We start from the raw sequence: 55,325 nt of genomic DNA on the forward strand, positions 1-55,325 counted from the left end.
CCCACCACCGCGGCCAGGTGATAATCGCCGACCGACAGGGCGTCGGGGTCGCCCAGCGCACGCTGCGACACCTCGGCCGCCGTCCAGATCCCGACGCCGGGAATGGACATCAGCCGGCGATTCGCTTCCTCGCGAGGGAGGTCGACGATCTTCTCGAGCCGGTCGGCGACCTGCGCGCAGCGGACGATCGTCCGGGACCGGCTGGGGTCGACGTTGGCCCGGTGGAATTCCCAGGACGGAACCCGCCGCCACACGTCCGCGGTCGGGGGCAGCCTCATCCCGTCCGGAGCGGGCCCGGGAGCGGGCCCACCGAACTTCCACACGAGGCGCCGCCACGACGCGAACGCGGCGATGCCGTGCACACGCTGCTCGAGGATCGCGGGCACGAGGGCCTCCATCACCCGGTCGGTGCGGCCGAGGCGCAGGTGCGGGAATCGGCGGTGGGCCTCGACGAGGATCGGATGGTCGGGGGCGAAGTCCGCGCAGTCGTCGTGGTCGCCGATGAGGCGGCCCAGTCCGGCGGACAACTCGTGGGCGCCCGCACCCCACGCCTGACAGCGCACCGAGTGGCGGTCGATCTGGGTGATGCGATAGGTGACCGGGCCCGACTTCTGCACCGACGTCCGCCAGATCGAGCCGTCGGCCGTCCGGCGGTGGCAGGGGTCGCCCTTGCCGCGTTGTAGAGGCTGCAACGACATGGCGACGTCCAGGGGGCGCCGCGCGGTCACGGTGGTCTCGACCACCTCCAGCGAAACCGTCATCGAATGCAGCGTATCCACTCCGAACGCGACCGCCACCGGCGGATGTCGGAGCGCGCACGTAAAGTCCCAGCCATGATCATCGTGAGTACCGACGGATCCTGCCTCCGCAACCCCGGTGGGGCGATCGGCTGGGCATGGGTCAATCACGAGGGTCCCAGCCAATCGGGTGGCGAACCCTCCGGGACAAATCAGATCGCCGAGCTGCGGGCTCTGCTCGAAGCGATCACCGCGCATCCCGGGGAAGATCCGCTGCTGATCGAGTCCGATTCCCAGTACGCCATCAAGTGCGCGTCGGAGTGGCTGCCCGGGTGGAAGCGCAAGGGCTGGAAGACGGCGGGTGGCGCTCCCGTCAAGAACCTCGCGCTGGTGCAGTCCATCGACCGCGCCATCAGCGAACGCCCCGGGCCCGTGCGTTTCCGCTGGGTTCGCGGCCACGTCGGCAACCACTACAACGAGATGGCCGACGTCCTCGCCGGCGAGGCGGCTCGTGCCGTCGCCTCCGGTGCACTCGCACCGGCGCCCGTCTCTGCCCCCGCGCCTACACCGGCAGCAGTCGCGCAATCCACCCCCGAGGCCGAGGACGCGTTCACGCTGTTCTGATTCGGCCCCCGTTCTGATCTGCCGGGGTTCTGCGTCCGGCACTGCGTCGAGGAGAAGAAGACCGTTGTCCGAGGATCTGCGGGTGCAGGAGTTCTGGCGTGCGCTGGGGCTGCCCGGCATCATCGACGTCCACACCCACTTCATGCCCGCGAATGTGATGGAGAAGGTGTGGGGCTACTTCGACGCAGTCGGTCCCCTCACCGGACGCGAGTGGCCCATCCACTACCGGCACGAAGAGGATGTCCGCGTCGAACACCTCCGTGGGTTCGGTGTCAGGCGGTTCACGTCGATGATCTACCCGCACAAGCCGGCGATGGCTGCGTGGCTGAACCAGTGGTCGGTCGAGTTCGCCGAACAGACCCCCGACTGTCTGCGGACGTCCACGTTCTACCCGGAGGAGTCCGCGGCCACCTATGTCGCCGAGGCGGTCGAGTCGGGCACGCGCGTCTTCAAGTCCCACATCCAGGTGGGCGACTACTCGCCGAACGATCCGCTCCTCGACCCCGTGTGGGGTGTACTGCAGGAGTCGGGTGTCCCGGTGGTCATTCATTGCGGGTCGGGGCCGGCGCCCGGCACCTACACGGGCCCCGGCCCGATCGCCGAGTTGCTGTCGCGATACCCGAGGCTGCACCTGATCATCGCCCACATGGGTCTGCCGGAGTACCGGGAATTCCTGGACTTGGCCGACCAGTACGGCAACGTGTATCTCGACACCACGATGACGTTCACCGACTACACCGAAGCGGCCACACCGTTTCCACGCGACCAGGTGCACCGGCTGGCGGATCTGCAGGAACGCATCGTGTTCGGCAGCGACTTCCCCAACATCCCATATCCCTACCTCGACGCACTCGAGGGACTCACCCGATTCGACCTCGGCGAGCCGTGGCTGCGAGCGGTGTGCCACGACAATGCGGCGCGGCTCTTCGCGATCGACTGACGACCCGGTGTGGTGCCGCGTCGATCCGGTTCCGTGTCACCGTCATTCGCCGTCCGGCCAGTCACCACTGCTCTCGCCCGGGCGTAGGGTGCCGAACGTCCACTCGAAGCCCTCGAGGTCGAGGACCCGGCAGCGATAGTTGCCCCATTGGGTGTTCGCGGGTTCCCAGACCGAGGTGGCACCGGCCTCGACGGCGGTGGCGTAGACCTCGTCGACTTCGCTGTCGGTGCCGACGCTGAGATATGTGCCGTGCCCGACGGTCTCGCCCCGGAGCGCCGGCCGGTCGTAGTTGCCGTCGTCGCTGAAGACCATGATGGCGGCGTCGCCTCTCCGCAATTCGGAATGCATGATCCCGCCGTTGTCGTCCGGGAACTCGAGGGTGGTCTCGAACCCGAACGCGCGCTCGAGCCAGCGCAGAGCGGCCGGGGCGTCACGGTAGGCGAAGTAGGAGTGCAGGGCGGCCGGGCGGTTCTCGGTAGTGGTCATGGGGCGACGATACGAACGATCGAGGTCAGCCACGGTCCGCAATATCCGTATCCCCGGAATGTCGGCGCGGGCGCGGACCCCGCTGACCGAGCTACCGTGCGCTAGAAAGGATTCCACCAGTTGATGAACGCGATATAGAGATTGGTCGGGAAGAAGAACTCCCAGTCCAAACCCATGTACGGCAGGTCGGGCAGTATGCCGATCATGATCCCGTCCCGTTGTTCGTCAGGGCGGCCAACAGGTGCAGCAGGTTGGCAATCAGCGGCGGGAAGATATCGATGTCCACCCAGTTCATGAGACTCTCCTCGGGTCGTCCCGACCTGCCTGGCGTATCGCCTGCGGCGTGACCTGCGTTACCTCGTCCAAGATGCGGGAGCGGGGCGCAGTGAGGACTGCCGCAGGCAGGAGAGTGCCCTCGGCAGGATTCGAACCTGCGACCTACCCTTTAGGAGAGGGTTGCTCTATCCCCTGAGCTACGAAGGCGCGGTGCACGCGCGGGGCGCACACCGAGGTGAGTGTAGCGGGAATGGTGGTGCGCTCGCGATGGGGAGGGCATGGTTGTCGCAGATGTTCTGGAAGTGACGACGGAACGGGAGACGCACATGTCCGAGATCGACTTGACCGACCTCGCTGCGCGGCACGACGGTTCGCTGAACTTGCACGGTTATCTGGCGAGGCCGTCCGGTGAGGGTCCGTGGCCGGGTGTGGTGATGGTGCACGAGGCGTTCGGCTTGGACGACGTGATGCGCCGGCAGGCGGACAGGCTGGCGGCGGCGGGGTTTCTGACGGTTGCGCCGGATCTGTTCAGTGCGGGTGGTGCGCGACGCTGTCTGGTGTCGACGATGCGGGCGATGCTCTCGGGGAAGGGCCGGGCGTACGGCGACATCGAGGCTGCCCGTCAGTGGTTGTCCGGCTCGTCGGACTGCACGGGGAAGATCGGTGTCATCGGATTCTGCATGGGCGGCGGGTTCGCCCTGATGACCCTGCGCACGGGGTTCGATGCGGCGGCCCCGAACTACGGGGTCCTGCCGCGCGACCTCGACGCGGCCGTGGCGGGTGCGTGCCCGGTGGTCGCCAGTTACGGCGGCAAGGACTTCGCTCTGCGGAATGCGGCGGCCAAGTTGGAGGCGGCGCTGACGAAGGCCGGCGTGGCTCACGATGTGAAGGAGTACCCCACTGCCGGTCATACGTTCTTGAACGACGAACTGGCCGGACCTAAGGTGCTGCGTCCCCTGGCGAAGGTCACGGGGATGGTGCCCGACCCGGAAGCCGCCGCCGACGCGTGGAAGAGGATCGACGGCTTCTTCGGGGAGCACCTGGGTTGATCAGTGGATGTACTGGCGGGCGCTCGACGTGGCCTGCCGGTAGTCGAGTCCGCATGCCCGGACGACCTGCCCGAGACTGAGGTAGCCCTCGACGCTGGTGGCCTTCGCGAATTTGCCGTCGGCCCGCACCGTGACCGTGACGCTGGACGCGACCGAATCGACCCGTGCGAGTTCGTACTCGTCGACGCCGTCGGCGGCCTGAGCCACGCAGGTGACTGCGCCCTGGGCGTACGCGATCTCGATCAGGTCCTCGATCATGTGCAGGCTCCTCGCCTCGAAGTAACGAACTGAGGTTAGCCTTAGCTACTCGGTTTCTGTCAAGTCCCTCGATGCGGAATGCCGTCCTCGACCGTGGTGCGCGGGCGGTCCCGGCGTAACGTGACCCACGCTTTCGGACGGTGACAGCAAGGACTGAGAAGGGTTGCAGGTGTTCCATGGCTGACCGCACTTCCTCGACGGGCTCGATCGGATCGGAACCGGGTGATGGCTCAGGGACGGGACCGGCCGGTGAGCCGCATCTCTCCAGGCAGCTCGCCAACCGGCACATCCAGCTGATCGCGATCGGCGGAGCAATCGGCACGGGTCTCTTCATGGGATCCGGGAAGACGATCTCGCTGGCCGGACCGTCGGTGATCTTCGTCTACATGATCATCGGCTTCATGCTGTTCTTCGTGATGCGGGCGATGGGCGAGCTGCTGCTCTCCAACCTGCATTACAAGTCGTTCTCCGACTTCACCGCCGACCTGCTCGGCCCCTGGGCCGGGTTCTTCACCGGGTGGACGTACTGGTTCTGCTGGATCGTCACCGGCATCGCCGACATCATCGCGATCTCCGGTTACGTGCAGTACTGGTGGCCCGACCTCCAGCTGTGGATCCCGGCGCTGATCGCCATCGCGGCGCTGCTGCTGCTGAACCTGCCGACCGTGCGGGCGTTCGGTGAGACCGAGTTCTGGTTCGCGCTGATCAAGATCATCGCCATCGTCAGCCTCATCGTTGTCGGACTCGTGATGGTGTTCACGCACTTCACGTCGCCCAACGGGTCCGAGGCCGGCTTCGACAACCTGTGGAACGACGGCGGCATGTTCCCGACCGGGGCGATGGGCTTCGTGGCCGGATTCCAGATCGCGGTCTTTGCGTTCGTCGGTATCGAGCTCGTCGGCACCACCGCGGCCGAGGCGAAGGACCCGGAGAAGAACCTGCCGAAGGCCATCAACTCGATCCCGATCCGCATCCTGCTGTTCTATGTGGTCTCGCTGATCGTGATCATCTCGGTCACGCCGTGGCGTGAGGTCGTCCCCGGGGAGAGCCCGTTCACGGCGATGTTCACCCTCGCCGGCCTGGGGATCGCGGCCGGGGTCATCCAGTTCGTGGTGCTGACGTCCGCGGCGTCCTCGGCGAACTCGGGCATCTATTCGACCTCGCGGATGGTCTACGGCCTCGCGCAGGAGGGGGATGCGCCGGCCCGGCTCGGCCGGCTCTCCTCCCGCAAGGTCCCGGCCAATGCGCTGATGTTCTCGTGCGCCTTCCTGCTGTCGGCGATCGCACTGCTGTTCTCCGGCGACTCCGTCATCGAGGCGTTCACAACTGTGACGACAATCTCATCGGTGCTGTTCATGTTCGTGTGGACGATGATCCTGGCGAGCTACATCGTGTACCGGAAGCGTCGACCCGAACTGCACGAGGCGTCGAAGTTCAAGATGCCCGGCGGTGTGGTGATGTGCTGGGTCGTCCTGGCGTTCTTCGTGTTTCTCATCTGGGCGTTGACCCAGGAGGCGGACACCCTCGAGGCTCTCCTCGTCACCCCGGTATGGTTCGTCGTGCTCGGGATCGCGTGGGCGGTGATCCGCCGGCGTGCCCCGCACCGCGCCCGCTACGCCGCATTCAAGGCCGAGCTCGAGGAGCGCCGAACATAAACGTTCGGTAACGGTGGCGCGGACCTATACCGTTTTGTTACATTCGTCGCCAGACAGAGGAGCCCACCCCGGATGGGGAGAGCTGCAATCCGACGACTGACGAGGTATTTACTGTGGGTTCCCACCACCGGGCGAACGGGTCTTCCATTCGCTTCGAGATCGATCCGGACGCGGCGCGCGGACGCCATCGCAACCAGCAGACCGGAGCGGGTGTGGGCATCAAGGCCGCGACTGTTGCGGCCGCCACCGGAGCCATCGTGGTCGGTGCAGCCCAGTTGGGCGCCGGAAACGCCGCTGCCGCCCCCGTCGACTCCCACGAGACGAGCGGCGCGCAGACCCTGCCGGGCCTGCCGTTCGAGATCCCGGCCGGTGTCCTCCCCGCCGGCTTCGAACTGCCCGCAGACCTCGGTGCCGCCGCCCAGAACCTCGGCGGCCCGGACCTCGGCGCTCAGGCGCAGCAGTGGCTGTCCAACGTCAACCCGGTCAAGCCGCACGCGGTCCAGCCGGTGTCGGGCAAGCTGACCTCCAACTTCGGTTCCCGCTGGGGAGCGCACCACGGCGGGATCGACATCGCGGCGCCCATCGGCACCTCGGTGCTCGCGGCGGCCGACGGCCAGGTCATCGATGCCGGCGCGGCGTCCGGTTTCGGACTGTGGGTGCGTCTGCTGCACGACGACGGAACCGTCACCGTCTACGGACACGTCAACGACTACACCGTGAGCGTGGGGCAGCGCGTCACCGCCGGGCAGGAAATCGCCCACGTCGGCAACCGCGGCCAGTCCACCGGACCGCACCTGCACTTCGAGGTACACGACGCGAACGGAAACAAGGTCGATCCGGGGCGCTGGCTGCAGGATCGCGGCGTGTCCGTCACCTGGGGCGACGCAGGCGCCAACGCGTAAGGGCCTATTCCGGCTCGAGGTCGTCGTCGTTGCGGAACACGAGTGGTCCGCTGTCGAGGGCGATCGCCCAGCGTCGTGAGACGGCCCAGTCCCGGCCGTACGAATCGTTGCTGATGTCCTGGACGCCGGCGAAATCGTCGACGATGACGCCGGCCTCCAAGGGCCACTTCTTCTCGGCCAGTTCGTGATCGGCCGAATGCCGCGTTTTCACGCGCGTGCCCACGGAGAACTCTGGTTTCTTCTTGGAGTCGGTATCAGGCGTCATCTCAAGTCCTTCCGCTCACCAGCGTCTGGTTCGAGGTTAGCCCGCCATCCCGCATTCGCGCGGGATGAACGGATATGCTCCCCCGTGAGCGCAGTTCGACGCGCAGTTGGGGAGTGGTATGGGTCGCGAAGTGACGTCTCGGACATTCACCCGAGAAGACCGGCGCCTGTTCCGGCAGAAGGTGCTCATGTGCGTCGACGCGCTCGAGAGAATGCTGCGGGAGGGAGCGTTCGTCGACGAGGTCGACCCGCCCAGGCCCATGCTGGGTATGGAGATCGAGTTCAATCTCGTCCACGCCGACATGACGCCCGCGATGTCCAATCTCGCCGTCCTCGAGTCGATCGACGACGACGCCGTGTTCCAGACCGAACTCGGTCAGTTCAACGTCGAGATGAACGTCCGGCCGGGTCCCCTGATCGGTGAGGGGACGTTCGAGCTCGAACGCACCCTGCGCGCGTCGCTGCACGTCGCCGACGCGCGGATCCACGGGCACGACGCCCAGCTGGTGATGGTGGGCATGCTGCCGACGCTGCAGCTCGAGCACCTCGGCCGGGAGTGGATCACCGCGAATCCCCGCTACGAGCAGCTCAACGATCAGATCTTCGCCGCGCGGGGGGAGGACATCGAACTCGACCTCGAGGGTGTGCCGCTCGAGGGTCGGCTCGCCGAACAGCTGAAGGTGGACGCCAATTCGGTGCTCCCGGAAGCCGCATGCACGTCGCTGCAGCTGCACCTGCGCGTCGCGCCCGACGAATTCGCCGCACACTGGAACGCCGCGCAGTGCCTGGCCGGTGCCCAGGTGGCCCTCGCCGCGAACGCGCCGTTCATGGCGGGCAAGGCGCTGTGGCACGAATCCCGCATCCCGATCTTCGAGCAGGCCACCGACACGCGTCCACTGGAGCTCAAGAACCAGGGCGTGCGGCCCCGCGTGTGGTTCGGGGAGCGGTGGATCACGTCGGTCTTCGACCTGTTCGAGGAGAACTCGCGATACTTCCCGGCACTGCTGCCGGAGGTGTCCGACGTCGACCCGTCGGCCGAACTCGACGCGGGCCGGGTACCGGACCTGAGCGAACTGCAGATGCACAACGGCACCATCTACCGGTGGAACCGCCCGGTATACGACAGCGACGACGGCAAGCCGCACCTGCGGATCGAGAACCGGGTGCTGCCCGCGGGCCCGACTGTGCTCGACACGATGGCGAACGCCGCGTTCTACTACGGCGCGCTGCGCGGGCTCGTCGAATCGGATCGGCCCGTCTGGTCGCACATGTCGTTCAATGCGGCCGAGGAGAACCTGCACGCCGGCGCGAAGTACGGCATGGACGCCGAGTTGTACTGGCCCGGTGTCGGGTTCGCGGGCGCCGACGAGCTCGTCCTGCGGCGGCTGCTGCCGATCGCCGACGAGGGGCTCGCCGCGTTCGGGCTGTCCGCCAAGGCCCGCGACCGCTACCTGAGCGTCATCGAGGGCCGGTGCGTCACCCGGCAGACGGGGGCGTCGTGGCAGCGTGCACAGGTGGTCCGGCACGAGAACGCCGGTCTGAGCCGGCCGGAAGCCCTGGCCGCCATGCTGCGTCAGTACGTGGAGAACATGCGTGAGGGCAGCCCCGTCCACACCTGGCCGGTGTGAACGGCGCCGCCGTGGCTCTCACACGGTGGCCGACCAGCTGTCCGGACCGAACACCTCGTAGTGGATGTTCTCGGCGGGCACGTCCTTCGCGAGGAGCGCCTCCCGCATTCCGAGCATGAACGGCAACGGACCGCACAGGTAGGCGCGAGTACCGGGCGCGATCGTGACCTCACCGAGGTCGGCCCGTCCCTCGCGCAGGCTGCCCTCGGGCCGGCGGGCGCCCAGGTCTTCGTACCAGCGGTGCATCACCGCGAACGGCAGGCGTTCCACCAGTTCGGTCAGCTCCGCGCGGTGCGCGTGACTGCTGGCGGACCGGTCGGCGTGGAGTACCGAGATCGGTCGGCTGTCCTCGGTGTCCGCGAGGTGGCTGAGCATCCCGATCATCGGCGTGCACCCGATGCCCGCGGACACGAGCAGCAGCGGAGCGTCGTCGTCCTGCAGGACGAGATCGCCGAACGGCGTCGACACCGCGAGGACGTCGTCTTCGAAGACGTTCTGGTAGAGGAAGTTCGACACCTCGCCCGCTCGTTTCACCGAGATCCTCCAGTCGCCGCGCGACGGGGCCGACGACAGGCTGTACTGGCGGATCTGTCGCGCGCCGTCCGGCAGGTGTACCGCCACGGACAGGTACTGCCCCGGAGCGAACGACGGAAGCGGCGAGCCGTCGAGGGAGGTGAGCACGAACGAGACCGTGTCGGCGGACTCGTGGCGGCGCTCGCGGACCCGCACGTCCCGCCACACGTCCCCGACCGTCACTCCCGCCGAGGCGTAGAGCCCGGCCTCCATCGCGATCAGGGTCTCCGCCATCAGCCAGTACACCTCGTCCCAGGCCGCAGCGACCTCGGGAGTGACGGCGTCGCCGAGGACCTCGACGATGGCCGCGAACAGGTGTGTGTGCACGATCGCGTACTGCGCGGGCTCGATCCCCAGTGAGGCGTGCTTGTTCGCGATCCTCGACAGGATGAGGTCGACGCGCGCCTGATCGGGCTCGAGTTGGAGGGCCGCGAACGCGGCGATGGCCCCGGCCAGCGCTTTCTGCTGTTCGCCCTGCTTCTGATTTCCGCGGTTGAACAGGTCTCGTTCGAGTTCGGGGTGCGCGTCGAACAGCTTGCGGTAGAACAGCGTCGTGATGTCCGAGATCGCGGCGCCGACCACGGGCAGGGTGGCGCGGATGACGTCCGTCGAGGTGGGCGAGAGCATGTCATTCTCCGATCGTTCGAGAAATCTGGGAAGTTGTGGCGGCAGATACTCGCGGGAGGGCGAGCAGCACGGTTCCGGTGGGGGACCGGGTGAGGTCTTCGATCGTGAGGGCGTCCAGCGACTCGAAGAACGCATTCTGTGCGCGTCGCAGCGCCGACCGCAGCAGGCACCCCGATCGCAGCGGGCACGGTTGGGCGCCGTCGCAGTCGACGACCTCCGAATCGCCTTCGAGTCGGCGGGCGAGCCAGCCGACGGAGGCGGTGCGCCCGAGTTCGGTGATGGCCAGACCGCCCGCGCGTCCCCGGCGTGCGTCGACGATGCCGAGCTCACCCAGCCGGGTAATCACCTTGGCGGCGTGGGTGTACGAGACCGACAGTTCCTCGGCGATCGCCCGGCTCCCCGGTCGTTCGCCGTCCCCGGCGACGGCCAGTCGCATGACCACCCGCAGTCCGAGGTCGGTGAACTGTGTGAGTTGCATGACCCGAAGGTACTTTAATTCTCATCTCGGATACCAAATTTGTGACCGACGTCGCTCCCGGCAGAATCTGAGCGGAAAATGCAGTGGCCCAGTCAGTTTCGCGCTGGACAGACCACTCCATCTTTTCATCATCGCCGAAGTCGGCCGTCACGGCTACGGGCGGAGAGCCCGAGATGGTGGGGACTTAAGTCCCTCGTCGAAAGGCGAAGGGCGGCAGACGCGAAGCGGAGGCCGGGGATAGTGTGAAGTCATGAGCACACGGGACCGCAACAGCGTCGTCGTCGGTGTCGACGGATCGGACACCTCGAAGTCCGCTGTTCGGGTGGCCGCCGAACTGGCCACCGAACGTGGACTGAACCTGAAGATCATCCACGCACTCGACTTCGCTCCGTACGGGTTCGGCGGTCCCTACATGGATTCGGGCGGCGTGTACGAGTGGGTCGAAGCGAGTGGCAAGGCGATTCTCGCCGAGGCGCAGGAGCAGGCGTTCGCGGTCAATCCCATCATCGACGTCCACACCGAACTGTCGATCGGCAGCAGTGCCCAGTGGCTCGTCGACCTGTCCGAGAACGCCCGGATCGTGGTGGTCGGCGCGTCCGGGTCCGGAGCGGCAGCCACCGCACTGCTCGGGAACACGGCGATCAACGTCACCAGTCACGCCCACTGCCCGGTCGTCGTGGTCCGCGGCGACGCCCACGCCGACGGACCCGTCGTGGTCGGCGTCGACGGCAGCCCCACCAGTGAGCGGGCGATCTCGGTGGCCTTCCAGGAGGCGTCGCTGCGGAACGCGCCGTTGGTGGCCGTCCACGTCTGGAGCGACCTCGGACCGGCAGCGTTCGAGGACCCGCGGGCCGCGGCGCTGGTGCCGCAGGGGCTCGAGGAGGACGAACACGCCGTTCTCGCCGAGAGCCTCGCCGGCTGGCAGGAGAAGTACCCCGATGTGCGGGTCACCCGGGAGGTTTACATCGACAATCCGCGGGCGCGATTGCTCGAGTGGTCGAAGAAGGCGCAACTGCTGGTGGTCGGCAGCCGGGGGCGCGGAGGTTTCAAGGGGATGCTGCTCGGATCGACCAGCAACAGCCTGGTCGGTGGGGCACATTGCCCGGTAGTCGTCGTGAGGCCTGCACGCCCCTGACGTCATTGCTCGCAGTAGTGTCTGAGTTGAAGCAGGAACAGGTTGCAGATAACGCCAGGATTGGGGAACGACGTGCGCATTGGTATGGGCTTGAACTACAGCGGCGGTTTCGCCGAGACGGTCGAGGAGGTGGCCGACCTGGAGAAAGCCGGACTCGACATCGCGTTCGTGCCCGAGGCCTACTCGTTCGACGCGGTGAGCCAGATCGGCTACCTCGCCGCCAAGACCACGACACTCGAACTCGCGTCCGGGATCTTCCAGATCTACACCCGCACGCCCAGCCTGACCGCCATGACGGCCGCCGGCCTCGACTTCGTGTCGGACGGACGCTTCGTGATGGGCCTCGGCGCCTCCGGACCGCAGGTGATCGAGGGCTTTCACGGCGTCAAGTACGACGCCCCGCTCGGGCGCACCCGCGAGGTCGTCGAGATCTGCCGCAAGGTGTGGCGCCGCGAGAAGGTCGAGTTCCAGGGTAAGTACTACCAGATTCCGCTGCCCGCCGAGAAGGGCACCGGGCTGGGCAAGCCGCTGAAGATCATCAACCACCCTGTGCGTGATCGCATCCCGATCGTCATCGCCTCACTCGGGCCGAAGAACGTGGAGCTGACCGCCGAGATCGCCGAGGGCTGGGAACCCATCTTCTACCACCCGGAGAAGGCGGCGAGCGTGTGGGGCGAGCCCCTGGCCAAGGGCAAGGCGAAGCGCGACCCCAGCCTCGGTGAGCTGCAGGTCTTCGCGTCGCCCGCCCTCGCCATCGGCGACGACGTCGAGCACATGCTCGACTGGGTCCGCCCCGGGCTCGCGCTGTACATCGGCGGCATGGGCGCGAAGGGCAAGAATTTCTACAACGACCTCGCGGTCCGGTACGGCTACGAGAAGGAAGCCGAGACCATCCAGGACCTCTACCTGTCGGGCAAGAAGGACGAGGCCGCCGCCGCGGTGCCGGACGATCTGGTGCGGGCCGTGTCGCTGATCGGTCCGGAGAGCTACGTCGCGGAGCGGGTGGCCGCCTTCGCCGAGTCCGGGGTCACCACGCTCACCGTCACCCCGCTCGCCGCGGATCGTGCGGGACGCGTCGCGTTGGTCGAGAAGCTCCGCAAGATCTGCGGGTAGCCCCGCGAACCCCAGCAGTGCCCAGCCGGAAGAATCAGGAAAGGTGACCATGACCGGAATCAAGCCGATCGTCGTGGGTGTGGACGGATCCGAGGCGGCCTCGGCCGCCGTGGCGTGGGCTGCTCGCGCCGCCGCCGCACTGTCGCTCCCGCTGCACATCGTGACAGTGGTGCACATTCCTGCCTTCTACTACACCGAGCCGTACCTGGCCGAGAGCTTCAAGGAAGAACTCGAGGACACGGCGAAGGCCCGGCTCGGCAGCGCGCGGGTGCACGCCAAGCAGACGGTGGACGAGCCGCTCGACATCACCACCGAACAGCACGAGGGCAAGGTGAGCCAGACACTCATCGAGCTCTCCGCGAACGCGCACATGGTGGTGCTCGGTTCGCGCGGGCACGGTGAGTTCACCGGTCTGCTGGTCGGTTCCACCACCTCCGCGGTCGCGGCGCACGGTCATTGCCCGCTGGTGGTCGTGCGGGGGCGGACCATGGACGGGCAGCCACCGACCGAGGGGCCGATCGTGGTCGGCATCGACGGCTCGGAAAGCAGCAAGGCGGCGGTGGAAGTGGCATTCGAGCAGGCCGCCGCCCGCGGAGCGAGCCTGGTCGCGGTCAACGTGTGGAGCGATGTCAGTGTGCAGCCGTCACTCGGCGCCAGCCCGGAGGACCCGCTGTGGAGCAGCATCCAGACGGGCGAAGAAGTGGTGCTGTCGGAGCGCCTGGCCGGGTACCAGGAGCGGTACCCCGATGTGACGGTCGAACGCGTCGTCGCGCGGGACCGCCCGGTGCGGGTGCTCAGCGAGTTCGCCGAGAAGGCGCAGCTGATCGTCGTGGGCAGCCGCGGCCGGGGTGGCTTCACGGGAATGCTGCTGGGCTCCACCAGCAATGCGTTGCTCCACACCGCGGATTGCCCGGTGATGATCGTCAGGCCGGAAAGCTAGCACCCCCGATCGCGACGATGGTGCGGTAGCCTTCGCTCGACTTCGCAGAGGAGGCTCGAGTGAAGGCAACCCTCATACTCCGGGGACTGGTTGCCGGCTCAGTGGTTTCCCCGCTCGCTTCCCGTCGTCCTCTTCTCGCCGGGCTTCCATGCGCCGCGGACGTTGTACACGATCGCCGCCGAGGATCTCGCGAGCCGCGGCTACGTGGTGATCAGCATGGACCACACGGGTGAGGCCCTCGCGACGGTGTTCCCGAACGGCCGCGTCGTCACGTCACAGATCACCGACCCGTACGCCGCCGACACCCAGAAGAAGGCGCTCGACACCCGGGTGGAGGATGCGAGTTTCGTCGTCGACACCGTCGAATCCCTCTCCCGCGGTGACGACCCCGACGGGATCGGCGGGCTGTTGCCGGACGGTCTCCCCGGGGCCGTCGATCCCGACCGGATCGGGATGTTCGGTCATTCGATCGGCGGGGCCACCACCACGCAGGTCCTCCTCGACGATCCGCGGGTGGACGCCGGGGTCAATGTCGACGGAGCGCTCCTGTACGCGAACACGGCGAGCCCGATCGTCTCCCAGGATCCCGGCACTCCACTGCTCAGCGTGCTCAACTCGCGTCACGCGGAGAGCCCGAAGGTCGGGACAGGTTCTGGGGGCGACGACTACTCGAATCCGCCTGCCAGCCGGTTTCAGCCTCGGCACGGCTCCCCGCCAGGAGGTGGTCGACACGACCAACGACCTCGTGGCAGGGATGTTCGACCGCTTCCTGAAGGGGGCTCCGGCACCCGAACTCGACGACGCCGCGTCGCGGTTCCCGCTGGTCTTCGAGGTGCGTTAGCGGGCCGCGACGCGCCCGCCGCGCCGGGCTTCGCGGGCGAGCGCGCGATCCCGCGACTCCTCGAACCGGGCGGCCTTGGCTTCCATGCTCTGCAGGAACACCGCCAGTTCCTCGCGGCAGCGTTCACCGTCCGGTCCGAAATCGTTACGCTCGAACATGTTCCACTTCCGGAGCACCGGTAGGACGACGTCGTCGAGATGCTGGCGCAGGTCGTAGATGCCGCCCTTCGCGATCAGGACCGCGTTGCGGCGGAAATTGTGCATGCCCGCACCGGGCATCTGGAAGTTGGTCACCACCTTGTGGATCGCGGCAATGGCCTGGTCGGGTGCGACGTCCAGGGCGGCACCGACGATGTTGCGGTAGAACATCATGTGCAGGTTCTCGTCGGCCGCCACCCGGGCGAGCATCCGGTCCGCGATCGGATCACCGCACGCCTTACCCGTGTTCCGGTGCGACACCCGGGTGGCCAGTTCCTGGAACGTCACGTACGACACCGAATCCAGCATGGACCCGCCACCGGGATCGAAGCCCTGTGTCATGTGGTCCATTCGAGCCTGCTCGAGCGCTACCGGGTCGACCCCTCGCGTCACGACCAGATAGTCCCGCATCACGATGGAGTGCTTGTTCTCCTCCGCGGTCCACCGGCCCACCCACGTGCCCCAGGCGCCGTCGAGTGAGAAGTGCTGGGCGATCTCGCGGTGGTAGGACGGCAGGTTGTCCTCGGTCAGCAGATTGGTGATCATCGCCGCCCGCGCGGTGTCGCTGAGCTGGGACTGCTCCGGATCCCAGTCCTCCCCGCCCAGCGCCGCGAAGTTGCGGCCGTCGTCCCACGGAACGTAGTCGTGGGGATGCCAGGCCTTCGCCATGGCCAGGTGGCGGTTGACGTTGTCCTCGGCGACGTCCTCGAGTTCGTGCAGCAGTTCGCGGTCCGTGAGTACGCGGCTCACAAGGGCACTCCGTTTCTGGTCTGTCAGTATCCGATTCGCAGGATCAGCTGTGGATGGCCCGGCACGTCGAGTCGATGTGCGAGGCGACGCGCCGAATCGTCGACGCGCAGCGGGTGGGAGAGGATGGAGGCGCCCAGGCGGGCGTCGACTGCGGTCAGCCACGCTCGTTCGACCGCGATTCCGGTGCGGACCAGGTCGATCGACTCCTGCGTGTCCGAGACGAACACGAGGACGGTCTCGCCCTCGATCGCCGCGGCGAGGCGTGCCGAATCGGGGACGCCGCGGGTGACGACGGTGCGGATCGTGTCGACCGACTCGTGACCGCCCTGCGGCAGCCAGTGCGACGTCCACGGGAAGAGGTCGCGCTGGTGACCGGGTTCCTGCCGAACCCGGTCAGCGGAATAGAGGAGCACGTCGGCGAGCGCGGGCGCCTCGTCCGCGGCGAGCAGCCGGGCGCGGACGCCCTCCGTCGCCGCCGCGCGGATGATGTCGTCAATGGTTGCTGCGGGAACCGGTATGTCGACGAACGCTTCTCGATGACTCCGGCGGCGAGCCATGGCGGAGAACAGCCTCAGCTCGGTACTCGACGGCGAGGCCGTGCCCACGGCCCGAACGGACGCGACGAGGTCGGGCCTGCGGGGATCGGGCAGCAGGTCGGTCTCGATCTTCCTGCCGAGCGCCCGCAACGCGAGCTCCACGTTCGCGACGCCCGCGCCGCACGAGATCACGCGGTCGGCGCGCGGCGTGTCCGTGAAGCCGCGACGTTCGCTGATCTCCGCGCAGCTGCCGTCGAGCCGCAGGTCCCACGGCTGGGTGTCGTGGATCGACGGGGCCGAGACGATGGCGCGGGAGACCACCTCGATGTCACTGAGCGACCAGCTGTTCATCGCGACCTCCACTTGTGGTGTCCGGGTGTTCCCCCGCATCCTCAGCTTTCCGCGCACCGCGGCGCCTGCGCTTGGGTCGAAGGTCCCCAATGCGTGGGGGAGAGGTCCCGGAGGGGTGGGCTCCGGTCGCCGGCGCGGTACGGTTCGAGGAGAAGACGGTGGAGGTGCAGACATGACCACGCGGGTGTTCCTGGTCGACGACCACGAGATCGTGCGACGAGGCCTGGTCGATCTACTCGGCAGCGTGCCCGACCTCGAGGTGGTCGGGGAGGCCGCGTCCGTCGGCGAGGCGATGGCGCGCATCCCGGGTTGCGGCGCCGACGTCGCCGTGCTCGACGTCCGGTTGCCCGACGGCAACGGTGTCGAACTGTGCCGGGACCTCCGCGCGGCTCTGCCCGAACTGCGGTGCCTGATGCTCACGTCGTACTCGGACGACGAGGCGCTGTTCGACGCCATCATGGCCGGAGCGTCCGGATTCGTCCTCAAACAGATCCTTGGCACCGACCTGGTCGCCGCCGTGCGAACGGTGGGGGAGGGCGGTTCGCTGCTCGACAGCAGGGCGACGTCGGCGCTGATGAACCGGATCAGGTCCGCGCGCCGGGAAGACCCCCTGGCGGAACTGTCCGAGCAGGAACGCGCCGTGTTCGAGTTGATCGGCGAGGGGCTCACCAACCGGGAGATCGCGGAGCGGCTCTTCCTCGCCGAGAAGACGATCAAGAACTACGTGTCGCGGCTGTTGTCCAAACTTGGGATGCAACGACGCACGCAGGCGGCCGTGCTGGCCACCGAACTACGCAACCAGCGCTGAATTCTTCATCACGTCAACGGAACACGCCAGGTGACGACGGTTCCGCCGCACTCGGCGTCGACGGTGCAGGCGCCGCCGCAGTGCTCGGCGCGCCGATCGAGGTTGTCCAGTCCGCTGCGCCGGGCGCCGTCGGCGATCCCGATGCCGTCGTCCGCGACCGTAACGGTGAGGTCGTCCCCGGCGGCCACCGAGATGTCGATGGTGGTGGCCCGCGCGTGCCGCAGCGCATTACTCAGGGCTTCCCGCAGCACCGCCTCCGCGTGCTGGTGGATGCGGCTGGGCACGAGAGTGTCGATGGCGCCGGAGAACTGTACGTTCGGCGCGATCGGTGACTGGGAGGTGAGGTCGCCGATCACGTCGAGGAGGCGACGGCGCAGACTCGTCGCGGATGCGATGCCGGTGGCCTGCAGATCGAAGATGGTGGTGCGGATCTCGCGCACCGTGCGATCGAGTTGTTCGACCGCGGTGGCCACGATGGAGCGCACGCCGTCCGGGACGTCTCCGACCGCGTGCGTGCTCTGCAGGCTCATGCCGGTGGCGAACAATCGCTGAATGACGTTGTCGTGCAGGTCACGCGCGATCCGGTCACGGTCGGCGAGCACCGACAGCAGCCGTTGTTTGCTCTGCTGATCGGAGAATTCCACCGCGACGGCAGCCAGGTCGGCCACCGATTCGAGCCGGGCGACCTCGTCCGGATCCCACGCAGTGTTGCCGCGCGCCGTGACCACCAGGACCCCGCCGACCCCCGACGCCGTCGACAACGGCAGCACCGCGGCCCGGCCCGCCTCGGCGGAGAACGGTGCCAGACCGTCGAGCCCCGTCAGCAGTGCGGGAGTGCGGGAACGCAGCACTTCGGCGAACGGCTCGGCCTGGGTGGCGATGCGGAAGCTGTCGCGCAGCGGCCGCACCGTGCTGTCCGCCCCGACCACTGCGCCCTCGCCGAGCGTGACGACGATGTAGACCTCGTCGCCGCTGGACAGTTCGCGTACCTCGGCGGCGAGTGTGTGGAGTGTTTCGTCGAGTGATCCGCCGACCATCAGCCGGGACGTGATCGCCGCGACGGCCGTCAACCACCGCTCCCGCGTCCGCGATTCCTCGAACAGCCGCGAATTCTCGACCGCCACTCCTGCCGAGGTCGCGAGCGCGCGCAGGATCACCTCGTCCTCGTCGGTGAACTCGGGACCGCTCAGTTTCTCGGTGAGATAGATGCTTCCGAAAACCTTGCCCCGCATCATGATCGGCATACCCAGAAAGCTCTTCATCGGTGGATGATTGGGCGGGAAGCCGATCGACCCCGGATGATCGGCCAGGTTGGCGAGTCGCACCGGGCGGGGGTCGTGGATCAGCAGTCCCAGCAGCCCACGGCCTTCGGGCAGGTGACCCATGTGCGCACGCCCTTCCGGCGTGATGCCCTCGTAGACGAACTCCGACAGGCCCCCGTCGGGGGCGTGGACACCGAGCGCGCCGTACCGGGCGTCGAGCAGGGAGGTGGCCGACGTGACGATGCGCTGCAGGGTGGAATCCAGCTCGAGTCCCGAACCGACCACGAGGACCGCCTCGAACAGGCGCTGCAGACTTCGGCGGGTGGGGACCACGGCGGCGAGCCCCTCCCGGAACTCACTGATCCTCGCCTCGTGCCCACCGTCCGGTCCCATGTCTGCAGCATAGGTCCGGAGGCGGCGTAACGCCGCGAACCGCGGCGTCGATAAGGGCGCGAGTGTTTACTCATTCGAACTAATGCTTACCCACTGACGTGACGAGGGAGAAGAAGAATGAATCGACGGCACTTCGGACGACGGGTCGCGGCAGGTCTGACCGCTGCAGTGGCAGCGACGATGATGTTCACCGGCGTCGTGTCGGCGCAGCCCGCAGATTCCGCTCCCGTCGTCGACCCGGCCACCGCGATCGCGAAGCTGCGCACCGTCGCCGCCGGTAACCCCGAGGCCGAGGCCGCCATCGAGCGACTCGCCGCGTCGCCGACCGACACCGCGGCGACGAACATCGCCCTTCCGGGCCAGATCTTCCAGATCCCCGCGTACTCCGACACCGGGCAGGGCGGTCCGGTCCTCGGACAGCTGTACGGAGCGGGCGTGGCGACCAACATGAGCAACCAGTTCCGCTTCGGATTCTTCGGCGGACCGGGCGTCATCGCGAACGACCAGACCGGCGCCGAACTCGACGTCGTCTACTACAGCTTCGCCACCGGTGCCAGCGGCATCGTGAAGCTGGACCAGAACAACGTCGCGGTTCCCACGGTCGTCTCCTCGCCGCCGGTGGCCGGGCTCGGCAGCGGTCTGGTCGTGGCGGCCGTGTACGGCTCGCTGAACCACCAGGTGGGACCGAACGTCGTCAAGAGCACGATCTGGTGGCCCACGCTGGGCACCGTGCTCGCCTGACCGTTCGAGAACTCAGGTGGCAGGTTCGGCCCCCGGCCGGGCCTGCCACCACTCTCTCCAGCGCTCGTCGAGTTCGGCCCACTCCTCGTCGTCCAGGTCGTAGGCCGCCAGCAGGATCTGCGCACCGCCGTGGGGACGTGCCGCGTTGACGGGCTGCTCGCCGAACTGCAACAGTCCCGGGCCGAGGTCGTCGACACTCACCGCGGTCTGGTGTTCGCCCACGAAACACACCACCCCGTGCAGCAGATCGCCCGTCTCGGCGACCACGGTGAAATGATCGCCGACCGTCATGCCCTCGAGCTTGTCGAGGCCGAGCAGGTGCCGCGCCGAATCACCCTCCGCGACCGGGCCTTCGAGGAACAGCGTGCGACGCTCGTCGAGTCCGTGCCGCTCGATGCCGAATTTGAGGAACTGCAGGAACGTGGTCCAGCCCTCGGTGACGTCGTCGTACCAGTCGTCCGCGGCGGGGTCGCCGCTGCGGGCCGGGCGGGTGATTCGCACCAGTGTGGTGCCCTCGTGCTCGTGGAGGCTGAACGTGTCGGCGCCGTTCAGGGCGAGGGTGCAGGCGGCGGCGTCCTCGGTCACGTCGTCGAAGTAGATTTCCCTGATCTCGTCGGCCAGGCCGGCGTAGTCCCAGCCGTGCCAGCGTCGGATCAACTCCGGGTCGCGCAGGGCCTGCCACACCACCGAGGGCGCCGCGGCGACGGCCACCTCGATCACCGGCTGGGATTCGGTCATGCGTTCTCCTGCGTCTCCACTGCTGTGCGTGCCGGTACCGACGATACCGGCGAGCGGTGGTGGCCCGCGGTGTCCGCGAACCGGCCGTCACATGGCGACGGTGAGCAGGAACGCGACGTCCTCGATCGCCTCGACGCTGTGCCGATCGGTCGGAAGGACCAGCAGATCGCCGGTGGAACCCTTCCACGAGTCCTCGCCGGACACGAGGTTCAGTTTGCCGCTGAGAATGAACAGGGTGGCCTCGCCCGGGCTCTCGTGCTCGGCCATCTTCTGACCCGCGGCCAAGGCGATGACGGTCTGTCGGAGGCTGCGCCGATGTCCGCCGTACACGGTCTGCGAACTGCGGCCGCTGGACGTCCCGCCTGCCAACTTCAGTTGCTGACGGGCAAGGGCGGTCAGTGACTTCTTGTCCATGAGGTGAGTATGAACCACTGCGCGCACCGTCACCCGTCGAATGGGGTAACGGTGCGGCGGCAAAGGGGGCGTCGGTCAGCGCCGGGTGAGGGCCCAGCCCTGCGCCGCGGCGAACGCGCCGACCACCACGGCCTGCAGCAGCACCCCAGACGACGTTCGCGAGGACGACGGCGTCCACCGCGGCCGGCGCGGGACGGTCCGGCACGCTCACCGCCCACACCCCGGCGGTGAAGACGAGCAGAAAGACGCCGATGGCACGAAGGAAGCCGGCTGTCGGGCCGAGGACGTCGTCGAGCACGGTGGCGGCGGCGAGGTAGGCGACGCCGTTGGCGCCGAAGCCGAATGCTCTCAATTACCTCGCAGGTAATGCCCGGGTGTAGGTGATCCACCGGTACCGGGTGCCGTTCTTCGCCGACGTGAGCCACTCACCGGTGTCCTGCGCGTGCCAGGAGTCGTCGATCGGGGGTGCCCAGGCGTCGCCGCCGATCGTGACGTCGATCTCGGAGACCAGTAGCTGCGTGGCGAACGGCATTGCCGCCGTGTAGATCTGCGCGCCGCCGATGACGCAGACGTCCTCGTCGGTGAGCGCGAGTGCGGAGTCGAGCCCGTCGGCGGACTCGGCACCCTCCGCGGTCCAGTCGGGCTGACGGCTGATCACGATGTTGCGCCGCCCGGGCAGGGGCCGGAACCTCGGGGGCAGCGAGTCCCACGTCCTGCGGCCCATGATCACCGGGTGCCCCTGCGTCACCTTCTTGAAGTACGCCATGTCCTCGGGGACGTGCCACGGGATCGTGTTGTCGCGACCGATGACGCCGCCGACGCCCTGTGCCCAGACCAGCTTGACCTGCCGCGCCGCCACTAGACGGCCACCGGCGCCTTGATGGCGGGGTGGTGCCGGTAGTCGACGATCTCCACGTCCTCGAAGGTGTAGTCGAAGATCGAATCCCGCTTGTGCAGTTTCAGCGTGGGATACGGCAACGGCTCCCGGCTCAACTGCTCGGTGACCTGGTCGACGTGATTGTCGTAGATGTGGCAGTCGCCGCCCGTCCAGATGAAGTCGCCCGCTTCGAGCCCGGCCTGCTGCGCCACCATGTGGGTGAGGAGCGCGTAACTCGCGATGTTGAACGGCACGCCCAGGAACAGGTCGGCGCTGCGCTGGTACAGCTGGCACGACAGCTTGCCGTCCGCGACGTAGAACTGGAAGAACGCGTGGCACGGCGCCAGCGCCATCTGCGGGATGTCGCCGACGTTCCACGCCGACACGATGATGCGACGCGAGTCGGGGTTCGACTTCAGCGTCTCGATGGTCTGGGTGATCTGGTCGATGTGCTCGCCCGACGGGGTCGGCCAGCTGCGCCACTGCACGCCGTACACCGGGCCCAGTTCACCGTCCGCGTCCGCCCACTCGTCCCAGATCGTGACGCCGTTGTCCTGGAGCCACTTCACGTTGGAATCGCCGCGCAGGAACCACAACAGTTCGTACACGATCGACTTGAGGTGCACCTTCTTCGTGGTGATCAGCGGAAACCCGTCCGCGAGGTTCCAGCGCATCTGATGACCGAAGACGCTCTTCGTGCCGGTCCCGGTGCGGTCTGCCTTCGGGGTGCCCGTGTCCATGACGAGTCGGAGCAGGTCTTCGTACGGGGTCGGCACAGTCACGGCGTCCAGTTTAGGCGCTTCGCGCCCGTGCGCCTTTTCGGTAGCTGGAACAACCGGAAAGGCGCACGAGCGATAGCCTGCGCCCATGCGTGAACTCTTCGTGATCGGCATCGGCGCCGGCGACCCCGACCAGGTGACGGTCCAGGCGATCAAGGCGATGAACAAGGCCGATGTGTTCTTCGTCATCGGCAAGGGCGACGAGAAGCAGGACCTCGTCGATCTCCGCACTACGATCCTCGAGGAGCACGTCACCGGCCCGTACCGCGTCGTGGACATCGTCGATCCGCCCCGCGACCGCACGCCGTCCGACTACGAGGGCGTGGTCGACGACTGGCACGAGCGCCGGGCGGCACTGTTCGAGGCCGAGTTCGCGTCCGAGCCGGGGGTCGGGGCGATCCTCGTGTGGGGTGATCCGTCGCTCTACGACAGCACGCTGCGGATCGTCGAGCGGGTGCTCGCCCGCGGCAACGTGTCGTTCGACTACTCGGTGATCCCCGGCGTCACCAGTGTGCAGTCGCTGGCCGCGCAGCACCGGATCGTGCTCAACCGGATCGGCGAACCCGTGCACATCACGACCGGCAGGCGGCTGGCCGAGGGTCTGCCCGACGGTGTCGACAACGCCGTGGTCATGCTCGACGCTCACTGCACGTTCACCCAGGTCCCCGGCGACGACGTCCAGATCTGGTGGGGCGCCTACCTCGGCACACCCGACGAGGTGCTGATCTCCGGTCGCCTGCGCGACGTCGAGGACGAGATCCAGCGGGTGCGCGCCGAATTGCGCGAACGCAAGGGCTGGATCATGGACACCTATCTCCTCCGCAGGTGAGTGAGAAAGCGCGGAGGAGCACACTTCGGCGCTCACCTACCGTTAGCCTGGGACCATGCCCGAGCTGCCCGAGGTGGAGGCGTTAGCCGAGTTCCTGCGTGAACACGCCGTGGGAGCGGTCGTCGGCCGAGTGGACGTGGCGGCCCTGAGCGTGCTGAAGACGTTCGACCCCCCGATCACCGACCTGCAGGGCCGCGACGTGACGGGCGCGGCCCGGTTCGGCAAGCACCTCGCACTCGACTGCTCCGGGTTGTGGCTCGTCACCCACCTCTCGCGTGGGGGCTGGCTGCGCTGGACCGACAACCCGTCGGCGGCGCCGCCGAAACCGGGGAAGGGCCCGCTGGCGCTGCGGGTGCATTTCTTCACCCCGGAGGGCGCGACGCCGGCGTTCGACCTGACCGAGGCGGGCACCAAGAAGCGGCTCGCGGTGTGGGTGGTGCACGACCCTCAGGAGGTGGAGGGGGTTGCCCGGCTCGGACCCGACGCCCTCGCCGTCACCGAACCGGAGTTCGCGGCGCTGCTGTCCACCACGTCGGCGCGCATCAAGAATGCGCTCGTCGACCAGTCGCTGCTCGCCGGGGTCGGCAACGCGTACTCCGACGAAATCCTGCACACCGCAAAAATTTCCCCGTTCGCCACGTCCCGCACCCTGCCGGAGGACCAGGTGCACGTGCTGTACGACGCGATGCGGTCGGTGCTCAGCGACGCCGTCCAGAGGTCGCTCGGCCAGGACGCGGCGCGGCTGAAGGGGGAGAAGCGATCCGGGATGCGAGTGCACGCCCGGACCGGCCTCCCCTGTCCCGTCTGCGGCGACACCGTCCGGGAAGTGTCGTTCGCGGAGAAGTCTTTTCAGTACTGCGCGACGTGTCAGACCGGAGGCAAGGTGCTCGCCGACCGCCGGATGTCGCGGCTGCTGAAGTAGGCGTCGGCGCGAAACCGTGCCCGCATATAGTTGTGACCATGCGTGAACAGGCACCCGTACGGTTCGGTACACCTCTGACGGCAGGCGCGACGCGCGTGATGCTGCTCGGGTCGGGTGAGCTGGGCAAGGAAGTGATCATCGCCCTGCAGCGGCTGGGGGTCGAGGTGATCGCCGTCGACCGCTACGACAACGCGCCGGGCCACCAGGTGGCGCACCGCGCGCACACGATCGACATGAGCGACCCGGAGGCGCTGTTGCGTCTCGTCGAGGAGGAACGACCCCACTTCGTGGTCCCCGAGATCGAGGCGATCGCCACCGACGCCCTGGCCACGGTCGAGGAGCGCGGCACCGCGGTGGTCATCCCCACCGCACGGGCGACGCAGCTGACCATGAACCGCGAGGGGATCCGGCGCCTCGCGGCGGAGGAGCTGGGGCTGCCGACGTCGCCCTACGAGTTCGCCGAATCGCTCGAGGAGGTCCGGGCGGCCACCGAACGCATCGGCTTTCCCTGCGTGATCAAGCCGGTGATGTCGTCGTCCGGCAAGGGGCAGTCCACGGTGCGCGACGCCGGCGACGTCGAGACGGCCTGGGAGTACGCGCTCGCGGGCGGCCGCATCAATCACGGCCGCGTCATCGTGGAAGGGTTCGTCGACTTCGACTACGAGATCACCCAGCTCACCGTCCGGGCGATCGATGCCGACGGCGAGGTGGGCACCTTCTTCTGCGAGCCCATCGGGCACCTGCAGGACTCGGGCGATTACGTGGAGTCGTGGCAGCCGCAACCGATGAGCGACGCGGCACTCGCCCGGTCGCGGGAGGTGGCCGAGAAGGTGACCACGGCGCTGGGCGGCCGCGGGATCTTCGGTGTGGAACTGTTCGTGAAGGGTGACGACGTCTACTTCTCGGAGGTCAGTCCGCGACCGCACGACACGGGGTTGGTCACCCTTCGGACACAACGACTCTCGGAGTTCGAACTGCATGCCCGCGCAATCCTCGGCCTGCCCGTCGACACCACCCTCACGACACCCGGTGCGTCCGCGGTGATCTACGGCGGCATCGACGCCGCCGGTATCGGCTTCGAGGGCGTCGCCGACGCGATGGCGGTCCCCGAGACGGACCTGCGACTGTTCGGGAAGCCCGAGAGTTTCGTGCGCAGGCGAATGGGCGTCGCCGTGTCCACGGGACCGGACGTCGAGACCGCGCGCAGCCGTGCGCGGGAGGCGGCGTCCCGCGTCGAGCCCGTCGCGTGAATCCGGGCGCGGAACTCCTCGTCGGCCTGGCCGTCATCATCGGGCTCGTCGGAATCGTCATCCCGATCCTGCCCGGCACGATCCTCATCTTCGCCGCAATCCTGGTGTGGGCCATCATGACCGGCGGCGCGACGGCGTGGACGGTGTTCGCGGTCGCAACGGTGTTCCTCGTGATCAGCGGCGTCGTCAAATACACCTGGCCCGGTAAACGGATGCGCACGGCCGGGGTTCCCAATATGTCGCTGATCGTCGGCGGACTGGCCGGGATCGTGGGGTTCTTCGTCGTTCCCGTAGTGGGGTTGTTCCTCGGCTTCATCGCGGGAACGTATGTGGCCGAGCTCTACCGGTTGCGTTCGCACAACCGGGCGTGGGCGTCGACGTGGCACGCCTGCAAGGCCGTCGGACTGTCGATGCTGATCGAACTGCTCGGCGCCCTGATCGCCTCGGGTGTGTGGCTGGCTGCGGTCGTCGCGACGTAGGTCGTTCGAAATCGTCGCCGAGGGGTATCCAGAAGCGTCCTCCACCTGCGATGATGAAATGCGGATGTTGATCTTCCCGGCTAGCGGAGGAATACGCCGTGAACAAGAAGACGACCTGGATCCTGGCGCCCCTCGCTGCCGTGGCCCTCTCCCTGAGCGGCTGCGGCGACGACTCGTCCGACTCGGCGGCGCCGAGCACGACCAGCGCAGCCGCTTCGAGCAGCGGCGAAGCGGCGCCCGCGTCGAACATGATGGAGAAGGTTCCGTCACCGTTCGTGATGACCCCACAGATGGAGCCGACCTACGTCGGTTCGGTCGACGGATCCGACGCGTACGTCGCGCTGGCCAGGTCCGGCGACGAGATGATCGCCTTCCTGTGCGACGGAGACCAGATGTGGAAATGGATGACCGGCACCATGGACGGCGACAAGGCGTCGCTGTCTTCGCCGGACGGAGCGACACTCACCGCGTCGATGAGTGACGGCACCGTGACGGGGCAGGTCAGCGCGCCGGGCATGCCAGACAAGGCGTTCGTGGCCCACCCGGCCGCTGCCGACGAGGGCATGTTCCGCGCAACCACCAACCACGACGGCGCCGATTACACACTCGGCTGGATCATGACCGCCGACGGCGTCCGGGGGCTCGAACGGCAGGCCAACGGATCGAGCACCGGTGCCATCGCCGTCGACCGGAACGACGACGACATGGACGATCGGCAGCGTGAGCGGCGACAGGAACGCCGGGAACAGCTGGACTGCGAGGAGATGAACAACTACAACATGTGGCTGGTGGCGCAGCCGCAGACGCCGCCGGTGGCCGAGATGGTGTCGATGAACAGCGCGCAGATGGAAGGCTGTTGACAAGGGTCCTGCGTGAAGGGTCCTGCGTGCTAACAGGGTCCTTCGGGTGTGTCGCAGCGGTACCAGGCGCGTGCGTTGCCGCCCATGACGGCGTCGAAGTCGTCACCCACCGCGTCCGCGACGATGTCGATGTCGCTGTCCTGGAACACTCTTCGGGAACGGCTGCCCGGTAGGTCGGTGCCGAACATCAGTGCCTCGGGGTTGACGGCGTGGATCTTGCGCAGCACGTCGCCGACGTTCTCGATGGTGGTTCGCCCGAACCCGGTGGCCTTCACCCGGACTCCGCGGTCGACGAGATCGAGTAGGTACGGCAGGCCCCGTGTCGACATCCCCAGGTGGTCGATGCACACGGCGGGGAGCTTGGCGAACACCGGCTCGAGCGACAGCAGCAGCGTGGCGTCCACGTAGAACTCGGCGTGCCAGCCGGCCAGCTCGTACGCGCGGAGGGCCTGCTTGGTGAGGAGTTTCACGTCGGTCGCGCTGCGCCGGAGGTTGAATCGGACGGCCCGGACCCCGGCGCGGTCGAGTTCGAGGATGCTCTCGTCGGTGGCGTCGGGCTCCATCTGGGTGACGCCCACCCAGCTGGGGCCGAGTTCCTCGAGCGCCGCCTTCAGGTAGTTCTGATCGGTCCCCTGGTACGAGGCCGTGACGACGGCGCCGCCGTCCACACCGAAGCCTGCCGTGCGCGCCCGGTAGTCGGCGATGGTGAACGGCTCCGGGAGGTAGCCGTGGTTCTCGACCACCGGGAACCGGGGGTCGATGATGTGAACGTGGGCGTCAAACACGACTTATATCCTGCCTTGTGCGGGGACACGCTTCGTGGCGGAGCCGTCCGCGAGCGCTGGTACAAGTGTCCTACACATACGTCTCAGGCTCATTAGGGTGAGGTCATGGGAAATCGCGAAGACCTGATCGACGGCGCCACGCGCAGCCTGTACGAAAAGGGATACTCGCGGACGACCGCCCGGGACATCGCGTCGGCCTCCGGGGTGAGCCTCGCAGCGATCGGCTATCACTTCGGCACCAAGGAGGCGCTGCTCCACGCCGCGCTGTACCGGGAGATGGAGCGCTGGGGGGACGACCTCGCGACGGCCGCCGGGAAGAAGATCGAACCCGGCATGAGTCCTACGGAACGGTTCGAAGCCATCTGGGCCGGTGTCATCGAGTCGTTCACCGCCCATCGTCGGTTGTGGATGCTGCAGTTCGAACTGCTCGGGCACCTGGACTCCCTGCCGGAATTGAGAAAGAACCTGGTGGCGTCGACCGCCGATGCCCGCGAAGGGCTGGTCGAACTGTTCGGTGACGCGGGCATCGAGCCGGGCCGGGCACACACACTGGGCGCTCTCTACCAGGCGCTGCTGCTCGGCGTCGCGGAGCAGTGGCTGGTGGATCCCGACCACGCGATGTCCGCCGAGGAACTGCTCACGGCGTTGCGGGCGCTGTCGTCACACCTGGCCTGAGACGACGGAAGGGAACCTCCCGCAGGAGGTTCCCTTCACACCGATTCGGAAGATCAGGCCTTGTCGGGCTCGCTGGCCTTGAGCATGTCCTCGCGCTCGACGACCTTGATCCGCTCACGGCCCTCGGGCTCGCCCAGGCTGCGCTCATGCGCATCGAGGCGGTACCAGCCCTGCCAGGTGGTGTACGGGACCTGCTTGCCCTCGAGGAACTCGATGATCGCGTCCTCGCCCGGGTTGGCGGGCTCGGCGAAACCGGCCCGGTCCTCGAGGAGGTTCGCGACGGTCTCGTTCGCGTCGCCCTTGGTGTGGCCGATCAGCCCGACGGGGCCGCGCTTGATCCAGCCGGTGACGTAGGTGGCGGGCATGAACCGGTCGTTGCCCTCGGCGGAGTCGTCGGCGATGACGCGTCCGGCCTCGTTCGGGACGGTGCCTGCCTGCTCGTCGAACGGGAGCTTCGCGATGTTCTGGGACAGGTAGCCCACCGCGCGGTACACGGCCTGCACGTCCCAGTCGTTGAACTTGCCGGTGCCCTTGACGTTGCCGGTGCCGTCGAGCTGAGTGCGCTCGGTGCGCAGACCGACGACCTTGCCGTCCTCGCCGAGCACCTCGGTGGGCGATTCGAAGAAGTGCAGGAACAGCTTGTGCGGACGGTTGCCCACGTCGCGGATGGCCCAGTCCTGCAGGGTGTTGGCGACCATGTCGACCTGCTTGGAATTGCGGCGCGCCTGCTCGGAGCCCTCGTCGTAGTCGATGTCCTCGGGATCGACGATGACCTCGATCGTCGGCGAGTGGTCGAGTTCACGCAGCTCGAGGGGGGTGAACTTGGCCTGCGCGGGCCCGCGGCGACCGAACACGTGGACCTCGACGGCCTTGTTGGCCTTGAGTCCCTCGTAGACGTTGGCGGGGATCTCCGTCGGCAGCAGTTCGTCGCCGGTCTTGGCGAGGACGCGGGCGATGTCGAGGGCGACGTTGCCGACACCGAGGACGGCGACCTTCTCGGCCTCGAGGGGCCAGGTGCGCGGGACGTCGGGGTGGCCGTCGTACCAGGAGACGAAGTCGGCGGCGCCGTAGCTGCCGTCGAGTTCGATGCCCGGGATGTTGAGGGCGCGGTCGGCGTTGGCGCCGGTGGAGAAGATCACCGCGTCGTAGAAGTTGTGCAGGTCTTCGAGGGTGATGTCGCTGCCGTAGTCGATGTTGCCCAGCAGGCGCACCGACGGCTTGTCGAGCACCTTGTGCAGGGCGGTGATGATGCCCTTGATGCGCGGGTGGTCGGGTGCGACGCCGTACCGGATCAGACCGAAGGGGGCAGGCATCCGCTCGAAGAGATCGATGCTGATCCCGCCGTCAGACGCGGCATCGGATTTCATGAGAGCGTCGGCTGCGTAGATACCGGCGGGGCCGGCACCCACGATCGCAACGCGCAACGGACGTGTCTGATCAGTCATCTGGAGCGAACTACCTTCTGATGGGCGGACAACGAAACCTCAGCTTAAATTAAGCCCAGCCTAATCGGGTGGCCGAGGTGCGGCGACAGGGCAGAGCCCATTCTCGGCACGCACGCCTGTAGAGGGTAGTCGCCTTCGCGTTGGGGGGTCACAAACACGATTTGTAGGGGCTGCTCTATACACTCGTGGCCACGCCGAGATCGAAGGGAAGTCATGTCCGGTTCGAGCGAATCGCCCCAGCGCGACGCGGGAGGCACCGAAGATCCGGTGGATCCCCGGCGCACCACGGCGGTGCCGTTCATCGCCGCCGTCACCGTGATTGTCGTCATCCTCGTGGCCATCGTCGTGTCCAGCAGGCTCTCGCCCGCCGACGAGAACGTCACGGAAGCGGACCGCATCAACCGTTCGGTCGCCGACTTCATCCAGGCCCACAACCACGACGACGCCGATCTGCAGAAGACGCTGGTCTGCTCGTCGTGGTCCGACGACCGGTCGGTGCTCCGGGACCGGGAAGGCGAGGTCACGCTGCAGGGCGTCGAGTCGTCCGAGGTCAACGGGGATCGTGCCCGGGCGGAGGTCCGGGTCAGCGCCGACGACGGCAAGGGCGAGACGACGGATACCTGGCAATTGACGCGGGACGGCGAGACATGGGTCGTCTGCAACTGACCGTTGCCCGGAAGGGCATACCGAACAGGGTTGTGAAAAGCTGACATGGTGAGTTACGCAGGCGACATAACGCCGGAGCATGCCTGGGAGCTGCTCCGCGAGAATCCCGACGCTGTGCTCGTGGATGTGCGGACGGACGCCGAGTGGAAGTACGTCGGAGTCCCCGACACCACCTCGCTCGGGCGGAAGACCGTGCTGATCGAATGGGTCAGCTACCCGACGGGCACTCGTAACGACAACTTCGTGGACCAGCTGAAGGAGGCCGGGATCGCGGGTGGGGAGAACGCCCCGGTGATCTTCCTGTGTCGCTCCGGCCAGCGGTCCATCGGTGCGGCGGAAGCCGCGACAGCGGCGGGCATCGGCCCGTCGTACAACGTGCTCGACGGTTTCGAAGGCGGCTTGGACGCCGAAGGTCACCGTGGGGCGGTCGGCTGGCGGGCTCTGGGCCTGCCGTGGAGGCAGTGGTGAGTGCAATTCCTCGAGGCGGCGCGTTTGACAAGGCGCTGCCGGACGACATCGGCCAGGGCACGATCAGCGTGCGCGGAGGAACACTCCGTTCCGGGTTCGAAGAGACGTCCGAAGCGATCTTCCTGAACTCCGGTTTCGTGTTCGAGAGCGCGGGAGCGGCCGAGGCGTCGTTCACCGGCGAGATCGACCACTTCGTCTACTCCCGGTACGGCAACCCGACCGTGAAGATGTTCGAGGAGCGACTGCGCCTGATCGAGGGCGCAGAGGCGTGCTTCGGCACGGCCAGCGGCATGTCCGCGGTGTTCACCGCACTGGGCGCGCTGCTGAAGGCCGGCGACCGGCTGGTCGCGGCACGTAGCCTGTTCGGTTCCTGCTTCGTGGTGTGCAACGAGATCCTGCCCCGCTGGGGTGTGGAGACGGTGTTCGTCGACGGTGAAGACCTCGACCAGTGGGAGAAGGCTCTGTCCGAGCCGACCACCGCGGTGTTCTTCGAGACGCCGTCGAACCCGATGCAGACGCTCGTCGACGTGCCCCGGGTGGCGGAGCTCGCGCACGCCGCCGGCGCAAAGGTCGTGCTGGACAACGTGTTCGCGACGCCGCTGCTGCAGCACAGCCTGGAGTTGGGTGCCGACATCGTCGTCTACTCCGGCACCAAGCACATCGACGGCCAGGGCCGCGTGCTCGGCGGGGCGATCCTCGGGCCGAAGGACTACATCGAGGGTCCCGTCCAGAACCTCATGCGCCACACCGGGCCGGCGCTCAGCCCGTTCAACGCGTGGACGCTCCTCAAGGGGCTCGAGACGATGCCGATCCGGGTGCGCCACTCCGTGGGCTCCGCACTGGAGATCGCACAGTTCCTCGAGGACCACTCCGCGGTCGACTGGGTCAAGTACCCGTTCCTCGAATCGCACCCCCAGCACGAACTCGCCAGGCGGCAGATGAGCGGCGGCGGCACCGTCGTCACCTTCGCGCTGAACGCATCCGAGGGCGAAGCGAAGAAGCGGGCATTCGAACTCCTCGACGCCCTGCGGCTGGTCAACATCTCCAACAACCTCGGCGACTCCAAGTCGCTCATCACCCACCCGGCCACCACCACCCACCGGGCGATGGGCCCGGAAGGTCGTGCAGCCGTGGGCATCACCGACGGCGTCGTCCGGCTGTCCGTGGGACTCGAAGACACCGCCGACCTGCTGACGGACCTGGAGCAGGCGCTGGCATAGGCGGCTCCGCCGCCCGTGCGCCTTTCTGGTTGTTCCGGCAACCACATAGGCGCACGGGTGCGAAGCGCCTACAGGTCGAGGCTCGTGGCCGGCGCGACCGCGTCGAGGTGCCCGGCGGTGGCCCCGTCCTGAGCGTCGTATCGGCGCGCGCACTCGACGAGATTCGTCGACATCTCGGCCACAGTCCGCTGCAACAACTCCCGGCGATCGTCCAGGTAGGACGTGAACCGGCCGAACGCGGCTTCGGCCGCCTCCGGCCACGCCGCACCCGAGTCGGCGAGGGCCGCGTCGATGGTGTTCAGTTGAGAGGACGCGTCGTCGAACAGGACGTCGAGCTGACCGGCCGCCGCGCGTAGGGCCGCCGTGTCGACGTGGATGGAACCGCTCATTTTCGATCCTTCGTGTCGGTCGAGACGAGATCGGACTCCCGCGGACGCGATCGATCCGTTAGGGTACGGGCATTATGCATCCTGGGGGGGATCGTGAATCTGAGGGACATAGTCCAGTGGGACACCCGCGCGCTGCAGGCCGTGCAACGGTCGCTGTCGGTGCGGGCGGCGACGATCCGTGTCGTGCAGGACGGTCTCGCGGACATCGGCCGGTTGCCGGCGTGGCAGGACGACGCCGCGGACGCCGCACGTCGGCGGTTCCGGATCGTCGCGGATGATCTGAGCGGTGAGGCGACGGCGATCGCCGTCGTCGAGAGGCTGGCCCGCGACCTGGTCGACGCGGTCACGCACCTGAAAGCCGAGGTCGGCGGCCTCCGGGAAGCGGCTGCCGCCCACGGGATGGTCCTGTCGGACAACGGGGACATCATCGATGCGCCCGGACCACCGGTCGACGCTGCGGCAACACGGCGGGACGAACTTCGTGCCGCCGCCCGGGCGTTGATCCTGCAGGCGGAGGACCTCGTCGCCGACGCGGCCGCTGTCCTGGCGCGGGCCGCGGACGGCGCGGCCGAACCCGGTGAGACGGATCGCGCGGGCACCGGACTGTCCGCCCCTGCGCCGCCGCCGGACGGCTCCCCGCTCGACAACCGCGAGTACTGGGAGGCGCTGCCGGCAGCCCAGCGCCGCGAGGTGATCGAGCAGCATCCCGAGTGGGTGGGCAGTCGCGACGGCATCCCGTCCGCGGTGCGGCACGAGGCGAACGTGAGCCGGTTCGACGACGAGCGGTCGCGATGGGAGGCGGAACGGGTCCGGCTCCGGGACAGGCTGGACTGCAACATGTTCGGTGGAGCTTTCACCGAAGACGACGCCGGGCTGTGGTACGCCGAGCAGAAGTTGCGGGACCTCGACGACCTCGAGAAACTCGTGCGCGATCACCCGGACGGCAGGCTGATGCTGCTGGACCTGCAGTCGGGTGCACGGACGATGGCCGCGTTCGCGCTCGGCGACCCCGACACCGCCGACCACATCGCCGTCACCACACCGGGCATCGACACGACCGCCGCCTCGCTGCGCGGGATGACCGACGAGGCGTCGGCGCTGAAGGCCGAGACCGAACGGCAGTTGGACCTGGCCGGCCGCACCGGCGACACGGTGTCGACGATCGCGTGGCTGGGGTATCAGCCGCCGACCACCACCGGTCCGGGCAATTACGACGTGCCGTTCATCGACCAGAATCTCGGGCGTGGATGGCTCCTCGATTCCTGGCAGTCCGACCGCGCGACCGCGGGTGCCCCGAAGCTCGCCTCGTTCTACGAGGGACTCGACGTCGCCTCGCAGACGCCCGATCCGCACATCACCGCGCTCGGCCATTCGTATGGTTCGTACACCCAGGGCCTGGCCCTGCAGGACGCGGGACCGCGGCAACCGGTCGACGACGCCGTGTTCTACGGTTCGCCCGGGTTCGACGCGAACGACGAATCGGATCTCGGGTTGGCGCCCCGGCACGGGTTCGTGATGCGCGCGCCCGACGACCCCATCACCGTGGCAGACGGGTTCGGCAGGCTCGGCCCCGATCCGGTGCAGACGGACCTCGAACAACTGTCGGTGCTCGAGGCGTCGACCCCGGACGGCGTGCGGCGCGAAGATGCCAGCGGGCACAGCGCGTATCCGCGGCCGAGTGGCAACGGGGAGCTGCGGACGTCCGGCTACAACATGGCGGTGATCGTCGCGGGCATGCCGGAACTGGCTGTCCGGTGACGGTCCGCGGCGGGTGGGTGGTGAAGACGGTCGCCGTGATCGGCGCGGCGATCCTGACGAGCGGATGTGGTGGCGTGATGGACAACCCGTACAACTTCAGCGACGAGGAGGTTGCGGCGGCGGCAGCGAGCCTGAGCGACCGGCCGACACTCGCGGTCACCGAGCGGCAGGTCACCGATGCGCTGGTGCGGATCAGCGAGGCCGTCGCTGCGATTGCACCGGATGTCCGGTGGCGGTGGCATCGCGAACGCAGCCAGGGCGGCGGATGCCCGGGACCGTATGCGTACGCGGAGGGGCAATCCGTCACCACGCAGGTATTGCTGTCCGACACCCCGATCGGCGACGCGGACTGGCCCGCCGTGCTGGCCGCGGCCCGTGCGATCGCCACCGACGCCGGAATGGACCGGCTCGACGTGCACGCCGACCGACCCGGACGCCACGACGTGACGTTCGCCGGTGGAGACGGGAACCGGATCACGTTCGGGACGTACAGGGCAGCGACCATCAGGGGCGTCACCGGCTGCCGCCACCCGTGAGTACTTGTCAACGTCCCGCGGTTAAGAAGTACTCACGGGCGGCGGAGCCGCATCGCCGAACGGATCCGACGTGCGGCCGACCAGATCGGCGACCGATTTGAGCACCGCGGTGGGGCGGTAGGGGAACAGTTCCACCGAATCCCGCGTCGAAATTCCGGTGAGGACCAGGATGGTCTGCAGCCCGGCCTCGAGCCCGCAGACGATGTCGGTGTCCATGCGATCGCCGATCATCAGCGTGTTCGCGGAGTGCGCGCCGATGGCCCGCAGCGCCGAGCGCATCATCAGCGCATTCGGCTTGCCCACGTAGTACGGGTCGCGGCCGGTGGCCCTGCTGATCAGTGCTGCAACGGATCCCGTGGCCGGAAGGGAACCCTCCCGGGACGGGCCGGTGGGGTCGGGGTTGGTGGCGATGAAGCGAGCGCCCCTCTCCACCAGACGAATTGCGGTGGTGATCGCTTCGAAGGAGTAGGTGCGGGTCTCGCCGAGGACCACGTAGTCGGGATCGTTCTCGGTGAGAACGTACCCGATGTCGTGCAGTGCGGTGGTGAGCCCGGATTCGCCGACGACGTACGCGCTGCCGCCGGGGCGCTGGTTCGCCAGGAACGTCGCGGTGGCCAGGGCGGACGTCCAGATCGATTCCTCGGGAATGTCCAGGCCGGTGCGGAGCAGGCGGGCGCGGAGGTCACGCGGAGTCCTGATCGAATTGTTGGTCAGAACGATGAACGGGGTACCGGATTCCCGGAGTTCTGCCAGGAACAGGTCGGCCCCGGGGACCAGGTGCTCTTCGTGGACGAGAACGCCGTCCATGTCCATGAGATAGGTCCAGCCCGGGTGCTCTACGTCGTTGCTCACCGACTCAGTATGAGGGAGTGGGAGGGTGCATGCGCGACTATGCGAGCAGCCGGAACAGACCGATGAGGCCGACGACGACGATGGTTCCCCGCAACGCGGTGGGCGACAGCCTGCGGCCGTAGCGGGCCCCGAGGACGCCTCCTAGCAGCGAACCCACCGCGATGAGGCCGGCGGCCGCCCAGCTGATCCGCTCGAAGGCCACGAGCGTGTACGCGGTCGCGGCGACGACGTTGACGATCAGCGAGAGCAGGTTCTTCGCGCCGTTCATCCGTTGCAGGCTCTCCGGCAGGATCGCGCCCATCACACCCATCAGCAGGATGCCCTGCGCCGCGGTGAAGTATCCGCCGTACACGCCCACGGCGAACGTCCCGACGGTCAGCAGGGTGAGGCGCGCCGGGCTCAGGCCGGCCTCGTGGCTGCCGCGCTGCTTTGCCCAGGCCTGGATCTTCGGCTGCAGCACCACCAGGATCAGGGCGAGGATCAGCAGCACCGGGACGACGAGTTCGAACACGGTTTCGGGCAGGTGCAGCAGTAGCCACGAGCCGAGAATTGCACCGCACAGTGACGCCGGTATCTGCCACCGCAGTCGCGGTCCCTGCCCGGCCAGTTCCCTCCGGTAACCCCACGTGCCGGATACGCCACCGGCGACCAAGCCGATCGCGTTCGACATCGTGGCGGTCACCGGAGGGAACCCGAATGCCACCAGGGTGGGGAAGGTGATGAGCGTGCCGCTGCCGACGATGGCGTTGATCGCCCCCGCGCCCACGCCGGCTACCAGGATCGCGATGACTTCGAATGGTGTCACCGAGGCGACGTTACAAGGGCGTCGGAAGCCCCGGCAGCCGGGTCGTAGGACCGCGGAAATGCAGGGCTGCACGCACAATCCAACCGCATGATCCGCTGCCTGTCAGTACTTCTGCGCACGGTGATTCTGGCGTCCGTCCGACACCATTTCCCCTGTGTTGCAGGGAAATACCTCGTGTTGACGGGCTTCGGGAATGCGGCTAGTGTTCGCTTCAACCATCCAGAGCGACCGAGAGACCTGGCTCGTTGACGTCGCAGCAACCCTTCCGAATTCTTCGGGTGCGGGTGCTACCGCCGGGATCGATGGAAGGCAGCACATGAACTACCTTGCGCGCCCTGCGTGGCGCAGACGGCACATCGACCTGTGCCGGACCACCTCCTGCCACTGTTGACGAGGTCTCACAGCACGCTCACCGGGCATTTCGCCCGGTGAGCGCCTGACGCGCGCCCGCATCCCGCGGAAGACGCGCCGTCCTCCCGTCCCGTTCCAGGTGAAAGGCCGCCTCAGTGATGTCTGTCGTAAGTGGTGAGGGAGCGTGAGCGCCCCCGTTCGGGCGCGTTCGGCCGCGCCCCTCGACTCAGTGCCCTCCGGCGACGCGGACGCCGCGCTGGAAGTGGCGCGGAGGTGGCATCCGTGGCGGTGGATCGTCAGCGCCGCCGTGCTGGTACTGCTCGCCCAGTTCGTCCACGGCCTCGCCACCAACCCGGGATGGGACTGGGCGACGTTCGCCAAGTACTTCACCGCCGGCTCCGTGCTGCAGGCGCTGTGGATGACGGTGAAGCTGACGCTGTGGGGGACGGTCCTCGGATTCGCACTCGGCGTGGTGCTGGCGGTCAGCCGCTTGTCGCACAACCCGGTGCTGCAGGTGATTGCCTGGGTGTACATCTGGGCGTTCCGGTCGATTCCGCTGATTGTGCAGCTCCTGTTCTGGTTCAACATCACGTACCTGTATCAGAGTCTGTCGCTGGGCATTCCGTTCGGACCGGGGTTCTTCACGTTCGAGGTCAACGGCGTCATCAGCGGCTTCACTGCCGCCGTCATCGGGCTGGCCCTGCACCAGGCCGCGTACTCCGCCGAGATCATCCGTTCCGGCATCATCTCGGTGGACCACGGGCAGATCGAGGCGGCGCAGTCGCTGGGCATCCCGCGCCGACGCCAGTTCTTCAAGATCGTTCTGCCCCAGGCGATGCGCGGCATCCTGCCGAACGCCGCGAACGAGGTGATCAGCCTGTTCAAGGGCACCTCGATCGTGTCGACGATGGCGATCGCCGAACTGTTCTACCAGGTTCAGGTGATCTTCGGCCGCAACGGCCGCGTCGTACCGCTGCTGATGGTCGCGACGATCTGGTACATCATCCTGACCACGCTGTTGTCGATCGGTCAGTACTACGTCGAGCGGCACTACGCGCGCGGATCGGCTCGGGCACTGCCGCCGACTCCGTGGCAGAAGCTCACCCGGAAGTTCGCCGAGATCCGTGACGCCGGTGTCTCCGTACCGAGAGGTGCCACGAAATGACGGTCGAAGCCAATCCGGCGGAGTTCGCGGTGGAAGTTCGCGGAGTCCACAAGTCCTTCGGCGCACTCGACGTCCTGCAGGGTGTGGACCTGCTGGTCCGCAAGGGCGAGGTGACGGTGATCCTGGGGCCTTCGGGTTCCGGCAAGTCGACGCTGCTGCGCACACTCAACCACCTGGAGAAGGTCGACCGGGGCACCATCCGCATCGACGGCGACCTCATCGGCTACCGGCGCAAGGGCAACAAACTCCACGAACTGCGTGAACGCGAGATCCTGAAGCAGCGTTCCCGGATCGGATTCGTGTTCCAGAACTTCACTCTGTTCCCCCACCTCACGGTGCTGGAGAACGTGATCGAGGCGCCGGTGTCGGCGCAGGGCCGCGACCGCGCCGAGGTCGAGGCCGAGGCGATCGCGCTGCTGGAACGGGTCGGCGTGCGCGACAAGGCCCACGAGTACCCGCGACAACTGTCCGGCGGCCAGCAGCAGCGGGTCGCGATCGCCCGGGCCCTCGCACTGCGCCCGGCGGTGATCCTGTTCGACGAACCCACGTCGGCCCTCGACCCCGAACTGGTCGGTGAGGTCCTCGCCGTGATCAAACAACTGGCACGGGACGGCGCGACCCTCGTGATCGTCACCCACGAGGTGGGCTTCGCGCGGGAGGTCGCCGACACGGCGGTCTTCATGGACGCCGGCGTCGTCGTGGAACAGGGCCCGCCCTCGCAGGTCATCGACAACCCGCAGCACGCCCGCACCACAGCATTCCTCTCCCGAGTTCTCTGATTCTCCACACCTCGGTGTGGATCCCCGAAAGGCACACATGTCCACCGCACGGTTCCGTACGAAGATTCTGGCCTCGGCCCTCACCACCGTCGCGCTGCTCGCCGCCGCGTGCGGGGGCGGCGACATCGAGGACGAGGGATCGGGGCCGACCTCGGCCGCCGGATACAACCTCACCGCGGACCAGAATCGCATCACCACCGACGAGGTCGAGTCGATCGCCGCGAAGGTTCCCCAGCAGATCCGCGACCGCGGCACGCTCATCGTGACGGGCAGCGCCGGTTCCGCCCCGCCCCTGCGTTTCTACGCCGACGACGACAAGACGCTCATCGGCTCGGAGACCGACTTCGCGTACCTGATCGGCGACGTTCTCGGGTTGAAGGTCGACCTCCAGGCCGCGGACTGGGCACAGAACTTCGTTCGCATCGACTCGGGGGAGGCCGACGCGTTCATCTCGAACGTCACCGTCACCGAGGAGCGTAAGGAGAAGTACGACTTCTCGACGTACCGCCTCGACACGGTCGCGTTCGAGACGAAGAAGGACAGCGGCATCCAAATCAAGGAGCCCAAGGATGTCGCGGGCCTGAAGATCGCGGTCTCCTCCGGCACCAATCAGGAAGCGCTGCTGGTGAAGTGGAGTGAGCAGAACGTCGCGGCGGGGCTCGAACCCACCGACATCACCTATTACCAGAACGCCACCGACTACTACCTTCCCCTCGCGTCGGGCCGGATCGACGCCTACTTCGGGCCCAACCCGTCCTCGTCGTTCCACGTGGCGCAGGCGGGGGAGAGCGAGATCGCCGGAACGTTCTCGGGGGCCGGCGACGCCCTCCAGGGTGAGATCGCCGTGCTCACCAAGAAGGACAACGGACTGGTGACCGCCGTCAACGAGGCCATCAACCACATCATCGAGAACGGCACGTATGCACAGGTTCTCGACCGCTGGAACATCGCGAGCGAGGCCGTCGGCACGTCGGTCGTCAACCCGCCCGGACTCCCGAAGACCAGCTGACAGGAGGACCAGTGACCGAGAGGACCGAAGCCGTGCAGACCGTGTTCGTCGACCAGGCCGATCCACTGGCCGCGCCGCTGCTCGAAGAACTGGCGATCGAGTACAGCACTCGGTACGGGCGCACCCGCGACGAGATTTACGAAGATCTCAGCACGTACCCGGCGGAGGAGTTCGCCGCACCGGGTGGCGCGTTGCTCGTCGTGGTCGAGGACGGGACGTCCGTGGCGGGCGGGGCCTTCCGCCGCTACGACGACACGACTGCCGAGCTCAAACGGATCTGGACCTCGTCGGCGCACCGCCGCCGCGGCCTCGGACGAATCGTGCTGCGGGAGCTCGAGGCCGAGATCGTCCGGGCCGGTTATTCCCGCATCTTCCTCACCACGGGGCCGCGGCAGCCCGAGGCGGTGGCCCTGTATCTGGCCGCGGGGTACACGGCACTGTTCGACCGCACCCTCCCACCGCAGGACGTCGGAATCCACGGATTCGAGAAGATCCTGCACACCGCTACCGCTCTGCCTTCCGCCTGTGCCGCAAAGGAGTACGAGTCCGTATGAAGTTTCTGCTGATGAGCCTGATCACTCACCAACCGGATCCGGCGACCGGGGAGAAGATCGGCACTGCGGCCAGGCTGCAGGAGGTCGTGGAGTCCGCCGTCCTCGCCGAGCAACTGGGGTACGACGGGTTCGCGGTGGGTGAGCGCCACGAACATCCCTTCCTGTCCTCGTCCCCACCCGTGGTGCTCAGCGCCATCGCGGCGCGCACCAGCACGCTGCAGTTGTGGACGGCGGTCACCACGCTGAGCCTGCTCGACCCGGTCCGTGCATTCGAGGACTACTCGACGCTGGACAACCTGTCGGGCGGCCGGCTGCAGCTCATCATCGGCAAGGGCAACGGCACCGCGCAGGCGGAGCTGTTCCACGTCGCCCCGGACGATCAGTGGGACCGCAACCGCGAGGGCTACGAACTGTTCCGGCAGTTGTGGGAGAGCGAGGACGTCACCTGGGAAGGCACGTTCCGGCCGTCTCTCGAGCACGCTGTCGCACTGCCGCGCCCGCTGCAGCGGCGGATCCGGATCTGGCACGGCAGCGCGACGAGCAAGGAATCGGTGGATCTCGCTGCCCGCTACGGTGATCCGATCTTCTCCGCGAACGTCACGTACCCCATCGACTCGTACGCCGAACTCGTCCGGCACTACCGCGAACGGTGGGCCCACTACGGTCACGATCCCGCCGACGCCCTCGTCGGCGCCGGAACTGCCGGGTTCTACGTGACGCCGAACTCGCAGGATGCGCTCGACGTGTGGCGGCCGATTCACGCCGCTCGCCTCGACTTCGCTCGCAGGGCAGGACTTCCGGTGGTGTTCGAGACCGTCGAGGACTTCGTCGAACGCAGCTCCGCACTGATCGGCAGCCCACAGCAGGTGATCGACAAGGTGCAGCGCTACCACGAGCAGTTCGGCCACGAGGTGATCCACCTGAGCGCCGACCGCGTCGGCAGCGACAAGCAGCACCGCGAAAGCCTGGAGCTGTTCCAGGCCGACGTGGCGCCCGCGCTGCGCGAGACCATTCCGAGCCGACCCCTCACGGCCGGCACCGAGGAGGAAGACGCATGAGACTGGTGCTGGGCATCGAACTCGACGGCGAGGGTGCGCATCCCGAAGCCTGGCGACGAGCCGCGCACACACCGGACCGGTTGCTGACCGGGCGAACGGTGGCGGACCGGGTCGCGGCCGCGGAGAACGCCGGTTTCACGTTCGCGTCCTTCGACGATTCGCTCCTGCCTCCCGGCGCCGACGAGGGACCCGTGGGCCGGATCGACGCGGTGAACCGCGCAGCGTTCGTCGCGGCGACCACCAGCACGATCGGTCTCGTACCGGTCGTCGGCACCACATACGCCGAGCCGTTCCACACGTCCTCCCAGCTCGCGACGCTCGACTACGCGTCGCGCGGTCGCGGCGGCTGGATCGCAGCACGCGACACCGACCCGCGGGTCGCGAGCGCACTGGGCCGGCCCGAGGTCACCGCACCCGACGACCTCGCGCGGGAGGAACGGGACGCGATCACCGTGGTCCGGGACCTGTGGGATTCGTGGGAGGACGACGCGGTGATCCGCGACCACGCCACCGGGCGTTTCGTCGACCGCGACCGATTGCACTACATCGACTTCCAGGGCGAGACCTACTCGGTGAAGGGTCCGGCCATCGTGCCACGACCGCCGCAGGGGCGCCTGGTGGTGTTCGGCTCCGAGGCGAACACCGATCCCTCCCTGGTCGACGTGGTGCTGGTGTCCGGACCGACACTCGAGGACACCACCGCGGCCGCCGGGCGCGCGAAGGCAGGCGGCGCACCGCTGGTGTTCGCCGAACTGGATGTGGCACTCGGCTCGTCCCCGTCTGCCCCGCCGAGCGGACGGCTGTCGTTCGCCGGCGATGCCACCGGGCTGCTGGAACTGCTGCGGGCCCTGGATGCGCACGTCGACGGTGTGCGCCTGCATCCCGCAGTCGTCGACGAGGATCTTCCGGTGCTCGCGCGGTCCGTGGTCCCGGCACTCCTGCGCGCCGGCATCGCCCACCGCCCCGTCCCCGGTTCGACCCTGCGCAGCACGCTGGGCCTCGACCGTCCCGTCACCCGATTCCAGGCCGAGCGCCTCGAAGACTCTTCTCGCTGAAAGGTTGTGGAGAACATGACCGACAACTCGTACGCCAGGCCCGGCGCCCAGGTGCACTTCGGTGTCTTCTTCCAGGGCGTCAATCACACGACGATCTGGTCGGATCCGTCGAGCGGATCGCAGATCGACTTCGAAACGTTCCGGCGGGTGGCACTGACCGCCGAGAGGGGCCTGTTCGACGCCTTCTTCCTCGGTGAGGGCCTGCGCCTGCGGGAACAGGAAGGCAAGATCCTCGATCTCGACATCGTGGGCAGGCCGGACGCGATCACCCAGCTCGCGGCGCTGGCCGGCATCACCCGGCACATCGGGTTGGTGGCCACCCAGAACACCACCTACAACGAGCCGGCCGACCTCGCCCGGCGGCTGTCCGGGCTGGACCTGCTGTCCGGTGGCCGTGCCGGCTGGAACGCCGTCACCACGGACAACGCCTGGACCGGTGAGAACTTCCGGCGCGGCGGCTTCCTCGATCACGCGGACAGATACGAGCGGGCCGGGCAGTTCCTCGACACCGCCCGGGTGATCTGGGATGCGTGGGCCGACGGCGCGGTCGCGACGAGCACCGACGCGCCGTCGTGGTCGACCCCGGACGGGGTGCGGGAGGTGTCCCGGCGGACGTCGCAGTTCGACGTCACGATCACTCCCACGCTGCCGCGCAGCGCCCAGGGGCATCCCGTCATCTTCCAGGCCGGCGACTCACCGGGGGGCCGGGACTTCGCGGCCGCGCACACCGACGTGATCTTCTCCCGGCACGGAACGCATTTCGACGAGGCGCTCACCTTCGCCGAGGACATCCGGGCGAGACTGCGTCGTGCAGGGCGCCCCGAGGACGACGTCAAGATTCTGCCGGGCACGCAGATCGTGCTCGCGGAGAACGCGTCCGAGGTGGAGGAGAAGGTGCGCTGGGTTCTCGAGGGCCAGTACACCGGGCAGACGGCGTTGTCGCTGGTGGGTCAGGTGTGGGGCCGTGATCTGTCCGATCGCGACCCGGACGGTCCACTGCCCGAATTCGATCCGGTGCCCGCGCCGATCTCCGTCACCCGCGGGGCGGCGCGCGACGGAAAGGATCCGCTCGCCATCGCGCGGGAATGGCGAGCCTTGGCGGAGGCGCAGAACCTGTCGCTGCGTCAGGTCGCGATCGCGACCACCCAGCGCTCCGGTTTCGCGGGCACCCCTGGGCAGGTCGCCGACGAACTCACCCGGTGGGTTCGCAGCGGCGCGACGGACGGGTTCAACATCTCGCCCCACCTGGTGCCTACCGGACTCGACGAGATCGTCGACCTGCTGGTGCCCGAATTGCAGGAGCGAGGCTCGTACCGAACGGAATACGAAGGCTCCACTCTGCGCGAACATCTCGGTCTCCGGCCCGCTCTGTCGCGGCGGGAACTCCCGCCCCGGCAGGCAGTGGGGTAACGGGGTCCGTGTGGCGCGGCGACCGGCGATCTCTTACACTCGGTAACGACCATCCAGAGCGACCGAGAGACCTGGCTCGTTGACGTCGCAGCAACCCCCCGCCCTGCGGGTGCGGGTGCTACCGCCGGGATCGATGGAGGAACGATGTTGACCGAAGGTTTCGTGAGCGCCTGGGGGCGTCTCCACGTCGATCTCTGCCGACTGTCCACCTCGATCTGTCACAGCTGACCTGATACCCCGATCCGTCGGGGTTCCGGCTCTTCACACCGCATCCGCGTCGGATCCGGTGTCCCTCACGTTCCTGTGCGCGTGAGCGCTGCCGAATAGTCTCGGCAGCGCGCACCGCACTTCTTCGAGATCACGGAGTTCTCGGTGCCATCAGTGCTTTTGTCCTCGCCCTACCGCATCGCAGCAGGTATCGGTGCCGCTGCCGTGCTGGCCACGGCGCTCACCGCCTGCGGTGGCGGTTCCAGCAGTTCCTCCGCAGATGCGGGCCCCGCACAGCCGGGCGGCACAGTCCGCTACGGCCTCTCCCAGGCACCCACGTGCGCCGACCCGGCGCAGTCGGGCACGAACCAGACGATCTACGTGGCTCGTCAGGTGGTGGACTCGCTCACCGACCAGGACCCGGCAACAGGTGAACTGAAGCCGTGGCTCGCCGAGAGCTGGGAAACCGACGCCGACGCGTCCTCCTTCACGTTCCACCTGAAGGAGGGGGTGACGTTCAGCGACGGAACACCTTTCACCGCGGATTCGGTGAAGAAGAATCTCGACGCCATCGTGAACACCCTCTCCGGCGCCAAGGCCCCGCTCGGTGCCAGCTACCTCGCCGGTTACACCGGTACCACTGTGATCGACCCGCTTACCGCGCAGGTCGACTTCGCCGCACCCAACGCGCAGTTCCTGCAGGCGTCGTCGACCCCGCAACTGGGCATCCTGTCCGATGCGTCCGTCGCGAGGTCCGCCGAAGAGCGGTGCACCGGCAACATCTCGGGCACCGGGCCGTTCACGTACGCCGACTACCAGCAGGACAAGTCGGTGACCCTCGCCAAGCGTGCCGGATACAACTGGGGTTCGGACGTGTTCGGCCACGACGGCGAGGCCTACCTCGACACCATCGAGTTCAGTGTCGTGCCCGAATCCGGGGTCCGCACGGGCAGCCTGTCCTCGGGACAGCTGGACGCGATCAGCGACGCGTTGCCGCAGGACGCCCCGCAGATCGAAGGCGCGGGCGGGCAGGTGCTCACCACGTCGAACCCCGGGACCCCGTTCGGTTTCCAGCCCAACGTGACTCGCGGACCGCTCGTCGATCCGGTCGTGCGCAGCGCGCTGGTCCCGGCGATCAACCGGCAGGAACTGGTCGACACCGTGCTCGGGCCCAACTTCAAGCCCGCCACCAGCACGCTGGCCAGCCGCACCCCCGGCTACGTGTCGCTGCCGGACGTGACGTACGACCCGGAGAAGGCGAAGTCGATTCTGGATCAGGCGGGCTGGGTTCCCGGTGCCGACGGCATCCGGGAGAAGGGCGGTCAGAAGCTGAGCTTCCCCGTTCTGTTCAGCTCGGTGTTCGCCGGCAACCAGGCCATTCTCGAACTGGTGCAGCAGCAGCTCAAAGAGGTGGGAGTGGATCTGCAGCTGAATCTCGTGTCCACTCCTGAGGCCACCGCCCGCCAGAATGCCAAGGACTTCGACGCCACTTACTACAACAGCACCCGCGCCGACGGTGACATCCTCCGCACCCAGTTCGGCCTCGAGGGCCGCAACCTGAACAACCGCGGACCGATTCCCGCGCTCGACGACGTGCTCGCGAAGCAGCTCGCCACCACCGACACCACCGAGCGGAGCGCGCTCGTCGCCGACGCCCAGCAGCAGGTGCTCGACAACGGCCTGTGGATCCCCACGGTGGAGTTGTCGCAGGCGATCGGCGCCGGCCCGAACGTGCAGGACCTGAAGTTCGAGGCCTCGGCCCGGCTCCAGTTCTTCGACACCTGGATCAGCGGACGCTGAGCCATGATTCGCTACCTCGGACTACGTGTGCTGCAGGCGATCGCCGTCCTGTGGGCGACGTTCACCGTGTCGTTCGCCGTGCTGTTCCTGCTGCCGTCCGACCCGGTGAGCATCGCCGTCGACTCGGCGACCACCGGAACGACGGTCGACGCGGCCGCCGTCGCGGAGTTGCAGGCCCGGTACGGCCTCGACCAGCCGGTGTGGGTGCAGTACTGGAACTCCCTGAGCCACGCCGTCCGCGGTGACTTCGGGTACTCGATCGCCACCGGGCAATCGGTGACCGAGGCCATCGGGAACGCGGTGCCCAGCACCCTCGCGCTGGCATCCGCGGCGCTGGTTCTCGCGGTCGTGTTCGGGGCAGCGGTCGCGTTCCTCGCCACCTACACGAGGGTCCATTGGGTGCGGAATCTGCTGTTCTCACTTCCTCCGCTCGGTGTCGCGGTACCGACATTCTGGGTGGGACTGATTCTGCTGCAGCTGTTCTCGTTCCGGCTGAAGGCCTTCCCGGCGTTCGGTGACCAGGGGATCGCGACGCTGGTGCTCCCCGCGGTGACGCTCGCGCTGCCGACCGGCGCCGTGATCGCGCAGGTGCTCGCGGCGAGTCTGCAGACCACGTGGCGGCAGCCGTTCATCGAAGCCGCGCGGGCGAAGGGCGCGTCCCGCTGGCAGATCCAGACCCGGCACGCGCTGCGCCTGTCGAGCATTCCCGCGTTCACCATCGCCGGTGTGCTCGTGGGTAATCTGCTGGCCGGATCGGTCGTCGTCGAGACGGTGTTCTCGCGCGCCGGAGTGGGGCGGCTCACCCAGACTTCCGTGATGGCGCAGGACATTCCAGTGGTCCAGGGAATCGTGGTGCTGAGCTCCGTCGTCTATGTACTCGTCAATCTCGCCGTCGATCTGCTCTACCCGCTGATCGATCCGAGGATCGTCGAGGGCAGACGCAGTTCTGACACCAGCGACGGCGTCGCTCATGTGCGCAGCGCCACCGCGGATGTGGAGGAGAAGGTTCATGTCTGACATCCTCACCAGGGAACTGATCGACGAGGCCGAGGGTTTCGGCACTCCACCGATCGACCCGCCTCCCGTGATCGTGTCCGAGTCGGACAGCCGCGGACGCCGCGTGGTGACGTGGTTGCATCGCAATCTCGCGCTCGTGGCCTCGGCCGCCTTGCTCCTTGTCGCGGTCGGATTCGCGGTGGCGCCGTCGGTGTTCGCGAGCGGCGACCCGCTGGTCGGGGTGCCCGCCCAGAAACTGCAGGCGCCGAGTGCCGCGCATTGGTTCGGCACCGACAACATCGGCCGTGACGTGTATACCCGCGTGGTGCACGGGGCCGGATTGTCGCTGACCGCAACGCTGTTGGCCGTGGGGATCGCGCTGGTGGCCGGTTCGCTGATCGGCCTGCTGTCCGGTGCCGTCGGAGGGGCGCTGGACGCCGTCCTGATGCGGGTCGTCGACGTCCTCCTGTCGATCCCCGCGCTGCTGCTCTCGCTCGCACTGGTGACCGCGCTGGGGTTCGGCACCGTCAACGTGGCCATCGCGGTGGGAGTGTCACTGATCGCGAACTTCGCCCGCGTGATGCGTTCGGAGGTGCTGCGCGTACGCCGGTCGCTGTACGTCGAGGCGGCGTTCGCGTCGGGTGTCCGCTGGCACACGGTGTTGCGCCGGCACGTGCTGCGGAACTCGTACCCGCCCGTCGTGGCACTCGCCGCCGTCGAGTTCGGGATGGCGGTCCTCGCGGTGTCGTCGCTGAGCTTTCTCGGGTTCGGTGCGGTGCCGCCCACCCCGGAATGGGGCTCGCTGATCTCCGAGGGCCGGAACTACCTCGCCACCGCGTGGTGGATGACCACCCTGCCCGGACTGGTGATCGTGGCCGTCGTGCTGTCGGCGCACCGACTCGGGCATGCACTCGAACAGAGGGAAGTGCGATGAGTTCGACTACTGCTGCGGCAGGTACCACGGCGCCGCTCCTGCAGGTTTCCGGACTGCGGGTGGCATACGGGAGCGTGAGCGATCCGGTCGTGGCCGTGAAGGGCGTCGACCTCACGGTCTCGCGCGGGGAGGTGGTGGCCGTGGTCGGCGAGTCCGGCTCCGGAAAATCCACCACCGCGCATGCCATCCTCGGACTGCTCAGCGGATCCGGGCGGGCCGTCGCCGGCACCGTCACGTTCGACGGTGAGCGTCTCGACACCAAGTCGGAGCGCGCACTCGGCCGGGTTCGCGGCGCCCGGATCGGCCTGGTTCCCCAGGATCCGACGACGTCGCTCAACCCCGTCCTGCGGGTCGGCGCCCAGGTGGCGGAGGTGCTCCGGATCCACGGTCTCGCCGACCGGCGGACGGCAGGCATCGAGGCGGTGCGCATTCTCGCCGAGGCCGGGATCGACAAGCCCGAGGTGCGGGCGAGGCAGTACCCGCAGGACCTGTCGGGCGGGCAACGGCAGCGCGTCCTGATCGGGATCGCCTTGGCGTGCAGCCCCGAACTCGTGATCGCGGACGAACCGACCAGCGCACTCGACGTCACGGTGCAGCGCCGGATTCTCGATCACCTCGACGCGCGGATCGCCGAATCCGGTACCGCGGTCCTGCTGATCACGCACGATCTGGGTGTCGCCGCCGACCGTGCCGACCGGATCGTGGTGATGAGCCAGGGTGAGGTGGTGGAAGCGGGCCCCACCCGCGAGATCCTGGAGAACCCACGGCACGAGTACACCCGCACCCTGCTGGCCGCGGCGCCGAGTCTCTCGGTGGTGCGGGGGCCCAACCGCGCCGCGGCGGTGGGCGGAGCCGAACCCGATGTCCTGCTGCGCGTGTCCGGGGTGTCCAAGACGTTCCGGATCGATCGGCGCACGGCCATCGACGCCGTCCAGGACGTGTCGTTCGAGGTCCCGCGCGGGCGCACGCTGTCGCTGGTGGGGGAGTCCGGGTCCGGCAAGTCCACGGTGGCCCGGATCGCGATCCGGTTGGAATCTCCCTCCGCGGGCCGCGTCGAGTTCGACGGCCGGGACATCACCACCCTGCGCGGCGGTGCGCTGCGGGCCCTGCGCCGCCGAGTGCAGATCGTGTACCAGAACCCGTATGCGTCCCTCGATCCGAAGCTGGCGATCGCGGACATCGTGGCGGAACCTCTCGGTGCGTTCGGTGTCGGCACCAGGGCGGAACGGACGGCACGAGTCGCCGAACTGCTCGAACAGGTCGCGTTGCCGCGCACCTACCTCGAACGCAGACCGGCAGAGCTGTCCGGTGGGCAACGGCAGCGGGTCGCCATCGCCCGCGCGCTCGCTCTGCACCCCGAACTCGTCGTGCTCGACGAACCGGTGTCGGCGCTGGACGTCTCGGTGCAGTCACAGATCCTCGGGCTGCTCGAGAGCCTGCAGTGGGAACTCGGGCTGAGCTACCTCTTCATCTCGCACGACCTCGCCGTGGTCCGGCAGATCAGCGACACGGTCGCGGTGATGCGGTCCGGCCGCATCGTCGAATCGGGCGCCGCGGCAGAAATATTCGACAATCCCCGCCACGACTACACCCGGCAGTTGCTCGACGCCATCCCGGGACGATCCGTCGTGCGTCCACGTTCTGCACAGCTGGAGGAATCGATTCATGCCTGAGCCACACGACCCGCTCGTCGCCGTCGATCTGTACGGCACGGGGATCCATCCGCAGTCCTGGCGTCGTCCGGACTCGCGCGCCGAGGACCTCTTCACCCCCGGCTACTGGACCGGCCTGCTCGGGCAGGCCGACTCGGCCGGAGTTGACCTCGCCTTCGTCGGCGATACCTTCGCGATCGCCACCACGGGACATGCCGATCAGCGTGGGCACCTGGACGCGGTGGCGATCGCGGCACGGGCCGTCGCGTCCACCGAGCGCATCGGCCTGGTTCCCACGGTGACCGTCACCCACACCGAACCGTTCCACGTGTCCAAGGCCATCGCGAGCCTCGACCACGCGTCGCTCGGCCGCGCCGGGTGGCAGGTGGACGTGTCGGCCGGTCAGGCGCAGGCGAATCTGTTCGGACGCAAGGACGCACAGGATGCCGAGAGTCTGTGGGCGGAGGCGGCCGACGCGATCGAGGTCATCAGTTTGCTGTGGGACAGCTGGGAGGACGATGCCGAGATCCGCGACGTGCCCACCGGCCGCTTCATCGACCGGGACAAGCTGCACTACATCGATTTCGAGGGCACGCACTTCTCCGTGAAGGGTCCCTCGATCACGCCGCGGTCGCCGCAGGGACAGTCGCTGATCGTGATCGGTGCGCGGGACGAGCACTCCACCCGGGTCGCCGCGGCGCGCGCCGACGTGATCCGCATCGGCGCACCCACCGTGGACGCCGCGCGTGACGTCGCGGACCCGGTGCGACGTGCTGCGGTCGAGGCCGGCCGGGCCCCCGCTTCGCTCCGGATCCTGCTGGACGTCGAGGTGGTGATCGCCGAGACCGCCGACACGGCGGAACGCGACCTCGCCCAGCTCGAGAACTGGTCCGGCGGCCGCTACGAGCCGGCGTCGATTCTCCACCGCGGAGACGCGACGGGACTGTCCCGGCTGATCACCGACGTGGTGGACACCGGGGGCGTCGACGGGGTCACCCTCCGGCCGCTGGCGCTGACGTCCGGCCTGAACGAGATCACCGAACGCGTCCTGCCGCTGCTGCGGCCGGGCGGCCGGGCGTCCGACAGCAGAGTGCTCCGGGAGCGGCTCGGCTTCACCCGTCCCGACAATCACTTCGCCGGACAGGACTGACATCATGAGCAACCAGCGCAAGCAGATTCATCTCGCGGCCCACTTCCCCGGCGTCAACAACACCACCGTGTGGAGCGACCCCGAATCGAAGAGCCAGATCGACTTCGACTCGTTCGTGCACCTCGCGGAGACCGCCGAACGCGGACTGTTCGACTTCTTCTTCCTCGCCGAGGGCCTGCGCCTACGTGAGCACCGGGGCCTGATCCACGACCTCGACGTGGTGGGCCGCCCCGACACGTTGACGGTGCTCGGCGCACTCGCCGGAGTCACCACGCATCTGGGCCTGGCGGGAACGATCAACACCACGTTCAACGAACCGTACGAGCTGGCACGCCAATTCGCCTCGCTCGACCACCTGTCCGACGGCCGGGCCGCGTGGAACATGGTGACGTCCTCGGACGCGTTCACGGGGGAGAACTTCCGGCGCGGGGGATACCTCGACAAGGCCGACCGGTACGTCCGCGCAGGCGAACTGATCGAGGGCGCCCGCAAGTTCTGGGACAGCTGGGATCAGGATGCGTTGCAGATCGACCGCACTCGGGGAGTGTTCGCCCAGGACAACTCGATCCGCGACGTCACCCACTCCGGCTCCCAGTTCGACATCCGGGGACGATTCACGATTCCCCGGAGCCCGCAGGGGCACCCGGTGCTGCTGCAGGCCGGCGACTCCGATCAGGGCCGCGAATTCGGGGCCGCGCAGGCGGACGCGATCTTCACCATCCACGGGTCGCTCGAGGACGGCCAGAAGTTCTACACGGACGTCAAGGGCAGGCTGGCGAAGTACGGGCGCAGTTACGACGATCTCAAGGTCCTGCCCGCGGCGACCTTCGTGCTGGGCGACTCCGCGGCGGACGCCGCCGAGCGCGCAGATCACATCCGGCACCAGCAGGTGGGCCCGCAGACGGCGATCGCGTTTCTCGAACAGGTCTGGGGTCGTGACCTTTCCGCATACGACCCGGACGGTCCGCTACCGGACGTCGAACCGGCCGACGACACGAACATCACCCGCGGCCGGGTCCGGCACGCGAAGGACCCCCGCGAGATCGCCGCCGCGTGGCGGGCGAAGGCCGAAGCCGAGAAGCTCAGCATCCGTGAACTGATCATCGCGGTCACCACCCGCCAGCAATTCGTCGGCACCGCCGCTCAGGTGGCCGAGGAGATCGACCGCTACGTGCAGGCGGACGCGTGCGACGGCTTCATCCTGGTACCGCACCTCACACCGGCCGGGCTCGACGAGTTCGTCGAGAAGGTGGTCCCGGAATTGCAGAACCGCGGCAGCTTCCGCTCCGAGTACTCGGGGACGACCCTGCGCAGCCATCTCGGACTGCGCCATCCGCATCACCAGACAGAAGGAGTTCGGGCATCATGACCGCAGTCACGGCAGGCGCGACATTCGAGCAGGACTGGCAGGACTGGCATTCGGCGCGGGAGGAGTCTTTCCGCGACCCGCTGGGATGGCTGAGTCTCACGGCGTTGCACTGGCTCGTCGAGACCGACACCACGTTCCCCGACCCGCCCGGGAAGTGGCGGGCCGACGCGGACGGGGTGGTGATCACGGCCACCGCCGACGCCGGTCTCGAGGTCGACGGCGACGCGGTCGACGGCACGGCGACCCTCGCACCTCTGGAGGGTGCACCCGGTCTGCTCGTGCGGCACGGGAGCCGCAACATCGAGGTGATCCGGAGAACCGGTGACGTCGCCCTGCGGATCCACGACCCCGAGGCGGGCACCCTCGCCGCGTTCACCGGCATCCCGGCGTTCCCGCCCGCGCGGCAGTGGGCCGTGCCGGCAACGTTCACCCCGTTCCCGCAGTCCCGCGTCGTGACGACGGGTGCGGTCGTCGAGGGACTCGAGCACCACCACACGGCGCTGGGCTCACTCGCATTCGAGTACGACGGCGCCGTACACGAACTCGTCGCGTTCGCAGGCACGAACGGTGGCCTGCACGTCCTGTTCACGGACGCCACCAGCGGGGTCAGCACGTACCCCGCGGCGCGGTCCCTGGCCGTGGACGCCCCAGCCGCCGACGGCCGGGTGATCCTCGATTTCAACCGGGCGGCCAACCTGCCGTGCGCGTTCACCGACTACGCCACCTGCCCGGTCGCGCCCGCCGAGAACCGGTTGACGCTCGCGGTCGAGGCCGGCGAGAAGAACCCGCGGTAGGCATGGCCGAGAAGCAGGTCGTGCTCGGGGCGGCGGCGCCCGCGGGCCGGACGGACTTCGCCGTCCTCGCGGATGCCGCCCGCACCGCGGAGCGGGGGAGATTCGACTTCTTCCTCGCCGAAGGCGTCACCGCGGCGAACGCGCTGGCCGGGTTCACCGACACGGTGGGGCTCGCGGCGACGCTGGACACGACCTCCGCCGAACCGTACGACGTGGCCCGCCGGCTGGCCTCACTCGATCACCTGTCGGGCGGGCGTGCGGCATGGAACACCGTGGCGCCCGGCGGCGAGCGGGCCTCGGAGTTCGTCGACACCGCCCGCACGCTGTGGGATTCCTGGGCCGAGGGGGTCGTCACCGTCGACCGGGATGCGGGGCGGTTCGTCTCGGACCCCACCGCAGGCGCGTTCTATCACCGGGGCAGGCACTTCGACATCGGTGGACGCTTCACCGTCCCGCGGAGCCCGCAAGCGCAACCGGTGGTGATCGTGTCGGGTGACGGCCCGGAGGCCCGGGATCTCGCCGCCCGGCACGGCGACGTGATCATCGCCCCGCTCGGCACGTTCGAGGCCGGTCGCGCGTTCTACGACGACCTCGCGCGCCGCACGGTCGAGGCCGGCAGACCCGCCGGTGCGGTGAAGGTCCTGTCCGCCGCGACGTTCGTGGGTACCGCCGCGTCCGTCGCGGACCGGATCGTCCGGTGGGTCCGCGAGGACGCAGCGGACGGGTTCGTCCTGCCGTCCCACCTCACCCCGGACGAACTCGCCCTGTTCGCCGACACGGTGGTGCCGTTGCTGCAGGACCGCGGTGTTCTGCGCACCGAATACATCACCGCCACGCTGCGGCAGCACCTCGGACTCGGTGCCCCGCGCAGCCATCGCGCTGTCAATCCCCGCTCTCTCCAGAAGGTGCCCTCATGACCACTCCGTTGTCCGTCCTCGATCTGTCGCCCGTCAGCGAGGGCACCACCGCCCGCACCGCGCTGCGGAACACCGTCGACCTCGCCCGGCACGCCGAGGAGTGGGGATACAAGCGGTACTGGGTTGCCGAACACCACTTCGTGGGCGTCGCCAGTTCCTCACCTGCCGTGCTCGTCGGGATCCTGGCCGCGGCGACCAGCACGCTCCGGGTCGGCGCCGCCGCGGTGCAGTTGGGCCACACCACCGCAGCGGCCGTCGTCGAGGCGTTCGGCACCGTCGACGCGCTGTACCCGGGTCGCCTGGACCTCGGGCTCGGGCGGTCGGGCCAGCGGCGGGCCGAGGCGCTGAAAGCCGTTGCGGAACGCAACAACCAGCCGGCCCCGCCCCGCCGGGAGACGGACATCCGCGACGGCGTCGTGATCCCGGCACCGTTCGACCCGTCCGGGCTCCTGCTGTCTCCGCGGCTCACAGCGGCGCAGTCGGTACTGCAGCAGCCGGGCGCGCTGTCGCCCGCATTCGACCAGCAGGTCGACGACATCCTGGCACTGCTCGACGGCACGTACCGCACCCCGGACGGGATCGAGCTCCACGCCAGCCCCGGCGAGGGCGCCGACGTCGAGGTGTGGGTGTTCGGCAGCAGCGCGGGACCGAGCGCCGAACTGGCCGGGCGGCTGGGGTTGCCTTTCGGAGCGAACTACCACGTGAGCCCGTCGACGACGCTCGAGGCGGTCGAGGCCTACCGCGCCGCGTTCCGCCCGTCGTCGCAGCTGCAGAAGCCGTACGTCGTCGTCTCCGCCGACGCGGTCGTGGCGGAGGACGACGCGACCGCGAAGGAACTGGCGTCGACGTTCGCGCACTGGACGCACAGCATCCGCAGTGGACACGGTGCAATCCCGTATCCGGACCCCGCGCACACGGCACCGCTCGGCGAGACGGAACGCGCGGCGGTCGAGGACCGGCTGATCACCCAGTTCGTGGGCGCACCGGCCACCGTCGCGGACCGACTCGACAGTCTGCGAAGGCTCACCGACGCCGACGAACTGGTGATCACCAGCGTCACCCACGATCACGGCGACCGGCTGCGCTCCTACGAGCTGCTCGCAGCGGAGTGGGGACTGCCGGGCCTGCTGGCCGCCTGAGAGCACGATGATTGAACGCTGGTCCAAATGGGAATCCCACGCCCATGGACACAGCACATGCCCCTGTGCCCGAGTCCCGTGACGAGCTGGTCGAGCAGCTACGAAAGTACCTGAGCTCGATCACGTCGACGGAACTCGGACCCGACGACGACTACTTCACCCTGGGATTGGTGAGTTCGTTGCGGGCCCTGGAGATCGTCACGTACATCGAAGGCTCCCACGACGTCGTGGTCGAGGTGGAGGATCTCGATCTCGACAACTTCCGTACCGCAGCGCGGGTAGCGGGCTTCATTCGGAGAAAGCGGGGCGAGCAGCTTCGTGCGACGGACGGGGCGGCGCCGTGATCGGTATCGATACACTCGTCGCCTCCGCCGAGACGGACGCCGCCACCTGGGACGAGACCGGACTGCCGGTCGACGTCATCGAGGCCGCCGCACGGGCGGGAGTCCTCGGGCTGGACCGGACGACGGACTGCCGGGGACTCGGCCTGACCGCGGCCGAACTCGGCTCCGTCGCAGAAAGACTCGGAGCGGTCTGCACGTCGTTGCGCTCGCTGCTGACCGTGCAGGGGATGGTGAACGCCGCCCTCGATCGGTGGGGCACCGCCGAACAGCGGGCGCAGTGGGTGCCGGCCCTGGCGACCGGTGAACTCCTCGCCGGATTCGCCGCCACCGA

The 55,325-nt window shown here is 68.0% G+C and carries 60 protein-coding genes, 1 tRNA gene, 1 pseudogene and 2 riboswitches (2 of these 64 cut by a window edge); of the genes and pseudogenes, 43 read left to right on the top strand and 19 right to left on the bottom strand.

The genetic code is table 11. From position 1 onward, the window contains the following. A protein-coding gene (locus tag HGB39_RS07320) for a DNA-3-methyladenine glycosylase family protein (RefSeq protein WP_043793517.1) crosses the window boundary here: on the bottom strand, window positions 1–761 show its 5' portion. The gene continues 166 nt to the left of window position 1, outside the view; only the first 761 of its 927 coding nucleotides appear in the window; it begins with the start codon at window positions 759–761; its stop codon lies beyond the left edge, outside the window. Window positions 762–833: 72 nt separating this feature from the next. Between HGB39_RS07320 and HGB39_RS07325 the strand changes: the two genes are divergently transcribed. Continuing rightward, on the top strand, window positions 834–1,361 hold the full coding sequence (locus HGB39_RS07325) for a ribonuclease H family protein (RefSeq protein ID WP_005573589.1): 528 nt from the start codon (window positions 834–836) through the stop codon (window positions 1,359–1,361). Window positions 1,362–1,425: 64 nt separating this feature from the next. After that, window positions 1,426–2,301: an amidohydrolase family protein gene (locus HGB39_RS07330; protein ID WP_005251588.1), complete on the top strand. Its 876-nt coding sequence runs from the start codon at window positions 1,426–1,428 to the stop codon at window positions 2,299–2,301. Window positions 2,302–2,343: 42 nt separating this feature from the next. Here the strand turns inward: HGB39_RS07330 and HGB39_RS07335 are convergent, their stop codons facing one another. Both HGB39_RS07335 and HGB39_RS07340 read right to left on the bottom strand, forming a co-directional pair. After that, complete coding sequence (locus tag HGB39_RS07335; protein WP_005573590.1) at window positions 2,344–2,787, bottom strand: VOC family protein; 444 nt, start codon at window positions 2,785–2,787, stop codon at window positions 2,344–2,346. 410 nt (window positions 2,788–3,197) lie between these two features. Next, a tRNA-Arg gene (locus tag HGB39_RS07340) sits at window positions 3,198–3,270 on the bottom strand. A gap of 71 nt (window positions 3,271–3,341) precedes the next feature. Between HGB39_RS07340 and HGB39_RS07345 the strand changes: the two genes are divergently transcribed. Continuing rightward, the gene (locus HGB39_RS07345; protein WP_005573591.1) at window positions 3,342–4,112 is read left to right on the top strand and encodes a dienelactone hydrolase family protein; all 771 of its coding nucleotides are present in this window, start codon (window positions 3,342–3,344) and stop codon (window positions 4,110–4,112) included. Here HGB39_RS07345 and HGB39_RS07350 read toward each other — a convergent pair whose 3' ends face one another. Beyond that, window positions 4,113–4,370 carry a hypothetical protein gene (locus HGB39_RS07350; protein WP_005573592.1) on the bottom strand — a complete coding sequence of 86 codons (258 nt, stop codon included), beginning with the start codon at window positions 4,368–4,370 and terminating at the stop codon, window positions 4,113–4,115. A gap of 176 nt (window positions 4,371–4,546) precedes the next feature. Between HGB39_RS07350 and cycA the strand changes: the two genes are divergently transcribed. Both cycA and HGB39_RS07360 read left to right on the top strand, forming a co-directional pair. Beyond that, entirely contained in the window at window positions 4,547–6,025 is a 1,479-nt protein-coding gene (gene cycA, locus HGB39_RS07355; protein ID WP_005573593.1) for a D-serine/D-alanine/glycine transporter, read from the top strand. Window positions 6,026–6,138: 113 nt separating this feature from the next. Further along, window positions 6,139–6,927 (top strand): M23 family metallopeptidase, encoded by a 789-nt coding sequence (locus HGB39_RS07360; RefSeq protein ID WP_005254224.1) that lies wholly within the window; start codon window positions 6,139–6,141, stop codon window positions 6,925–6,927. Window positions 6,928–6,931: 4 nt separating this feature from the next. Here the strand turns inward: HGB39_RS07360 and HGB39_RS07365 are convergent, their stop codons facing one another. Beyond that, window positions 6,932–7,192, bottom strand: a complete 261-nt coding sequence (locus tag HGB39_RS07365) for a hypothetical protein (protein ID WP_005251602.1) — start codon at window positions 7,190–7,192, stop codon at window positions 6,932–6,934. Between the two features lie 118 nt (window positions 7,193–7,310). On the opposite strand from HGB39_RS07365, the gene HGB39_RS07370 reads away from it, so the two are divergent. Then, window positions 7,311–8,819, top strand: coding sequence for a glutamate-cysteine ligase family protein (locus HGB39_RS07370; RefSeq protein ID WP_005573594.1), 1,509 nt, complete (start codon window positions 7,311–7,313; stop codon window positions 8,817–8,819). Between the two features lie 18 nt (window positions 8,820–8,837). Here the strand turns inward: HGB39_RS07370 and HGB39_RS07375 are convergent, their stop codons facing one another. Together HGB39_RS07375 and HGB39_RS07380 are read right to left on the bottom strand one after the other, a co-directional pair. Beyond that, window positions 8,838–10,019 (bottom strand): globin domain-containing protein, encoded by a 1,182-nt coding sequence (locus HGB39_RS07375; protein ID WP_005254222.1) that lies wholly within the window; start codon window positions 10,017–10,019, stop codon window positions 8,838–8,840. A gap of 1 nt (window position 10,020) precedes the next feature. Continuing rightward, window positions 10,021–10,497, bottom strand: a complete 477-nt coding sequence (locus tag HGB39_RS07380) for an RrF2 family transcriptional regulator (RefSeq protein WP_005573596.1) — start codon at window positions 10,495–10,497, stop codon at window positions 10,021–10,023. A 250-nt stretch (window positions 10,498–10,747) separates the two neighbouring features. Here HGB39_RS07380 and HGB39_RS07385 point away from each other — a divergent pair, with 250 nt between their 5' ends. From HGB39_RS07385 to HGB39_RS40150, 4 genes and pseudogenes are all read left to right on the top strand, one after another. Continuing rightward, a complete protein-coding gene (locus HGB39_RS07385) occupies window positions 10,748–11,632 on the top strand; it encodes a universal stress protein (protein ID WP_005254220.1) in 885 nt (294 codons plus the stop codon). A gap of 72 nt (window positions 11,633–11,704) precedes the next feature. Continuing rightward, complete coding sequence (locus HGB39_RS07390; RefSeq protein ID WP_005573597.1) at window positions 11,705–12,745, top strand: LLM class F420-dependent oxidoreductase; 1,041 nt, start codon at window positions 11,705–11,707, stop codon at window positions 12,743–12,745. 49 nt (window positions 12,746–12,794) lie between these two features. Next, complete coding sequence (locus HGB39_RS07395) at window positions 12,795–13,685, top strand: universal stress protein (RefSeq protein WP_005573598.1); 891 nt, start codon at window positions 12,795–12,797, stop codon at window positions 13,683–13,685. A gap of 162 nt (window positions 13,686–13,847) precedes the next feature. Further along, window positions 13,848–14,171 (top strand): annotated as a pseudogene (locus HGB39_RS40150) (alpha/beta hydrolase); the annotation flags it as partial. 351 nt (window positions 14,172–14,522) lie between these two features. On the opposite strand, the gene HGB39_RS07405 reads toward HGB39_RS40150, so the two are convergent. Both HGB39_RS07405 and HGB39_RS07410 read right to left on the bottom strand, forming a co-directional pair. Then, a complete protein-coding gene (locus HGB39_RS07405) occupies window positions 14,523–15,473 on the bottom strand; it encodes an acyl-ACP desaturase (protein ID WP_064080039.1) in 951 nt (316 codons plus the stop codon). 23 nt (window positions 15,474–15,496) lie between these two features. Then, window positions 15,497–16,360, bottom strand: coding sequence for a nitroreductase family protein (locus tag HGB39_RS07410; RefSeq protein WP_043787704.1), 864 nt, complete (start codon window positions 16,358–16,360; stop codon window positions 15,497–15,499). Between the two features lie 172 nt (window positions 16,361–16,532). Between HGB39_RS07410 and HGB39_RS07415 the strand changes: the two genes are divergently transcribed. Beyond that, window positions 16,533–17,168, top strand: a complete 636-nt coding sequence (locus HGB39_RS07415) for a response regulator transcription factor (protein ID WP_005254213.1) — start codon at window positions 16,533–16,535, stop codon at window positions 17,166–17,168. 8 nt (window positions 17,169–17,176) lie between these two features. Here HGB39_RS07415 and HGB39_RS07420 read toward each other — a convergent pair whose 3' ends face one another. Further along, on the bottom strand, window positions 17,177–18,823 hold the full coding sequence (locus tag HGB39_RS07420) for a sensor histidine kinase (RefSeq protein ID WP_005562394.1): 1,647 nt from the start codon (window positions 18,821–18,823) through the stop codon (window positions 17,177–17,179). A 117-nt stretch (window positions 18,824–18,940) separates the two neighbouring features. On the opposite strand from HGB39_RS07420, the gene HGB39_RS07425 reads away from it, so the two are divergent. Then, window positions 18,941–19,564: a hypothetical protein gene (locus tag HGB39_RS07425; RefSeq protein WP_005254211.1), complete on the top strand. Its 624-nt coding sequence runs from the start codon at window positions 18,941–18,943 to the stop codon at window positions 19,562–19,564. A gap of 12 nt (window positions 19,565–19,576) precedes the next feature. Here HGB39_RS07425 and HGB39_RS07430 read toward each other — a convergent pair whose 3' ends face one another. The 4 genes from HGB39_RS07430 to HGB39_RS07450 form a co-directional block, all read right to left on the bottom strand. Then, window positions 19,577–20,302: a hypothetical protein gene (locus HGB39_RS07430; RefSeq protein ID WP_005254210.1), complete on the bottom strand. Its 726-nt coding sequence runs from the start codon at window positions 20,300–20,302 to the stop codon at window positions 19,577–19,579. An 87-nt stretch (window positions 20,303–20,389) separates the two neighbouring features. After that, window positions 20,390–20,716, bottom strand: a complete 327-nt coding sequence (locus HGB39_RS07435) for a cupin domain-containing protein (protein WP_005254209.1) — start codon at window positions 20,714–20,716, stop codon at window positions 20,390–20,392. A 352-nt stretch (window positions 20,717–21,068) separates the two neighbouring features. Continuing rightward, complete coding sequence (locus HGB39_RS07445) at window positions 21,069–21,575, bottom strand: dihydrofolate reductase (protein ID WP_005562395.1); 507 nt, start codon at window positions 21,573–21,575, stop codon at window positions 21,069–21,071. After that, complete coding sequence (locus HGB39_RS07450; RefSeq protein WP_005562396.1) at window positions 21,575–22,375, bottom strand: thymidylate synthase; 801 nt, start codon at window positions 22,373–22,375, stop codon at window positions 21,575–21,577. Before HGB39_RS07450 ends, HGB39_RS07445 begins: the two co-directional genes overlap by 1 nt. An 85-nt stretch (window positions 22,376–22,460) precedes the next feature. Between HGB39_RS07450 and cobF the strand changes: the two genes are divergently transcribed. From cobF to HGB39_RS07475, 5 genes are all read left to right on the top strand, one after another. Then, entirely contained in the window at window positions 22,461–23,201 is a 741-nt protein-coding gene (cobF, locus tag HGB39_RS07455) for a precorrin-6A synthase (deacetylating) (protein WP_005562397.1), read from the top strand. A 55-nt stretch (window positions 23,202–23,256) separates the two neighbouring features. Further along, window positions 23,257–24,123 carry an Fpg/Nei family DNA glycosylase gene (locus tag HGB39_RS07460; RefSeq protein WP_005562398.1) on the top strand — a complete coding sequence of 289 codons (867 nt, stop codon included), beginning with the start codon at window positions 23,257–23,259 and terminating at the stop codon, window positions 24,121–24,123. A gap of 38 nt (window positions 24,124–24,161) precedes the next feature. Continuing rightward, window positions 24,162–25,373 (top strand): formate-dependent phosphoribosylglycinamide formyltransferase, encoded by a 1,212-nt coding sequence (gene purT / locus HGB39_RS07465; protein WP_043787706.1) that lies wholly within the window; start codon window positions 24,162–24,164, stop codon window positions 25,371–25,373. After that, window positions 25,370–25,852, top strand: a complete 483-nt coding sequence (locus HGB39_RS07470; RefSeq protein ID WP_005562402.1) for a DUF456 domain-containing protein — start codon at window positions 25,370–25,372, stop codon at window positions 25,850–25,852. Before purT ends, HGB39_RS07470 begins: the two co-directional genes overlap by 4 nt. Window positions 25,853–25,950: 98 nt before the next feature. Beyond that, on the top strand, window positions 25,951–26,712 hold the full coding sequence (locus tag HGB39_RS07475) for a hypothetical protein (RefSeq protein ID WP_005562404.1): 762 nt from the start codon (window positions 25,951–25,953) through the stop codon (window positions 26,710–26,712). 29 nt (window positions 26,713–26,741) lie between these two features. On the opposite strand, the gene HGB39_RS07480 is transcribed toward HGB39_RS07475, so the two are convergent. Continuing rightward, complete coding sequence (locus tag HGB39_RS07480; RefSeq protein WP_005562405.1) at window positions 26,742–27,497, bottom strand: amidohydrolase family protein; 756 nt, start codon at window positions 27,495–27,497, stop codon at window positions 26,742–26,744. 105 nt (window positions 27,498–27,602) lie between these two features. Here HGB39_RS07480 and HGB39_RS07485 point away from each other — a divergent pair, with 105 nt between their 5' ends. Continuing rightward, the gene (locus tag HGB39_RS07485) at window positions 27,603–28,172 is read left to right on the top strand and encodes a TetR/AcrR family transcriptional regulator (RefSeq protein WP_005254199.1); all 570 of its coding nucleotides are present in this window, start codon (window positions 27,603–27,605) and stop codon (window positions 28,170–28,172) included. A 53-nt stretch (window positions 28,173–28,225) separates the two neighbouring features. Here the strand turns inward: HGB39_RS07485 and HGB39_RS07490 are convergent, their stop codons facing one another. After that, the gene (locus tag HGB39_RS07490; RefSeq protein WP_005254198.1) at window positions 28,226–29,617 is read right to left on the bottom strand and encodes an FAD-dependent oxidoreductase; all 1,392 of its coding nucleotides are present in this window, start codon (window positions 29,615–29,617) and stop codon (window positions 28,226–28,228) included. A gap of 213 nt (window positions 29,618–29,830) precedes the next feature. Here HGB39_RS07490 and HGB39_RS07495 point away from each other — a divergent pair, with 213 nt between their 5' ends. From HGB39_RS07495 to HGB39_RS07505, 3 genes are read left to right on the top strand one after another with little or no spacing between them, the layout of a single operon-like run. After that, a complete protein-coding gene (locus tag HGB39_RS07495) occupies window positions 29,831–30,283 on the top strand; it encodes an Rv0361 family membrane protein (protein ID WP_005562408.1) in 453 nt (150 codons plus the stop codon). A gap of 48 nt (window positions 30,284–30,331) precedes the next feature. Further along, the gene (locus HGB39_RS07500; RefSeq protein WP_005562410.1) at window positions 30,332–30,751 is read left to right on the top strand and encodes a rhodanese-like domain-containing protein; all 420 of its coding nucleotides are present in this window, start codon (window positions 30,332–30,334) and stop codon (window positions 30,749–30,751) included. Further along, window positions 30,748–31,971 carry an O-succinylhomoserine sulfhydrylase gene (locus HGB39_RS07505; RefSeq protein ID WP_005254195.1) on the top strand — a complete coding sequence of 408 codons (1,224 nt, stop codon included), beginning with the start codon at window positions 30,748–30,750 and terminating at the stop codon, window positions 31,969–31,971. Before HGB39_RS07500 ends, HGB39_RS07505 begins: the two co-directional genes overlap by 4 nt. Window positions 31,972–32,039: 68 nt before the next feature. Here HGB39_RS07505 and HGB39_RS07510 read toward each other — a convergent pair whose 3' ends face one another. Then, window positions 32,040–32,360 (bottom strand): type VII secretion target, encoded by a 321-nt coding sequence (locus tag HGB39_RS07510; RefSeq protein ID WP_005562412.1) that lies wholly within the window; start codon window positions 32,358–32,360, stop codon window positions 32,040–32,042. Window positions 32,361–32,453: 93 nt separating this feature from the next. On the opposite strand from HGB39_RS07510, the gene HGB39_RS07515 reads away from it, so the two are divergent. Both HGB39_RS07515 and HGB39_RS07520 read left to right on the top strand, forming a co-directional pair. Next, window positions 32,454–34,118: an alpha/beta hydrolase gene (locus tag HGB39_RS07515; protein WP_005562413.1), complete on the top strand. Its 1,665-nt coding sequence runs from the start codon at window positions 32,454–32,456 to the stop codon at window positions 34,116–34,118. Then, a complete protein-coding gene (locus HGB39_RS07520; protein ID WP_005254192.1) occupies window positions 34,115–34,654 on the top strand; it encodes an LppA family lipoprotein in 540 nt (179 codons plus the stop codon). The genes HGB39_RS07515 and HGB39_RS07520 overlap by 4 nt, the downstream gene beginning before the upstream one ends. A gap of 21 nt (window positions 34,655–34,675) precedes the next feature. On the opposite strand, the gene HGB39_RS07525 is transcribed toward HGB39_RS07520, so the two are convergent. Together HGB39_RS07525 and HGB39_RS07530 are read right to left on the bottom strand one after the other, a co-directional pair. Then, window positions 34,676–35,467, bottom strand: a complete 792-nt coding sequence (locus HGB39_RS07525; protein ID WP_005562415.1) for an HAD-IIA family hydrolase — start codon at window positions 35,465–35,467, stop codon at window positions 34,676–34,678. Window positions 35,468–35,543: 76 nt separating this feature from the next. Further along, a complete protein-coding gene (locus HGB39_RS07530) occupies window positions 35,544–36,311 on the bottom strand; it encodes a sulfite exporter TauE/SafE family protein (RefSeq protein ID WP_005562418.1) in 768 nt (255 codons plus the stop codon). Window positions 36,312–36,523: 212 nt separating this feature from the next. Then, a riboswitch (SAM riboswitch) is annotated at window positions 36,524–36,620 on the top strand. A 7-nt stretch (window positions 36,621–36,627) separates the two neighbouring features. Between HGB39_RS07530 and HGB39_RS40155 the strand changes: the two genes are divergently transcribed. From HGB39_RS40155 to HGB39_RS39820, 20 genes are all read left to right on the top strand, one after another. Continuing rightward, window positions 36,628–36,702 carry a putative leader peptide gene (locus HGB39_RS40155; protein ID WP_368681154.1) on the top strand — a complete coding sequence of 25 codons (75 nt, stop codon included), beginning with the start codon at window positions 36,628–36,630 and terminating at the stop codon, window positions 36,700–36,702. A gap of 144 nt (window positions 36,703–36,846) precedes the next feature. Then, a complete protein-coding gene (locus tag HGB39_RS07535) occupies window positions 36,847–37,827 on the top strand; it encodes an amino acid ABC transporter permease (RefSeq protein WP_043787695.1) in 981 nt (326 codons plus the stop codon). Next, window positions 37,824–38,606 carry an amino acid ABC transporter ATP-binding protein gene (locus HGB39_RS07540; protein WP_005562423.1) on the top strand — a complete coding sequence of 261 codons (783 nt, stop codon included), beginning with the start codon at window positions 37,824–37,826 and terminating at the stop codon, window positions 38,604–38,606. Before HGB39_RS07535 ends, HGB39_RS07540 begins: the two co-directional genes overlap by 4 nt. Window positions 38,607–38,643: 37 nt before the next feature. Then, window positions 38,644–39,615: an ABC transporter substrate-binding protein gene (locus HGB39_RS07545; RefSeq protein WP_005562425.1), complete on the top strand. Its 972-nt coding sequence runs from the start codon at window positions 38,644–38,646 to the stop codon at window positions 39,613–39,615. Window positions 39,616–39,626: 11 nt separating this feature from the next. Further along, a complete protein-coding gene (locus HGB39_RS07550; RefSeq protein WP_005562426.1) occupies window positions 39,627–40,169 on the top strand; it encodes a GNAT family N-acetyltransferase in 543 nt (180 codons plus the stop codon). After that, complete coding sequence (locus HGB39_RS07555) at window positions 40,166–41,227, top strand: LLM class flavin-dependent oxidoreductase (RefSeq protein WP_005562428.1); 1,062 nt, start codon at window positions 40,166–40,168, stop codon at window positions 41,225–41,227. The genes HGB39_RS07550 and HGB39_RS07555 overlap by 4 nt, the downstream gene beginning before the upstream one ends. After that, on the top strand, window positions 41,224–42,282 hold the full coding sequence (locus HGB39_RS07560) for an LLM class flavin-dependent oxidoreductase (RefSeq protein ID WP_005562430.1): 1,059 nt from the start codon (window positions 41,224–41,226) through the stop codon (window positions 42,280–42,282). Before HGB39_RS07555 ends, HGB39_RS07560 begins: the two co-directional genes overlap by 4 nt. Before the next feature lie 15 nt (window positions 42,283–42,297). Next, entirely contained in the window at window positions 42,298–43,692 is a 1,395-nt protein-coding gene (locus HGB39_RS07565; protein WP_043787708.1) for an NtaA/DmoA family FMN-dependent monooxygenase, read from the top strand. 46 nt (window positions 43,693–43,738) lie between these two features. Then, window positions 43,739–43,832: riboswitch (SAM riboswitch) on the top strand. A 4-nt stretch (window positions 43,833–43,836) separates the two neighbouring features. Beyond that, entirely contained in the window at window positions 43,837–43,920 is an 84-nt protein-coding gene (locus HGB39_RS39815; RefSeq protein ID WP_310794466.1) for a putative leader peptide, read from the top strand. Between the two features lie 153 nt (window positions 43,921–44,073). Continuing rightward, complete coding sequence (locus tag HGB39_RS07570; protein WP_052023916.1) at window positions 44,074–45,699, top strand: ABC transporter substrate-binding protein; 1,626 nt, start codon at window positions 44,074–44,076, stop codon at window positions 45,697–45,699. 3 nt (window positions 45,700–45,702) lie between these two features. Continuing rightward, window positions 45,703–46,716, top strand: coding sequence for an ABC transporter permease (locus HGB39_RS07575; RefSeq protein ID WP_005562435.1), 1,014 nt, complete (start codon window positions 45,703–45,705; stop codon window positions 46,714–46,716). Next, complete coding sequence (locus tag HGB39_RS07580) at window positions 46,709–47,629, top strand: ABC transporter permease (RefSeq protein WP_005562437.1); 921 nt, start codon at window positions 46,709–46,711, stop codon at window positions 47,627–47,629. The genes HGB39_RS07575 and HGB39_RS07580 overlap by 8 nt, the downstream gene beginning before the upstream one ends. Next, the gene (locus HGB39_RS07585) at window positions 47,626–49,302 is read left to right on the top strand and encodes a dipeptide ABC transporter ATP-binding protein (RefSeq protein ID WP_005562438.1); all 1,677 of its coding nucleotides are present in this window, start codon (window positions 47,626–47,628) and stop codon (window positions 49,300–49,302) included. The genes HGB39_RS07580 and HGB39_RS07585 overlap by 4 nt, the downstream gene beginning before the upstream one ends. Further along, window positions 49,295–50,431 carry an LLM class flavin-dependent oxidoreductase gene (locus HGB39_RS07590; RefSeq protein WP_005562439.1) on the top strand — a complete coding sequence of 379 codons (1,137 nt, stop codon included), beginning with the start codon at window positions 49,295–49,297 and terminating at the stop codon, window positions 50,429–50,431. The genes HGB39_RS07585 and HGB39_RS07590 overlap by 8 nt, the downstream gene beginning before the upstream one ends. A 4-nt stretch (window positions 50,432–50,435) precedes the next feature. Beyond that, window positions 50,436–51,800: an NtaA/DmoA family FMN-dependent monooxygenase gene (locus HGB39_RS07595; RefSeq protein WP_005562440.1), complete on the top strand. Its 1,365-nt coding sequence runs from the start codon at window positions 50,436–50,438 to the stop codon at window positions 51,798–51,800. Then, window positions 51,797–52,594 (top strand): DUF1684 domain-containing protein, encoded by a 798-nt coding sequence (locus HGB39_RS07600; protein WP_005562441.1) that lies wholly within the window; start codon window positions 51,797–51,799, stop codon window positions 52,592–52,594. Before HGB39_RS07595 ends, HGB39_RS07600 begins: the two co-directional genes overlap by 4 nt. A 2-nt stretch (window positions 52,595–52,596) precedes the next feature. Continuing rightward, window positions 52,597–53,511, top strand: coding sequence for an LLM class flavin-dependent oxidoreductase (locus HGB39_RS07605; RefSeq protein WP_005562442.1), 915 nt, complete (start codon window positions 52,597–52,599; stop codon window positions 53,509–53,511). Then, complete coding sequence (locus tag HGB39_RS07610) at window positions 53,508–54,650, top strand: LLM class flavin-dependent oxidoreductase (protein ID WP_005562443.1); 1,143 nt, start codon at window positions 53,508–53,510, stop codon at window positions 54,648–54,650. Before HGB39_RS07605 ends, HGB39_RS07610 begins: the two co-directional genes overlap by 4 nt. 44 nt (window positions 54,651–54,694) lie before the next feature. After that, a complete protein-coding gene (locus HGB39_RS07615) occupies window positions 54,695–54,994 on the top strand; it encodes an acyl carrier protein (protein ID WP_039950770.1) in 300 nt (99 codons plus the stop codon). Further along, window positions 54,991–55,325, top strand: the 5' end (the start) of a protein-coding gene (locus HGB39_RS39820; protein WP_007296433.1) for an acyl-CoA dehydrogenase family protein. Its footprint extends 763 nt past the window's final position; 335 of the gene's 1,098 nt are visible here — the first part of the coding sequence; the start codon lies at window positions 54,991–54,993; the stop codon falls past the right edge of the window. The genes HGB39_RS07615 and HGB39_RS39820 overlap by 4 nt, the downstream gene beginning before the upstream one ends.

This window comes from Rhodococcus opacus, from assembly GCF_012396235.1.
Classification (GTDB): domain Bacteria; phylum Actinomycetota; class Actinomycetes; order Mycobacteriales; family Mycobacteriaceae; genus Rhodococcus_F; species Rhodococcus_F opacus.

Bases quoted from the DNA above. Each gene is read 5' to 3' on its own strand.
- HGB39_RS07325 (WP_005573589.1), top strand. From the start codon at position 834: ATGATCATCGTGAGTACCGACGGATCCTGCCTCCGCAACCCCGGTGGG.
- HGB39_RS07335 (WP_005573590.1), bottom strand. From the start codon at position 2,787: ATGACCACTACCGAGAACCGCCCGGCCGCCCTGCACTCCTACTTCGCC.
- HGB39_RS07345 (WP_005573591.1), top strand. From the start codon at position 3,342: ATGGTTGTCGCAGATGTTCTGGAAGTGACGACGGAACGGGAGACGCAC.
- HGB39_RS07350 (WP_005573592.1), bottom strand. From the start codon at position 4,370: ATGATCGAGGACCTGATCGAGATCGCGTACGCCCAGGGCGCAGTCACC.
- cycA (WP_005573593.1), top strand. From the start codon at position 4,547: ATGGCTGACCGCACTTCCTCGACGGGCTCGATCGGATCGGAACCGGGT.
- HGB39_RS07365 (WP_005251602.1), bottom strand. From the start codon at position 7,192: ATGACGCCTGATACCGACTCCAAGAAGAAACCAGAGTTCTCCGTGGGC.
- HGB39_RS07370 (WP_005573594.1), top strand. From the start codon at position 7,311: ATGGGTCGCGAAGTGACGTCTCGGACATTCACCCGAGAAGACCGGCGC.
- HGB39_RS07375 (WP_005254222.1), bottom strand. From the start codon at position 10,019: ATGCTCTCGCCCACCTCGACGGACGTCATCCGCGCCACCCTGCCCGTG.
- HGB39_RS07380 (WP_005573596.1), bottom strand. From the start codon at position 10,497: ATGCAACTCACACAGTTCACCGACCTCGGACTGCGGGTGGTCATGCGA.
- HGB39_RS07385 (WP_005254220.1), top strand. From the start codon at position 10,748: ATGAGCACACGGGACCGCAACAGCGTCGTCGTCGGTGTCGACGGATCG.
- HGB39_RS07395 (WP_005573598.1), top strand. From the start codon at position 12,795: ATGACCGGAATCAAGCCGATCGTCGTGGGTGTGGACGGATCCGAGGCG.
- HGB39_RS07410 (WP_043787704.1), bottom strand. From the start codon at position 16,360: ATGAACAGCTGGTCGCTCAGTGACATCGAGGTGGTCTCCCGCGCCATC.
- HGB39_RS07415 (WP_005254213.1), top strand. From the start codon at position 16,533: ATGACCACGCGGGTGTTCCTGGTCGACGACCACGAGATCGTGCGACGA.
- HGB39_RS07420 (WP_005562394.1), bottom strand. From the start codon at position 18,823: ATGGGACCGGACGGTGGGCACGAGGCGAGGATCAGTGAGTTCCGGGAG.
- HGB39_RS07425 (WP_005254211.1), top strand. From the start codon at position 18,941: ATGAATCGACGGCACTTCGGACGACGGGTCGCGGCAGGTCTGACCGCT.
- HGB39_RS07430 (WP_005254210.1), bottom strand. From the start codon at position 20,302: ATGACCGAATCCCAGCCGGTGATCGAGGTGGCCGTCGCCGCGGCGCCC.
- HGB39_RS07435 (WP_005254209.1), bottom strand. From the start codon at position 20,716: ATGGACAAGAAGTCACTGACCGCCCTTGCCCGTCAGCAACTGAAGTTG.
- cobF (WP_005562397.1), top strand. From the start codon at position 22,461: ATGCGTGAACTCTTCGTGATCGGCATCGGCGCCGGCGACCCCGACCAG.
- HGB39_RS07460 (WP_005562398.1), top strand. From the start codon at position 23,257: ATGCCCGAGCTGCCCGAGGTGGAGGCGTTAGCCGAGTTCCTGCGTGAA.
- purT (WP_043787706.1), top strand. From the start codon at position 24,162: ATGCGTGAACAGGCACCCGTACGGTTCGGTACACCTCTGACGGCAGGC.
- HGB39_RS07485 (WP_005254199.1), top strand. From the start codon at position 27,603: ATGGGAAATCGCGAAGACCTGATCGACGGCGCCACGCGCAGCCTGTAC.
- HGB39_RS07490 (WP_005254198.1), bottom strand. From the start codon at position 29,617: ATGACTGATCAGACACGTCCGTTGCGCGTTGCGATCGTGGGTGCCGGC.
- HGB39_RS07495 (WP_005562408.1), top strand. From the start codon at position 29,831: ATGTCCGGTTCGAGCGAATCGCCCCAGCGCGACGCGGGAGGCACCGAA.
- HGB39_RS07510 (WP_005562412.1), bottom strand. From the start codon at position 32,360: ATGAGCGGTTCCATCCACGTCGACACGGCGGCCCTACGCGCGGCGGCC.
- HGB39_RS07525 (WP_005562415.1), bottom strand. From the start codon at position 35,467: ATGGACATGGACGGCGTTCTCGTCCACGAAGAGCACCTGGTCCCCGGG.
- HGB39_RS07540 (WP_005562423.1), top strand. From the start codon at position 37,824: ATGACGGTCGAAGCCAATCCGGCGGAGTTCGCGGTGGAAGTTCGCGGA.
- HGB39_RS07545 (WP_005562425.1), top strand. From the start codon at position 38,644: ATGTCCACCGCACGGTTCCGTACGAAGATTCTGGCCTCGGCCCTCACC.
- HGB39_RS07555 (WP_005562428.1), top strand. From the start codon at position 40,166: ATGAAGTTTCTGCTGATGAGCCTGATCACTCACCAACCGGATCCGGCG.
- HGB39_RS07560 (WP_005562430.1), top strand. From the start codon at position 41,224: ATGAGACTGGTGCTGGGCATCGAACTCGACGGCGAGGGTGCGCATCCC.
- HGB39_RS07565 (WP_043787708.1), top strand. From the start codon at position 42,298: ATGACCGACAACTCGTACGCCAGGCCCGGCGCCCAGGTGCACTTCGGT.
- HGB39_RS39815 (WP_310794466.1), top strand. From the start codon at position 43,837: ATGTTGACCGAAGGTTTCGTGAGCGCCTGGGGGCGTCTCCACGTCGAT.
- HGB39_RS07575 (WP_005562435.1), top strand. From the start codon at position 45,703: ATGATTCGCTACCTCGGACTACGTGTGCTGCAGGCGATCGCCGTCCTG.
- HGB39_RS07580 (WP_005562437.1), top strand. From the start codon at position 46,709: ATGTCTGACATCCTCACCAGGGAACTGATCGACGAGGCCGAGGGTTTC.
- HGB39_RS07585 (WP_005562438.1), top strand. From the start codon at position 47,626: ATGAGTTCGACTACTGCTGCGGCAGGTACCACGGCGCCGCTCCTGCAG.
- HGB39_RS07590 (WP_005562439.1), top strand. From the start codon at position 49,295: ATGCCTGAGCCACACGACCCGCTCGTCGCCGTCGATCTGTACGGCACG.
- HGB39_RS07595 (WP_005562440.1), top strand. From the start codon at position 50,436: ATGAGCAACCAGCGCAAGCAGATTCATCTCGCGGCCCACTTCCCCGGC.
- HGB39_RS07600 (WP_005562441.1), top strand. From the start codon at position 51,797: ATGACCGCAGTCACGGCAGGCGCGACATTCGAGCAGGACTGGCAGGAC.
- HGB39_RS07605 (WP_005562442.1), top strand. From the start codon at position 52,597: ATGGCCGAGAAGCAGGTCGTGCTCGGGGCGGCGGCGCCCGCGGGCCGG.
- HGB39_RS07610 (WP_005562443.1), top strand. From the start codon at position 53,508: ATGACCACTCCGTTGTCCGTCCTCGATCTGTCGCCCGTCAGCGAGGGC.
- HGB39_RS07615 (WP_039950770.1), top strand. From the start codon at position 54,695: ATGGACACAGCACATGCCCCTGTGCCCGAGTCCCGTGACGAGCTGGTC.